Source organism: Campylobacter sp. IFREMER_LSEM_CL1890, assembly GCF_025772045.1.
Taxonomy (GTDB): Bacteria; Campylobacterota; Campylobacteria; order Campylobacterales; family Campylobacteraceae; genus Campylobacter_D; species Campylobacter_D lari_D.
On the sequence record NZ_JAKMRK010000012.1, the window covers coordinates 1 to 44,674 of the forward strand.

The following is a 44,674-nucleotide window of genomic DNA, read 5'->3' on the forward strand; positions in this document are numbered from 1 at the left end:
TGAGCTAACGAGACAATCAAAAAATGAAATTATGCCAAAAGAATATTTTTTTGTCAAGATCTAAAATAAAAATTTAAGCATATTCTTAAATATGCTTAAATTTAAACAATTAAGCTAAGTCCAACGACACTTTTCCATTTTTAATTTCTGCCACCTTAACCTTAACCTCGTTACCAATTTCTAGCTTTTCCTTGAATTTAGAATTATGCAATAAACCATCTACGCCATCTCTAAGTTCTACAAAAACTCCAAATTCTACAACTTTTTGAACTTTTCCTATAAATTCTTCTCCGATATCAAATTTAGGCACTTCTTTTCTATCGCGCTTTTTATTAGAACCTTTAGAATGAACTAAATTTAATATATATTCTTTGCTTTGAGAAATAAAATCATGATTAATTCCTGCTATTTTAACCTCACCTTTATCTCTATCTAGGTCAATATTAACTTCAAATTTTTCTATAATCTCTTTTATAGTTTTACCACCTTGGCCAATAATATCAGGGATTTTACTTGGATCTACATTAAAAATTTCAATCTTTGGTAAAATTGTTTCATTAACAACTATGTTTTGATTAGCCTCTTCCATTAATTGTAAAATGTGTTCCCTAGCTTCTTTTGCTTGATATAAAGCCTCTTTTAAAACTTGTTGCTCTATACCGCCAAGTTTTATATCCATCTGCAAAGCAGTGATTCCCTCGTAACTCCCTGCTACTTTAAAATCCATATCTCCATCATGATCCTCAAGACCCATAATATCTGTTAAAATAGCATATTTTTCATCTTCAAAAACAAGTCCCATTGCCACACCTGCCACTAGTTTTTCACTTTTTACCCCTGCGGCTCTTAAAGCCAAAGCACCACCACAAACAGTAGCCATGGAACTAGAACCGTTGCTTTCTAAAATTTCAGACACTAAACGAATAGTATGAATATAATCCGTATCAATACTAGGATGTAAAGCTCTTTTTGCTAAATTTCCATGCCCTAACTCTCTTCTACCTGGAGCTTTTATAGGAGTAGCCTCACCTACAGAAAAACCTGGAAAATTATAATTTACCATAAATTTTTCGCATATTGGATTTTTCTCTGTTAACAAATCTGACATTTGTGCATCATTATCACTTCCCAAGGTAGCTATAACTAAAGCTTGAGTTTGTCCTCTAGTAAAAAGACACGATCCATGTGCATTTGGCAGAATATTTGTCTCTATATCTATCTTTCTAACATCTTTCAAACCTCTACCATCTGCCCTTTTATTTTCATTAAGAATTTGACTTCTAACAAGCTCTCTTTTGCACAAATATAAAGCTTTCTCAATATCTTCAATTTTCCATTCATTTTCAATAGCACTAGCTTCATTTTCAATCTCTTTTGCTATTTGTGAGATTTCACTTGCTCTTTCACTTTTCGCCATTTGGTTAATTGCAATTTTAAGCTTTGAGATATAAGAATTTTTAATAAAATCAACAATTTTACCACCATCTGTTTCTATTTTAAATTCAAGTTTGGAATTTTTTCTATAAGCAGCAAAAACTCTTTCATATTCATTAGAGCCACGCAAAATCGCATTGCCTGCAAATTCTAAAGCCTTTAAAACATCATCCTCATTAAGCTCATTCATACAATGTTGATCATTTTGTTTATTTGCTAAAGCTCTCATTTCTATCATTAAAAGCTCATCTTTAACACCCGCCACATAAAGGTCTAGGGTGCTATTTTTTAATTCACTATTGCTTGGATTTAAAACAAATTCATTATTCATACGACCTATTCTTACACCACAAACTGGCGCTTTTATAGGAATATCACTTAAATATAAAGCAATGCTTGCGGCATTTAAACTCATCACTTGCAGATCTACTTCAGGATCAGCAGAAAGAACCATTACTACAATTTGAGTTGGATAAGCATAGCCTTTTGGGAAAAGAGGTCTTAAACTTCTATCTATAATCCTTGCACTTAAAGTTTCATTATCACCTGGTTTAGTTTCTCTTTTTACATAACCACCTGGAATTCTTCCTGCCGCATAAGCTTTTTCTATATATTGTACCGTAAGAGGTAAAAAATCCTCTTCTACCATTTTTTCTTCTCTAGCAACAGTTGCCAAAACTACAGCATTTTTTTCTTGCATTAAAACTGCACCCGCTGCTTGTTTTGCAACCTTATTAGTCTCAAATATTTCAAGATGATTATTAATATTTATTTCATGTCGCATGATTTTTCCTTTAATATTTTCATCATAGGCAAAAACCAAATAAGCTTTTTAAATTTTAAAAATTAAAACTTAAAAAGCCTGTTTTTGTTTTGCCTATAAATTTATATCTAAACAACCTATTGTTTAGATATAAATTTATCTCTTTAATGGAAGATAATATTTACTTTCTTCTAAAATATCTAAAATTTCATGAGCTTGCAAAATCGTTTTATTTTTAAAATAAAACTCAATATTCACAAAATGATCAATTTTTTGCACACAATAAACCTCATCTACAAAAACACCGATATATTCATATACATCACTTGGCATTAAAGCAGTAGCATAAACAATACTATTTACTTCTTCTTTTAACAAACTTTTAATACATGAAGAAGCAGTAATTCCACTTTCGCAACCTTCATGCAATATTAAAATATTTCTCCCTTTTAAATCTTTTAAAAGATTTCCTTTTCTATAACGATACACATTTTTTAAAATTTTTTCTTCGTAGGTTCTATTGGCTTCACCATAAATATAATCTAAACTTATATCAAAAGCTTTAACTAAAGCCTCATTATAAACCAACTCCTTTGTTTCACTAATCATAGCTATTTGACATTCATCATTATTAGGAGCTTTAATTTGTTCTGTAAATAAAAAATCATATGGAATTTCTAATTTTTGTGCTAGTGCATCAACAAAAACTATCGATTTTAAAGAAGGTGTAATAATAATATAATCTTTTAGTTTGTTTAATGGCAATATATCATATAATTTCTCAAGTGCATCTTTTTCATCTTCAAAAAATATCATATCGACCTTTCATTTTCCTCTAAAGAAAAATCATAAGATACCCCGCCTAATGGATAAAAATTAAACATAAAATATACACCACTTTGATCTTTAGCACTAATACCACCACTTGTAAGTTTAGGTGAAATATCTTTGCGATACATCAAAGAATAATTCCAACATTTTCTTTGATAAGTATAACCTATTTCCCATTTTTCAGGTTCTTTGTTCAAATCAAACCACAATCCACCAAAAATTTGATAATTAGTATTTATATCATATTGGGCTTTAGTCCCTATAAAATTATATTTTTCATTTTCATACATTCTATAAGCATGGTTTAAACTAATCTTCCATTCACCATAATCAAACAAAGCTTCACTAAAAACCTTATCAAAACGATTATCAGCTCCAGAATATTCAGCTTCATTTCTTAAACTTATATAATCATTGTAAAAATATTCTACAACATTATCAAAAGCACCAAAGCTACCTTCTTTAGTAAAGTATTTAACCTTCAAGTTATGATATAATTTTTTTTTGCCTAAAGTATTATAAAAATACTGATACATTGAAAAATTAAGTTGCTCAGGATCATTTTTTAACTCTACAAAATCTTCAGTGATTTCACCCGATTTAGCTCCAGGTAGAAAATAATTAACCCCTAAATATAGAGTATGATAAAAATTTTCATATGGCTTTGAAAGATCTGTATATAAAGAAAAATTATGAGAATTTCTAAATAAATGTTCTTGGTTTTTAACATCTGTGTTAGAATAATCTACAAAATTTGCATATATCCTTTCTGTGAAAGCAAAATTTAAAAAATCATCAAAAAAACTCGTATGATAAATTAAAGGTAAATCAAAATCTAAAGTTTTAGCATAAATACCCGTATGTCTATAATACCTATGAAAAGAAGCATCCAAGCTATATTGTATATAATTATCAAAAAATCCATTTAAATATCTATGATATTGAAAAGATGGATATTCTTGTAAAGTATCTTTATTGCTAATTTTAGAAGTGTCTATATAATACTTTGCATAAGCACCATAATAATTATCATCATCTGATAAAAAATAATTTATTTTAGAAGTAACTAAAGAAGCTTCGGTTTTTGCGCTAGAACTTAAATTCATATAATCAACATCATTTAAATAAGTAGCATCAACCCATAAACCCTCTTGAAATTCTTCACCTAAAAGACTTTTAAATAAAGATTCATTTGAATATTTAACCTCTAAACCATAGTGTTCTTTATTTTTTAAATTTTCTTCTCTTTTATAACTTGATTTTTCGCCAAAAATACCACCGCTAATTTCACCTTGAGAATAAGGGGTATCAATAAATCTTAAAGTTGAGTATAAGCCATAACCTCTTTTTGTTCTAATCTGAGGTTCAAATTGAATGTCCGCATTATCATCAATAACATAATAAATTGGCTGATTATAATATAGCCCTTCACTTTGTTTTAAAACTACTTGGGGAATTAACAATCCGCTTTTTCTTTTAGTATCTACACTAAAACCAAAATAAGGTAAATACATCACCGGAACATTTTTTACATATAATCTTGCATTATAAAGATGTAAAAAATTACTCTCTTTGTTTAATTTGCCTTCATCAAAACGAATTTCCCAATCAGGATTTTCAACATTACAACTAGATACAACAGACTTTTTACTCATTACAAATTTGTCATCAATTTTAGCTTGATGACATTGTAGCCAAACCTCCAAATCATTATTTGAAAAAAATAAATTTTTAAAAGCTGTAGTGTTATCTTTTAAGTTAATCTTCGTATAAGTAGAATTAGTTCTTTCTTTTTGCCCCCTTAAGATATTAACATCTCCAAAAAGCTCCAAATCTTTTGTTGTTTCATTAAATTTAGCCTCGCTTGCAGTTATCAAATAAAAATCAGATACCACAACTACATTATTTTTTGCCTCTATAATATCATTTTTTTTAACAACATCCAAAGCATAGATATCTACTTTAGAAGCATATAAACTTCCTATGCAAGCCAAAGAAAGTAATATTTTACGCAAGATCTATCACCACTGTTTTGGCCGCATAATCATGCCAAGTTTTTAAAACGATATTGCTTAAAGCCCAAGCAAAACCCAAACCATACAACATATCACTAATTTGCCTCACACCTGCTCTTAAAGCACTTTGAATGAAATTTGGTTTATCTAATAAGTTTTGATCAATAACCATAATCTTCAAAAGCATTTTTCCTAAAGTTGCACCATATAAATATGTAAATAGACTATGATATGTAAATTGCAAAATTAAAGTTCCACCAGCAAAACGTATTAAAAGATTGTGAATTTCATCATAAGTTTGCATAGAACTAATCTTATCAAATAAAATAATACTCACAATAGCTAAAATCACAAAACTATCAACAATATAAGCTAAAAATCTTTTTTTAAAACTTGCTATTTTTAGCTCTTCTTTTTCTAGTTTGTCAAATAATTCTTGATTTGCACTCATTTAAGAACCTGAAAAGCAATATCTTTTCTATGTTGTTTTCCTTTAAAATGAACATTATCACAAAGCATATAAGCGTTTTTTTGCGCTTCTTCAATACTTTTTCCAATTCCTACACAAACTAATACACGACCACCGCTAGCATATAGTTTGTTATTTTCTAAAACTACTCCAGCATAAGAAATATGAGAATTTTGCGGAATTTCTCCTATATCAATTAATGCTTTTGGAGAATCTTTATAAGGATAGTTTTTACTTGCACAAACCACACCTACTGCAAATTCATCTTTGATTTTTATACGAGTATTTGCAAGATTTTTATTCACACATGCTAAAAATAAATCCAAAGGATTTTCTATCAAAGGCATCAAAACTTCGCACTCAGGATCACCAAAACGCACATTGTATTCTAAAACATAAGGTTTATTATTTACAACCATCAAACCTATAAACAACACTCCAACAAATTCAGCACCCTCTTCTTTCATACCTTTAAGAGTTGGTACTACTATATCTTTTTTTACTTGCTCTAATAAATTTTCACTTGCTAAAATACTTGGAGCATATGCACCCATTCCTCCTGTGTTTGGTCCCTTATCATTATCTAGTAATCTTTTATGATCTTGTGCAGCAGGTAACAATATAAAATCATCTCCATCGCAAACTGCAAATACACTTAATTCAAATCCGTTGAGATATTCTTCTATAACAACAATCTTACCAGCTTCACCAAAACTCTCTCCGCTAAGCATATTTTTAGTAGCCTCTAAAGCTTCTTCATGGCTTTGAGCAATAATCACACCTTTGCCCGCACACAAACCATCTGCTTTTACCACTATAGGAGGAGTTAAACTCATAATAAATTTCTTAGCTTTCTCATAATCTGTTGTATTTAAAAATTTAGCTGTTTTAATTTTATATTTTTTTAAAAAACTCTTCATATAAGATTTTGAAGCTTCAAGCATAGCAGCAGCTTTAGTAGGACCAAAAATAGCAATATTATTTTCTTTAAAAAGATCTACTATACCCTCTGCTAGAAAATTTTCACTTCCAACTATACAAAGATCAATCTCAGATGCCTTTGCATAAGCTGTAATAACCTTAGGATCTTTCATATTAAGATTTGTTCCTATTTTAGCGGTAGCACCATTTCCTGGTGCAAAATAAAATTCCAAATTATTATTTGTTTTTTGAAGAGCCAAAGCGATAGAATATTCCCTAGCACCGCTTCCTAATATTAAAATTTTCATTATTTTCCTTAAAATATCAAAACCCAAATGGCCGGAGTATAAGTGTCTGACCCTCAAAAAGTCAAAGTATGCCATTAGGTGATTTTTAAAGGCTGCAGCTTCTCGCTTTTTTCAAAACTCAAACGAAGTCACAGAACACGGTAAATCACACATCACAGCTTATAATTAATGTGTTGGATCCTCTTTAATACCATATCGAACCATTTAGGCATTCTAATTATAACTAAGAAAACTTAAAAATAGGGTTTAAAAGGATTTTTATAAAATTTTGAATTTAGTTTTAGAGTCCTTTTTTAAAAAATACTTTCCTTCTAAAATAACATCAGCAACAGATGCCCAAATAGTTTTTTCATCTACATAAACTATATCAAATTCAGTATTTTTCATCAATCCTTGATAATTTACTTTTTTAGGTGCATGCTTAACAACATAATAAGGATTCATTGCAAAAATTTGGATTTTCATATTAACATATAAATCAGGATTGGAAGTAACTATTAAAAAACTTTTTTCACATTCTTTTCTTACTTTTTTAACATAAGAAAGCAATAATTGATCATTTGGATTTAGTGCATGTTTATTTAATCTATTTAAATAAAGTTCAGCAAAAGAAAGAGTGCAGAAAGAAATTTCGCTTGCAGTTTTAAAATAAGAATTTTTTATACTTGTTGATTTTAAAGATTTTTTCCAAATTTCTATATCTAATTTTGTAGCACATATATTTAAACCTTGTTTAATTTTCTCAAAAAGTTTCTCTCTAGCCATATTAAAACTATTATTAAAAATAGTAAGATTTTTTTCATAGAAAGACTTTCTCATTGCCTCTAATTTTTCAATGCTTTTTGTAAAATAATCTACTTCATTTTTTATTTCAACAAGCTTTTGTTTTTTACTTTGTATCATTTCTTCAAATTCTTGTCGTTTTTTGCCACTTTCTGTTTCTATTCTCGCTTGTTTTGATTTAATATCTGTAATCAAAGTACTCATTTGGCGATCAAGTGCTAATTTTCTATTTTTCCTATTGTCGATCGAAGCAAGAAGGGCTTGATAATGACATTGATGAGACAAAAAGACCTCATCATACAAACGCTCCATGTTGATATGTTTTTGTTTATCTTTCATATCTTTATAAGCCATTTCAAGATGTACTATAATATTTTTCATAGCAGAAAAGTCAGCTTGGTTAATGGTATTATCTGAAAAAAGCAAAGTATCCAAAGCCTTATGTAAAAAACGCTTCATAGCAAAAAAATCTATAATATATGGCACCTCATCTGTATTAATATCTTTCACAGCATTGATTGATAGTGTTTCATTATAAAAATACCTTTGAATAGCTTGTGGGATAGTCAAATTTAGAGTAATCTTATCAAGATTATCATAATCAGTTTCTCTATAAAGCTCTTGAACATAAGCATCACGCCTTGTTAGTCTTAAATCCTCCAATTCATCATCACTATCTGTTTTCCAAAAATCTCTTTCTTTGATAAAATCATTATCTCCAAATTCTTGAAATTTAGAAGGTCTTAAATCTGTAATATGCTTTCCATCGGATCTAAACTCAACAAACATACCAACCATTGGCATGCTTCTTTTATCGTGCCAAGCATGTTTATTAAATTCAAAAAATGTTTTTGCAAGATTAATTACTGTTCCTCTTCCAGTACCATCCACATAAACCATTATTTTTCCATGCATATCCAAATCCTTGATCTAAAGAAAAATTAAATTCTTATTTTAACTTTGTTTTCATAAATTTACAATAATATTTTAAAATTTATTAAAAATAACTATCTTAGGTATTTAATCTATGTTTTTATATCAATACTTTAAAAATCCAAAGCAAACAGGAGCATTTTGTGCAAGCTCAAAAAAACTAAGCAAACTCATAACCTCTCATGTCCAACATGCAAAAAATATTATTGAAATAGGACCTGGAACAGGAAGTTTTACCAAATATATCCTTAAGCAAAAAAATCATGATGCAAGATTTTTTGCAGTTGAAATTAATCCACATATGGCAAAAAAACTACAACAAAATATAAAAAATATAGATTTAGAAATTAGATCAGCGGAATTTCTACCTGATATGTTAGAAAAAAGAGCAATCAACAACGCAGACTTAATTATTTCTGGAATTCCTTGGGCTTTATTAAATTCCAAAGAACAAGATTTATTATTAAAATCCATTCATGAAGTTTTAGAGGAAAATGGTTGCTTTGCAACATTTGCATATATACTGCCCACGCCAAAAGGAAGAGCTTTTAAGAAAAAACTTTTTACTACTTTTAGCAAGGTAGAAATTTCACCTATCATTTGGCAAAATCTCCCTCCTGCTTTTGTTTATTTTTGCACTAAATAACTATTCCCATTCAATAGTCGCTGGCGGCTTACTAGAAATATCATACACCACACGATTAATTCCTTCTACTTCATTAATAATACGGCGTGAAATATTTTCTAGTAACTCATAAGGTAAATGAGAAAAAGTAGCTGTCATACCATCACTTGCATTCACCACACGCACACAAACTGCATTATCATAAGTCCTATTATCTCCCATTACGCCAACACTTTGCACATTTAAAAGCACGCAAAAAGCCTGCCATGTTTTATCATACCAACCACTGCTTTTTAATTCTTCAATCAAAATCACATCAGCTTTTCTCAAAAGCTCCAAACTAGGCTCATTTACTTCACCCATAATGCGTATAGCAAGCCCTGGTCCCGGAAAAGGATGACGATAAACTACATCTTTACTCAAGCCAAGTTCTATTCCTAAAGCTCTTACCTCATCTTTAAAAATTTCTTTTAGAGGTTCAATAAGTTTTAAATTCATCTTTTCAGGTAACCCACCCACATTATGATGAGATTTTATGGTTTTACTAGCCCCTACAACCGAACTTTCAATAATATCAGTATATAAAGTTCCTTGTGCTAAATATTTTACATCTTTATGTTTTTTAGCTTCTTCTTCAAAAACTTCTATAAAGGTATTTCCTATAATTTTTCTCTTTTGTTCAGGATCCCTAACACCTGCTAAGCGACTTAAAAAAATCTCCCTAGCATCAATACTAATTAGATCAATACCTAAAGTATGTCTAAACATATATTCAACTTGCTCTTTTTCACCGCTTCTTAAAAGACCATTATCAACAAATACTACTACCACTTGATCTTTTATCGCACTTGCTAGTAATGCAGCCACTACACTGCTATCAACCCCACCACTAACAGCACATAATACCTTATCATTACCCACTTCTTCTTTAATTTTTTGCGCTTGAGTTTTTGCAAAAGATCCCATATTCCATATACTATCACAATTACATGCATACTTAGCGAAATTTTTTAAGATGCTTTTTCCAAACTCACTATGTTGAACTTCGGGGTGAAATTGTAAAGCAAAAAATTTACGCTTTTCATCTCCAAATACACAAAAAGGACTATTTTCGCTTATTGCTAAAACCTCAAAACCTTGTGGTAAATTTTCTACCTTATCAGAATGACTCATCCATACCGTTTGTTTTTTAGGTAAATTTTTAAACAAGTCACTATCATTTTGAATATCTATAGTTGCTTTGCCATATTCTTTATGACCTGCTGGAGCTACATTTGCACCAAAATGATATGCCATAAGTTGCATACCATAACAAATTCCTAAAACTGGTATATTTAAATCAAAAACACCTTTATCACAAAAATAAGCATCATTTGCATATACACTAGCCGGTCCACCGCTTAAAATAATACCCTTAGGCTCTTTAATTTTAATTTCATCTAAACTTACATTAAAAGGTAAAATTTCTGCATATACGCCCTGCTCTCTTAATCTTCTTGCAATGAGCTGTGTATATTGCGAACCAAAGTCCAAAACCAAAATATCTGCTTTTTTCATCTAACTCCTTTATAAATTTAACAATTGAAATTGTACATACCAAACTATAATAGATACTATATATCCAACTAAAATCGTCCATGCATATTTTAAATGAGAATTAAAAGTATAAATTCCCTTCATTTTTCCCATTACCCCCACACCAGCTGCTGAGCCAAAGCTTATTAATGATCCTCCAATTCCTGCTGTAAGAGTTACTAAAAGCCATTGAGTATCATCCATACTTGGATTAGCTTTTAATACCGCACTCATAACCGGAACATTATCTACAATAGCAGATAAAAATCCTACGCCTATATTAATACTAGTAGCTCCAAATTTTGTATAAAGATCGGAAGCATAAGTAAGCCATCCAACAAAATGTAAAGCGCCCACAGCAGATAAAATTCCAAAGAAAAATAATAAAGTATCCATTTCAATACGCGTCATATAATGAAAAATATTCAAATCTTTTTTACCTTGTTTTTTATTGAAAAAATACATATATAAGCTGAGCAAAGAAAGACCAAAAATCATACCCCACATTGCAGGTAAATCGCAAATACTATGGATAAAAACTGCTAAAGCGATAGTTAAAAAACCAAGCACAATAAATACTTTACCACCCGGCTTAATTTCAACTTTTTCTAGATTATCTTTATGAAATTTTGGCTCAATATCAGGCACATAACGCGATAGCAAATAAGCCGTAAGAAACCATCCAATAAAAGAAGCAGGAAAAAGAGCAAAAAATTCAAAAAAGGTAGCTTTTTTTGCCGTCCAAACCATCAAAGTAGTAATATCACCAAATGGCGACCAAGCTCCGCCAGCATTAGCTGCTACTACAATATTTATAGCGCCTGGGATTAAAAATTCTTTATTATGTTTATCTATAGTTAAAAGCACAGTAGATAAAATCAAAGCCGTTGTAAGATTATCTGCAATCGGAGAGATAAAAAAAGCCAAAATTCCTGTTAGCCAAAATAATTTTCTATAAGTATAACCCTTGCTTACAAGTTTGTATTTTAAAGTTTCAAAAACCGATCTTTCTATTAATGCTTCTATAAAAGTCATTGCTGCTATTAAGAAAAACACAATTTGTGCGATTTCCAAGATAAGATGATTAACACTTTCTTCAAGTATTTGCGTGTCTAAATCATTTACTACCATATATATACCAATGACAATAAAAGAAAATGTTCCTATAAATAAAGCAGGTTTAGTTTTATTGATATGATATTTTTCTTCCGCTGCTATAAAATAATACCCCAATACAAAAATTATTAAAACACTTACACCTAAAACACTAAAAGCTAAATTTAATTCATGATTTTGATTTGCTAGTAAAAAACTAGCACCAAAACAAAGTAAAAAAAACATCCTGTTCATATTTCACTCTCCAAAGATTGAAATTTTTTTATTTCCTTTACACTGCCATTATTATCTTTTATCTCATAAAATGGAGCAGCTTTATAACCACATGCACTTAAAAATATTAATAAAAAAAATGTTACAATAATTAAATGGAAGTTGAAAATAAAATTAAAACAAGTCGTGATGTTATTGATATATTTGCTAATTCTAAAAAATATAAACATTATAGACCTTTAAAAGCACTTTTGCAATATAAAGAGTTTTTAAAACTGTTTAACCATAATCACCAACAAATGATTACTAAACTCTTTATAAAAAATAATACTTTGATTATTTTAGTTAAACACCACATTGCATATATGGAGCTTAATCACGATAATACCAAAAAAATAATTAAAAGTCTCATAAAAAACTATATTTTAGCTAAGCCAATGAGTAATTTTACAAAAGTGGAAAATATAAAAATACTTAGCGACAAAAACTTTATATCCAAAAACAATACTTTTAACGCACATAAAAAAACTCATCTAGAACTTTCTAATGGAAATTTTAAAAACCATTTTGAAAATCCTATTTTATATAATAAATTTGAAGAACTACGAAAGCTTATAAAAAATGCTTGAAAATGAACTCAAAACCTTGCCTAATTTACCTGGCGTGTATCAGTATTTTGATATACAAGGTAAGCTTTTATATGTAGGTAAAGCCAAGAATTTAAAAAACCGCGTTAGAAGTTATTTTAATTTCACTCCAAATCTTTGCCCAAATCCTAGCAATAGTTTAAGAATTCAAAAGATGATTAGTCAGACCCATCATTTAGAATTTATTACCACAAAAAGCGAGGCCGATGCTTTAATACTAGAAAATTCTTTTATAAAACAATTACACCCAAAATACAATATATTATTAAGAGATGATAAAACCTACCCTTATATTTATATAGACTTAAATGAAGATTTTCCAAGATTTGAAATTACAAGAAAAATCATCAAAAAAAATAAAATAAAATACTTTGGTCCGTTTTTTAAAGGTGCAAAAGAGCTTTTAAATGCTTTATATTTATCTTTTGAGCTAAGACAAAAGAAATCTTGCAAAGAACTTTGTCTTTTTTATCAGATTAAGCGTTGCAAAGGTCCATGCGAGCAAAAAATTTCCAAACAAGAATATGAAAAAATTATCCAAAAAGCCACACAAGCTCTTTTAAATCCCTTATCTTTAACAAAAAATTTAGAAAATAAAATGCTTGAATACGCAAAGAGTGAAAACTACGAAGAAGCAGCTCTTATAAGGGATCAAATTAAAACAATTGAAGATTTAAGTGTAAAAATACAAATAGACCTTGCAAAATTAGAAGATTTTGATATTTATGCTATTTATTGCGAAGAAAACATACTCTCCATGGTGCGTTTTGTAATAAATAATGGTAAAATCATTAGTTCAAATCATAAAATACTAGCTATTAATAATCAAAACGAATTTGACTTAAATGCAATTTATAAACAATATATTCTAGAAAATTACACACAAGAATCTCCAATAAAATCAACTCATATTTATACACACAAAGATTTTGAAGACATGAAGCTACTGCAAGATCTACTCAGCGAGAGATTTTCTAAAAAATTTTACCTTAAATCGCCAAAACTTGGTGAAAAAAAAGCCCTATGCGAGCTTGCTCTAGAAAATGCAAAAATAAACATACAAAAGCATTTAAAAAATGAAAGTTATTTATTTTTAAAAGAATTAAAAGATTTTTTCAATCTGCAAAATTATCCCAATCATATAGAAATTTTTGATAATTCTCATATGCAAGGTGATACAATTGTAGGTGCTTTAGTAGCCTTCAAAGATGGGAAATTTGATAAAAGCTCTTATAGACACTATCATTTATCTTATAAAAATGATTATGATCAAATGCTTCAAATCCTTAGTAAAAGAGCTTTATCCTTTGATAAAAATCCACCGCCTGATTTATGGCTGATTGATGGTGGGAATGCCTTATTGAAACTAGCAAATGATATTATTAAAAGTTCTGGAGCAAATGTGGATATTTTAGCTATATCTAAAGAAAAAATAGATGCTAAAGCTTATAGAGCAAAAGGAAGTGCAAAAGATAAAATTTATACTCAAGAAGGAAAAATTCAACTTTCTACCGATGATAAAAAATTACAATTTTTGCAAAAATTACGCGATGAGGCACATCGCTTCGCAATTAGTTTTCACCAAAAAACAAAAAGAAAACAGGACCTACAAAGCTCTAAGTTGATACAACTTGGAATCTCTCAAGGTTATATTAAAAAATTTTTAGATTATTACGGTAGTTTTGATAAAATCAGTAAAGCCGATTTTAATGAATTAAAATCACTTTCTAATATAAAAATAGCCAAAATAATTAAGGAAAATTTATGATATTTTTTATTAGTTCTTTAACTTTGATTTTATGTTTTTTCAATTATTATTTTTTATATCCAATTGATCAAAAATTATTCTATATTTATACCTCTATTAGTATTTTAATATTTATCGCTACATGTATTTATTTAATCATAAAAAATCAAAAACTTAAAAAAGATAATATCATTATTCAAGAAATAGAAAAATTTTTAAAAATATCAAGTTCAACCTCTTTAATAGATCTAAAAGAAAAATTAAAAACATCATTTGAGCTAACGCAAAAACAATTGCAAGATCAAAAAATACAAAACAAACTTTTACAAAAAAACTTGCAATATCTTATTCAAAGTTTTAACTATATGCGATTAGAAAATTCCATTGCACTAAAACCGATTTTAAAAAAATATCAAATAAATACAAAAACAAAAAATATTATTTTTAAGAATATCCACGCATGCATTGTAAATGATGATATGATTGAAAATTTTTTATTACAATGTATTTTATTAGACATAGGCATTAGTAGTGAAATTTTTGATGATTTTCAAAAAGTAGAGAAAAAATATTCCTTTATTATTTCAAAGAAGAAAATAAAAAATATGCTAAACTACACATTTGTAGATGTCAATGTCAAAGATCTTATCAATTTTTTAAGTACAAATTTTAAAGAAGAAAGTTATCAAATAGCAAATTTATACAATGTATTGATTTTTAAATCTTCTAGTTTTGAAAATAATCTAATTTTAAATATAACCAATCAATTTTGCTCAAATAATCAAATCGTAGATAGCCTAAGTGATTTTAAGAACGCTTTAAAATTAAATTTTAGATTAATTTTGGTTGATTATGAAGTCATAAAGTTCGATATTTTACATTTTAGTCAAATACTACATGAGTATAAAATACAAAATTCACAAAATAAAATTTTACTTTTTACCAAAAATAGAGTTAAAAATTGTGATTTTGCCGATGAAATTATAAATGACATTAGCAAAAATGAATGGATAATTTTACTTAAAAAATATATCAATCAAGTTTAGTTCTATGATTAATAGCCTTATGTAAAGATATAAAATCGACATTTTCCAAACTAACACCGCTTGGAATACCTTGGGCTATTTGGGAAAAACTCAAATTTAAATCCTTTAATTTTTCCTCTATAAAAAAAACTACAGCATCTGAATTTAAGCCTTGAGTAAAAGCGAAAAAAATTTCTTTAGTATTTTTGTTTTCAATCATTACTCTTAATTTAGTAATATTTTCTTCGTTGGTATTTTCTAGTACAAAATAAAGCCCATCATAGCTTTTACTATCTTCTAAAATTAATATATCTTTAGGATCTTGCACTATACAAATAATATTATTATTTCTTTCTATATCAGAACAAACTTCACATAATTCATTTTCACTTAAAGCCCCGCATTGTATACATTTTTTAATCCCTCTAATGGATTCTTCAATACTATAAGCAAGTTTAGAACCTAGCAAAGGATCTTTTATACAAACATGATAAGCAAGTCTTAATGCGGACTTTTTACCGATAGTAGGCAATGCAGAAAATGCATTTACCAATTCATTAAATTTTTCTAAATCTTTCAAGTCATTTTAACCTTGAAAAAACAATCTTAAAAATATGATAACCATCTTCATAACTATAAGTTAAATTATAACCATGAAGATTGCAAATATTATTGATAATATAAAGCCCCAATCCCATACCTTCAACTTGAGTATTTTGTTCTCTTACAAAAGGTTTCAAATAATAATCAAAAGTTTTTTTAAGTTGAACCCCTTTATTTCTAACAATTACATAGTCCCCTGAACATATAATCTCACAAGCTTTATCGTCAGAATATTTAATAGCATTATCAATCAAATTTTTAAGCATTAAGGAAAAAAGTTCTAAATCAGCAACAATCATAGTATCTTCTTTGTAAGAAATCTTAACTTTTTGATAAAAATCATCTCTCATGAGATAATCTTCAGCCTGCTCTAAAATTAAGCTCAAATGATAAGTTTGCAAATTTAGTTGGCAATTTCTAGATAAAACTTTTTCAATTTTACCAAATTCATCAATCAATAATTCAAGTCTTTCAAAAATCGCTACTAAGCGGTCTTTTTGCTTTTGATTGTCTAGCATCTCACAAACTATCCTACCTTTTCCAATAGGTGTTTTAAGTTCATGCATAATCATTCTTAAAAAAAATTGTCTTGATTTTACTAATTCTTGTATTTTATTAATAGCATGGTCAAATTCAAAAGAAATTTCTGAAATCTCATCATTAATTTGTGAATATTCGGATAAAGGTTCTATTTTTCCAGCACTAATATTTTTAATTTTCTTTTTTAAAATTTTTAAAGGCATTAAAGATCTTAAAACAGAAAAATATAAAAATATAATCAAAATCAAACTAAAAAAGAAACTTAGTAAAAACAAATATTCTAAACGCGTAGATGCATTTAGCTCATAAAGCTGCTTTAAATTAGCTTGTTCAACATAAAAAAAAATTTGATTATGGTAAATAATAGAAGAAAAACTACCGTAAGCAGAATTAACCTTAAGCACCTTTTCACCTTTTGCAACTATATGTTTTGCACTGCGTTCATTTTCAACTATTTTAAAAGACTTAGAAAGAAGATAATCATGAATTGAAAAACCTTCTTTTCTTTCTAAATTATATATAATTTTTTCTACAATTTCTTTTTGTCTATTTTGCTCATTGGTTAAATAAGAATCAACCTGAACCTTACCCAAGAGCACAAACAAAGCACAAACAAACAAAAAAGCCGTTGCAAAAAGAACGGTAATCTTAAGATTAATAGTTACTTTCATCCTATTAATTTATATCCTATCCCTCTAACTGAAAAAATATGCTTTGGTGCCTTCGAACTATCGCCGATCTTAGTTCTAAGCCTACCAATAATTACATCTAAACTTTTAGAATCTTTATCTTTTAAGCTTTTGCAGTGATACACAAGCTGCTCTCTGCTAACTGAAAATCCATGTTGTCTTATCATATAGCTTAAAATTTCATATTCAGCAGGAGTTAAAATTAAAACCTCTTCATTGTAACTAATCTCATGTCTTTTTTCATCAATTTTAAAAGCTGAATTGATTATTTTTTCAGGAGTTTCATTTACGCGTTTTGAACGACGGATTAAACTCATAATTCTTGCATGCATTTCTTTAGGATCGTAAGGCTTTGGCAAATAATCATCCGCACCTATTTGAAGTCCTACAATTTTATCACTTAAATCGCTTCTAGCTGAAGAAATAATAATAGGAATACTATATTTTTCTCTTATTTCGCGACAAACTTCAAGACCATCAAGTCCAGGTAAAGTTAAATCAAGAATTAAACAATCATAATTTTTTATACCAGCACTCATTCCCAAATACGGATCTTCATAATTAGTAACTTTGATATTAAATTGGGCCAAATATTCTGCTAAAAACTCTGCAAAATCTGGATCATCTTCGATCATTAAAACATTAATCATCTCTACCCCTTATTAGTGAAAATATGTTACAAACTTAATATTATAACACATAATTTAACTATTCATTTATTTTTTTGCTAAAATTATAATATTAATTTTTCAAGAGAGGAAAAAAGTGGAACTTAATTATTATGAAATATTAGAAATTTCTCAAACTTCAGATAAAGAAACTATAAAAAAAGCTTATAGAAAAATGGCATTAAAATATCATCCTGATAGAAATCAAGGAGATAAAGAAGCTGAAGAAAAATTTAAACTTGTCAATGAAGCTTATGAAGTACTTAGCAATGATGAAAAGCGAAGTATATATGATAGATACGGCAAAGAAGGATTAAAAGGACAAGCCGGTGGTTTTGGTGGTTTTGGAGATGTTGATTTAGGGGATATATTTTCAAGTTTTTTTGGAGATGGATTTGGTTTTGGAAACTCAACGCGTAAAAAAGAAAGAGGAAAAAAATATCCACATGATTTAAAAATAGCGGTAAAGATTAGCTTCAAAGAGGCTGTTTTTGGCTGCAAAAAAGAAATTGATTTTACCTATAAAACATTTTGTAAAATATGCAATGGTAGTGGATCAGAAAATGGAAAAGAAGATATTTGTTCTCATTGTGGAGGAAAAGGACAAGTTGGTGTTAGACAAGGTTTTATGACTTTTGTACAAACTTGTGATCATTGTAAGGGCAGTGGGAAAATAATAAAAAATAAGTGTAAAACATGCCATGGAAATGGTTATGAAGAAATAAAAGATCATATAGAACTTGATATACCAGAAGGTATTGATAATGGTATGAGTCTTAGAGTGCAAAACAAAGCAAATGAGCTTCCAAATTCTTCTCAAAGAGGTGATTTGTATATCAAAATCGTTGTAGAAGATGATAATAAATTTATTAGACATGATGATGATATATATACCATAGTACCTGTATTTTTTACCCAAGCTGCTCTTGGAAAGACAATTAAAATTTCCACCATAAGAGGAGAAGCTGATCTTAAACTTCCAGTGGGTGCAAAAGATAAACAAAAATTTGAATTAGCTAATGAAGGTGTTAAAAATATTCACAATGGAAAACTTGGTTCGCATATTGTACAAATTGAAATAAAATTTCCAAAAACACTTACTGATGAACAAAAAAATCTACTATTGCAACTTGAAAAAAGCTTTGGCTTAGAAAATGAGGAAGCTTTTATAGAACAAGAAAGCTTGTTTGATAAAATCAAATCTTGGTTTAGTCACTAAGGAAGTTTTAAAGCCATCTCCATGGCTTTATAAATTTCTTCTGTTTTTTGACACTCTAAAAATAGCTCAAAAGCAAAAACACCTTGCCATAAAAGCATTTGCGTGCCATCTTTTATTTTTAATCCATTTTCTCGTGCCAACTTTAAAAAAGATGTTTCTCTACTATAAATAACATCAAAAGCATACTTAGTTTTTTGAAAAATATTTTTTAAAATCCTTTCTTCGCAAGGTAAACTTTCATCATGTAAACCTGCACTAGTCGTATTTATTATCAAATCAAATTGTGTATTTAAATCAAGTTGATCATATAAAAAACATGGATAATTATTTAAATTTTTAAATCTAACACTAGAGCGATTTGCTATTGCAACTTCAATATTTATAGATTTTAAAGCATAAGCTAAAGCTTTAGCGGTGCCACCAGCACCTAAAATCAAAGCATTTTTAATAGAAAAAAAATTTTCAATTGCTTTTAAAAATCCCAAATAATCTGTATTGCAAGCATAAATTTTACCATCTTTGTTTATTAAAGTATTGGCAGATCCTATTTGCTTAACACTTTCATCACAAAAATCTGCAATTTTATACGCTTCTTCTTTAAAAGGTATAGTAATATTTGCTCCATCAAATTTTTGAACAATTTCTTTTAATTTTGCTTTATTTTTTAAATGGTATCTTGTATATACTGCGTCTTTTTTAAGAACTTGTAAAGCATTATTGTGCATTCTTGGAGATTTAGAATGCACAATAGGATCACCTATAACTGTGAAAATTTTCATTTTACTCTAAAAGTAAAAGCACCTTTTGCGATTTTAGAACGCACCTTTTCTAATTCAGCCTTTAATTCACTTTCTTTATAAGGCCCAACTAAAACTTTTGTAAGTTCTTTGCCATTTACTGTTGTTTTGTAAATTTTATAATCATATCCATTTTCTTTAAGTATACTCAATTCTTTGGACTTTGGATCAAGACTACTTAAAGAAAAAACTTGGATATAAGTACCTGCTGCAAGGTGTGTTTGAGTCTGCGGTGTTTTTATGCTCTCAAACAATTCATTTGCATTGCTTTGCTCTGGAGCTTTTGGCTTTTCAACAACATTAGTTTTTGATTTTTCAGAAGGTTTTTGAATTGGTTTTTCTATAGATTTTTCTACAGGCTTAATCTCTTCTTGTTTTTCTTCCACCTTAGCTGGCTCTTCTTTTGGTTCTGTTGATGTAATTTGATCTAATACACTATTGCTTGGAATTTCCTGTTTTTCCTCTATGGTATTATTTGCATCAGCCAATGAACTTTCTTCTTTCAGTTTTCTAGCTAAAGCTTCAAATTCATCCTCTTCTTTAGTATTATCCGTAATAGGCAAAGAATTAAAATTATTTTCATAAGAAGCTTGCTCTTGCGGCTCTGATGGCATTTGTAGTGTTTTTTCCTCGCCTGGATCATTAATTAACTTCATTGCTATCATTACTACCAAAAACACAATAATTAAAATAATCGATCTGAGTAAAATTTTTTTAAGTTTTTCACTTTTATTGCTTTTTTGCAAGATAATATCATCAAACTCATTTTTGTTGTTTTCTTCCATTTTTCATCCTTTCAAAAATTACATATGTTTAGACCAAGAAGCGCCACGCTCTTTTTGATAAACCTCATAAGGTAAAGTTAAAATATTAAATTCCTTAGGTATATCCATACTAGGAAAAACTTTCCACTCTACAGGCATTTTTTGAGAAAAAAGCAAAGATAATTTTGATCCCAAAGAGCATGCTTCATTAAAAGTAGTATGTCCTTTATGAATATACAAATGCAAATGATTATTAGTTCTTGTTTTATAGGCAGTAAAATTTATAAAACCTTCTTCCCTTAAAACAAGCTGTGCTCTATGCCAAAAACGCTCTGCGTTAAAACCATTGTAATCAAATACAATATTTTCAACCTTATCAAAACTATTAATCAAAGAGTGTGCTACAATAATCTTTTTTTCCATATGTTCTTGTATAACATTAGCTGTCAAAGGAGCATTTACTTTTTCGAATTTATCAAAAAAAATTCTACCTTTATGCTCATATTTGTTAATTATAGCATTACGCTTAATATAATAATGGCTTGTAACCATTTTAATTAAAGCCAAATCCATAGTTGTAATCAAAATAAAGCCCTTTCATAAATAATAAAATTACTTGCCAAATTTTTCAGTTTAACTTTAATCTCTTCTTGTAGTTTTGTATTTTGTATTTCATCTAAAATATCAGCTATATAATTTGCAACAATAGCAATTTGCTCCTCTTTAAAACCTCTTGCTGTTAAAGCTGCTGTTCCAAGTCTTAAACCACTCGTTACAAATGGACTTCTAGTTTCCCCTGGAACCGTATTTTTATTTGCTGTAATACCTGCTCTTTCTAAAGCTAAATCTGCATCTTTACCACTAAAATCTTTATTTAAAAAGCTTAATAAAATTAAATGATTATCAGTACCACCGCTAACTAAATCATATTTTCTATCTATTAGAACTTGAGCCAAGGTAGCAGTATTTTTAATGATTTGCTTAGCATAAATTTTCCACTCATCACTTAAGTTATATTTAAATCCAACAGCTTTGGCGGCAATTACATGCATTAATGGACCACCTTGAATACCCGGAAAAATTGCAGAATTGATTTTTTTGGCAATTTCTTCATCGTTACTCATAATAATCCCGCCTCTTGGACCTCTTAAAGTTTTATGTGTTGTAGAGCTTACAACATGAGCATAGGGAAACGGGCTAGGATGCTCACCTGCTACAACCAATCCTGCAATATGCGCAACATCAGCAAATAAATATGCGCCAACCTCATCTGCTATTTCTCTAAATTTAGCAAAATCAATCACTCTAGGATAAGCACTAGCACCACAAACAATAAGTTTTGGCTTAACTTCTTTTGCTATCTCTCTAACTTTATCATAATTAATTCTCCCATCAAGCTCTACCCCATAAAAAAAACTTTCATAAACTTTTCCAGAAGAACTTACTTTAGAACCGTGAGTTAAATGTCCTCCGTGACTTAAATCCATACCCAAAATTCTATCACCAGGATTTAACAATGCCATGTATACACCTTGATTTGCTTGAGAACCTGAATTAGGCTGCACATTGGCAAAATTACAATTAAAAAGTTTTTTACATCTTTCTATAGCAATTGTCTCAATTTCATCTACAAATTCACATCCACCATAATATCTTTTACCAGGATAGCCTTCTGCATATTTATTTGTTAAAATACTCCCCATTACTTCCATTACTTCTGGTATAGTGAAATTCTCACTCGCTATCATTTCAAGACCATCACATTGTCTTGCTAACTCCTTTTGGGTTAAATCAAAAATTTCTTTATCAAAATTTTCCAACATTTACTCTCCTTTTACCTCATTTTTAAGTGGCCTCATAGCTGGGAAAAGCACTACATCACGAATTGATTTTTTATTAATTAAAAGCATGACTAGCCTATCTATTCCTATACCTTCACCTGCAGTTGGTGCCATAGCATAGCCCAATGCATTAACAAAATCTTCATCCATTTCACATGCTTCCTCATCACCTGCATTTTTAGCTTCAATTTGCTTTAAGAATCTCTCATATTGATCTAGCGGATCATTAAGCTCATTAAATCCATTAGCAATCTCTCTACCCGCGATAAACAATTCAAATCTTTCAGCAATATCCTTATCCTTATCACTTCTTCTAGACAAAGGACTTATAGAAATAGGAAAATCTATTACAAAAGTGGGATTAATCAACTTATCTTCAACATAATTATCAAAAAGTTCAGCTTGCAAATGACCTAATTCCAATTTTTCATTGGCTTCAAAACCATCTTTTTTTAATTTTTCTAAAATTAATTCTTTATTATTAATAAGCTCATCATCTAAACCGCCATATTTTTTCAAAGCATCTTTATAAGTAATTCTTTCAAATGGTTTAGAAAAATCAATTATTTTTTCATCAAATTCGAGCTTTTTACCTAAATTTAATTTATCCAAAAGCATAGCAAAAAGCTCTTCTGTTAAGTCCATTAAATCATGATAATTGTGATAAGCCCAATAAAACTCGATTGTAGTAAATTCAGGATTATGTGTTAAATCCATTCCTTCATTTCTAAAACACCTATTAATCTCATAAACTGCCTCAAAACCACCTACAATCAAACGCTTTAGGTATAATTCTGGAGCAATTCTTAAAAATCTTTCCACACCTAAAGCATTATGATAAGTCACAAAAGGCTTTGCATTTGCTCCTCCTGCAATAGGATGCATCATTGGTGTTTCAACCTCTAAAAATCCTTTATTATCAAAAAAAGATCTAATGTAAGAAACAATTTTAGAACGCAAAATAAAATCTTTTCTTACTTCACTATTCATAATCATATCAAGATATCTTTTTCTATATCTTTGCTCAATATCTGTCAGTCCATGATATTTTTCCGGTAAAGGCACTATGGCTTTTGTAGCTATTTGAATTTGCTCTACATGAAGACTAAATTCTCCTGTTTTAGTCATAAAAGGAAAACCTTTAACCAAAACAATATCTCCTGCTTCAAGATATTTTTTTAAAATAGCAAAATATTCTTCTCCTAAAATATCTTGATTAAAATAAATTTGAATATTATCTTGCTCATCTTCTATATTGGCAAATACCGATTTACCAGCTATTCTAAGAAGTTTTAATCTTCCTGCTAACACTCCATATACTTTTTCATCACGCTGATTTTGCGTATCTTTAATGTATGCAAATTTATTTTTATATTCAACTATACTCATTTCTTTTTTCAAAAAATGTGGATATGGATTAATTCCTAGCTTTTTTAATTCTTGCGCTTTTTGAATTTTTTGTTGTTCTAAAATATTATCAAACATTAATTTTACCTTTATTTTTTACTACATTGCGGACATAACCCATAAAGTTGCATTAAATGCCCTGTTAATTTAAAATTATATTCTTTTGCTATTAACATTTGTTGCTGCTCAATAATAGAATTTTCAAATTCAACTATTTCTCCACAACTTTTACAAATTAAATGATCATGATGGGGTTTATTTGCAAGTTCAAATTTCTTCCCTGAAGCTCCAAAAGATATAGAAGTAGCCATGCCCGATTCTTCTAATAAATTTAAAGTTCTATAAACTGTAGCAATTCCTACATTTAATTCAGGATTTTTTTGCTTGATTTCCACATACAAACTTTCTGGGGTATAATGCATATCACTATTATATAAGGTTTTTAAAAGCACTTCTCTTTGTTTGGTATATTTTAAGCCATTATCTTTAAGTGTTTTTTTAAAACGCTCAAGCAAAACATCATATTCTATATTTTCAATTTGCATTATTTACCTCCGAATTTAGACTTAAATTAGAATCTATAATTTGTTCTTGTATTTTATCAAAACCATTTTGGGTAAAGTCTGTTTCCATTATATAGCCACCTATTTTTCCAAGCCAATTAAAAGCATAACTATTTTTGGTATATTTTTCTAAACTTGAATTTAAAAACTCAATATTATTAACACAAGCAACCAAAATTGCAAAAACTAAAAGTATTTTAGCAACACTGAATAAAAATCCACCTATACGATCTATAAAACCAAGACCACTCATACTAAAAATCTTTGATAATATATTTCCCAAAGCCATACAAGCTACCCAAATTACAATTAACAAAATCAAAAATCCTGCAAAAATCGCAAGATTTTCATTTTGGATGTGATAAAAACCATTAATAATATCAGCAGCTTCATTTCTAAATCTTGAAGCCAAAAAAATCCCACCAACTATACCTAACAAGCCAAAAATTTCTTTAAATAAACCACTTACCAAGCCTTTTAAGCCCAAAATCACAGTTAAGCCCAAAACAAATACATCAAACCACGAAAAATTTTCCATCTACGCTAAACTCCAAATATTTTATTCAATTATTTTAGGGACTATAAAAAATCCATCTTGAGAATTTGGAGCATGCTTACTAATTACATCAAATACTTCAGATTTTCTACTTTCATCTAGTCTAAATGGCGTTCCACCTTTTGTGGTGCTTGTCATAGCTTCCACATCATCAAGTTTTAATTCATCTAATTTTTCTACAAAATTAACAATTTGACTTAATTGTTCTTCTAATTCTTGTCTTTTCTCATCAGCAATTTTTAAAGCACTTAGCTTTTCAAGTTTAGTCAATAATTTATCATCAATTTGCATCATTTACCTTAATTTTAATTTTATAAAACTCTTTGGTTTAGATTGAAAATTATAACATAAAATAATTTATTTTTTCATTTTTATATGTTACAATTATAGACTTTAAAATTACAAAATAACATTTTTTATATTAATAAAGGAAAAATATGGCTTTAAAAGAAAATTTGAAAGCAGTAAAAGAAGAATTAAGCTCTCAAGAGCAAATGATGGAAAATTTTATCAAATCAGAACGCTTTATAAGAAAATACAAATATTATTTTATTGCTCTTATTGCTCTTTTAGTTCTTTATTTTAGTGGAAGTTATATTTATAATATAAAGCAAGAAAAAAATATCCAAGAAAGTAATATCATTTTTAATAATCTGTTAAAAAATCCTTCAGATCAAAAATTAATTGAGGAATTAAAGCAAAAAAATGCAAATTTATACACCATATATATTATGGGTCAAAATAATCAAGATCTTAATCAAACCTTGAGTCTTAATATAGATCCTTTGTTAAAACAAATAGTGCTTGCCCAAAATAATCAAAAATCAGATTTTCTAAAAGATTATAATACTCTATTAATAGGTTTTGAATTTTTAAAACAAAATGATTTTAAAAACGCAGATGTTGAATTTAATAAAATACCTATAAATTCTCCTTTATGGCAAATCATCACAAGCTTAAAACACTATCAAGGAATAAAATGAAGCATTTTTATTTATTTATTATTACTTTAATATTTTTTAGTGCTTGTAGCACTAAAAGGGAATACTATCAACCAACACAACTAGAACAACTTCCTTATAATTCTAAAAATATTAATGGAAAAATAGTTAATTTTAACAACAACATTGCTCAGCTAAATAATAATACTTTCATAGACAATAAAGGAAATATTACTGCTTTAAAAATAAATAAAAACTATAATATTTTAAATATCCGTCAAGAAGAAATTCTTATAGCCGATAATGATGGGAATTTTAAAATTTTAAATTTACAAGGTGAAGAATTATTTTCTCATAAATTTAACGAAAGTGTAGTAAGTGCTAATGTAGATGGGGATGATATAGCTTTGATTTTAGCAAGTAATACTCTAGTGTATGCTAATAAAAATCTTGGTATAAGAATGCTACAAAATTTAGGCACTGCTTATGCTCAAGATAGTCGCTATGCTAATCCTTATTTTTTAAATACCATTATCATATACCCTATGCTTAATGGAAAATTAGCCATACTTAACAAAAGTACACTAAAAGTTAGTAAAGAAATTTTAGTAAGTAGTGAAGAATTTTTTAATAATATCATCTATCTTCATGTTAAAAACGATACAATGGTTGCCGCAACAGCACAAAAAATCATCGTTGTAACACCAAATAGAACTTTATACTTAAACGAAAACATTAAAGAAGTAAATATTAACGATAAAGAAATTTTTATATTAACAAAAGATGGAAGAGTTATCAAAAATGATTATAATCTTAGAAAAATTGATGAAATAAAATTTCAATTTGCTTTATTTTCCAAAAGCACATTATATAATGATTCTTTGTATATATTTGAAAAAACTGGCTATTTAATTAAATTAAATACAAATCTGAAAGATTTTACCGTATATAAATTAAATGAAGCTATTGATAAAAAAAGTTTTATGGCTAATGGTAAATTTTTCTACCACAATAAAGTTTTACAATTAAATTAAAATGAATCAAGAACTAAGCGATATTCTTATTAAACATGGAATTATTTTAAAAAATATTAATTCTTTAGATATCCATGCTTTTAGCAAAAAGAAAAAACTAATTTGCTTTTATGGAGAAAATACAAAAAAACAATATTGTTTATTTTTATTTTCTTTTGCAAAAAGTAAGATTTTAAAAAAAGATGGTTTAGAATTTGAAAATATTTTTCAAAACATAAGTCAAATTTTAAATTTAAAATTTAAAAATCATTTTATTTTTCATCAATCTCTAATTTGCTCAAAAGCAAAAGAATATTTATTCACCAAAGGAATTCAAAATTATGCTTTTGTGTGATATTGGCAATACAACTGCAAGTTTTTTAAATGAGCAAAAATTTCATTCTATGAGCATAGAGCAATTTTTACAGTATGAGCCGACACAAAAAGTGTTTTACATCAATGTTAATCCAAATTTAGAGCAAAGATTAAAGCAAAATCCTTTATTTATTAACCTTGCTCCATATTTTAATTTTGATACTATTTATAAGAATTTAGGAGTTGATAGAATAGCAGCTTGCTATACCATAGAAGATGGGGTAGTAGTTGATGCAGGCTCTGCAATAACTGTTGATATTGTTTCAAATTCAATCCATCTTGGAGGATTTATCCTGCCTGGTATTGAAAGCTATAAAAAATCTTTTTCCAGTATTTCTTCTCGCTTAAAACACGAACTTAACACTCAAATAAACTTTGATGCCTTTCCCCAAAGAACTATTGATGCTTTAAGTTATGGAGTTTTTAAAAGTATATATTTACTTATAAAAGATAGTGCATATGATAAAAAATTATATTTCACAGGTGGCGATGGGCAATTTCTTGCAAATTTTTTTGATTATGCAATTTATGATAAATTTTTGATTTTTAGAGGTATGAAAAAAGCTGTTTGTGAAAATTTTATACTTTAAAAGATTAACCATATCTTTGGCTTTTCAATTATAAGCTTTATTTAAACTCAAAACAACTATATTTTGATATTATTAGCAAAATCAAACATACACAAAAGGAATTGATGATAATGGATCGAAAACACTTTGATGCCGTGGTAATTGGCGGTGGGATTTCTGGTGCTGCAGCATTTTACGAATTAGCAAGATATACTGATATTAAAAGTATTGCATTATTAGAAAAATATAATAACGCTGCAACATTAAATAGTCACAGCACAAGTAATTCACAAACCATCCACTGCGGTGATATAGAAACTAACTATACCTTGGAAAAAGCAAAAAAAGTTAAAAAAACAGCAGATATGATTGTAAAATATGGGCTCTTGCAAAATGCACAAAATAAATTCATGTATTCACACCAAAAACTTGCACTTGCAGTTGGGGAAAAAGAATGTGAATATATGAAAAATAGATATGAAGAATTTAAAGAATTATATCCTTATATTAAATTTTACACAAAAAATGAAATCAAACAAATAGAACCAAATGTTGTTTTAGGTGAAGATGGTGTCAATGATAGGGCGGATAATATAGTAGCTATGGGTGTAGAAGAAGGTGAAATTTATACCACAGTAGATTTTGGACTTATGAGTCAAAATCTCATAGAGCAAGCTTGCAAACAAGGTAAAGATACTCATGTTGCTTACAATCAAGAAGTTGTGTTTATAGAAAAAAAAGATGATATTTTTTATATAAAAACAAGAGATTTTAAAGAATATAGTGCAAAATCCATTATCGTCAATGCAGGCGCACACTCGTTATTTTTAGCACATAAAATGGGTATAGGTTTAGACAAATCTTGCTTTCCTGTTGCAGGAAGTTTTTACATGGCAAAAAGAAAAATTTTAAATGGTAAGGTTTATATGGTGCAAAATCCAAAACTCCCATTTGCTGCATTACATGGCGATCCTGATTTACTAACTAACATGAACACCCGTTTTGGTCCTACTGCTTTAGTTATTCCTATGCTAGAAAGATACCATGGCTTTAAATCTTTACCTGAATTTTTTAAAACACTTAATCTTGATATGAATGTAATTAAAATTTGTTTTAATCTTTTTAAAGATTCTACTATTAGAAATTATATTCTTTATAATTATTTATTTGAAATTCCTTATATCAACAAAAAACTTTTTGTAAAAGATGCTAAAAAAATAGTTCCTAGTTTAAAAACAGATGATATTTACTATGCTAAAAATTTTGGAGGAGTGCGACCTCAAGTGCTTGATAAAAAAGCAGGAGAATTAATGCTTGGAGAGGCTAGCATCACTGAAATTCCGGGTATAATTTTTAATATGACACCAAGCCCAGGTGCTACGAGTTGTCTTGGTAATGGTTATAGAGATGCAAAACTTATTTGTCAATACTTGGGTGCTAATTTTAATGAAGATTTATTTACTAGCGAACTGCTATAAAAAGGATAGGAAATGTTAAAAAAAACAAAAATAGTCGCAACAATTGGACCAGCAAGTGAAAATGAAACTACAATAAGACAAATGATTATTAATGGAGTGAATGTTTTTCGCTTAAATTTCTCACATGGAACTCATGAATATCATAGTCAAAACCTAGCCACCATTAGAAAAGTAGCAGCTGAACTTAATGCAAGGATTGGAATTTTACAAGATATTAGCGGGCCAAAAATTAGAACCTTAAAAATTCCAGAAGCTTTTGAGCTAAAAAGTGGAGATAGACTAGACTTCTACAAAGATACTTTTGAAGGCGAAAAACTTTCTAATGAACACTATAAAGTCTGTATTAATCATCCCGAAATTCTTTCTATGCTAAAAGTGGGAGAATACATCTATCTTTGTGATGGCTCTATTAAAACTAAAGTTATACAAGTTGAAAAAGATTTTATCCAAACCCAAGTAGAAAATAGCGGGGTGCTTAGTTCAAATAAAGGAATTAACTTTCCAAATACAAAAATCAATATCGATGTTATAACTCAAAAAGATAAAGACGATCTTGCATGGGGCATTAAAAACGATGTTGATTTTTTAGCTATATCTTTTGTGCAAAATGCTCATGATATTGATGAAGTTAAAAAAATACTTGATGAAAATAATGCCAAAATTGCTATTTTTGCAAAAATAGAAAAATTTGATGCTGTTGAAAATATCGATGAAATTATAAATAGCAGCGATGGTATAATGGTAGCAAGAGGAGATTTAGGCATTGAAGTGCCTTATTATAGAGTGCCAAATATACAAAAACTCATCATTAAAAAAGCTAATGAGGCCAATAAGCCTGTAATCACTGCTACTCAAATGCTTTTTTCGCTTGCAAAATCAAAAACTGCCACAAGAGCTGAAATTTCAGATGTTGCTAATGCTGTACTTGATGGCACTGATGCGGTTATGCTTAGCGAAGAAAGTGCAGTGGGGATTGATCCGGCAAATGCGGTTGATATTATGACTCAAACCATTATAGAAACAGAAAAAAACTATCCTTATGAAAAATTTGAAAATTTTAAATGTTTTAACGAAACTGATATCATTGCCAAATCAAGCACACAACTAGCAACTGATTTAAATGCAAATGCAATTTTTACCATTACAAGCAGTGGTGCTTCTGCAGTTAAAACAGCAAGGTATCGTCCAAAAATGGATATCATAGCTATTACTCATTCTAAAAAAGCTTTAAATTTTTTAAGTATAGTTTGGGGAGTTCAACCTGCTATATTGATAGAAAAGCATGAAAATTTAACAGAACTTTTAAGCAATTCTGTAAAACTTGGAGTTGAAAAAGGCCTTATGAAAAAAGATGGGGTTTACACTCTTACTGCAGGATTTCCAGTAGGTGTTGCAGGAAGTACAAATTTAATTAGAATTTTACAAAAAGATCAAATTGAATATTATTTAAGTTTGGGAAAATAACCCAAACTTAATATTCTTCTTCTATCAAATCACATAAGCAGTGTATGATTAAAATATGCATTTCTTGAATTCTAGCCGTATCATCGCTTGGAATGACTATATTATGCTCACATAATGCATTCATCGTTCCACCACCTTTTCCACTAAGCCCTATACATTTAGTGCCAATTTCTTTGGCCTTTTCAAAAGCTTTGATCACATTTGGGCTTTTTCCACTAGTAGAAATTCCAATCAATACATCATTATTGCTAGCTAAAGCTTCAACTTGTCTTGAAAAAACAAATTCAAAACCATAGTCATTTCCTATAGCACTTAAAGCAGAAGTATCAGTGCTTAGAGCAATAGCAGCTAAAGCCTTTCTTTCTTTTTTATATCTTCCACTAAGTTCAGCTGCAAAATGTTGGCTATCTGCAGCACTTCCGCCATTTCCACAAATTAAAATTTTCCCACCACTTTTCAAGCACACTTTTAATTCTTGAGCAACCGTAGCAATTTGCTCTTTTAAATTCAAACTTTGCTCTAAAGTTTTTTGATGTTGAATAAATTCCTTTTCAATTTTATTTATCATTTGCAATCCTATTAATTATATTAGTAGTACTAAATCCATCTTCAAAGTCAATTAATTCTACTTTTTTTACTAAATTTGAACCCACTATTTCTTTGCCTTTATAATCAGCTCCTTTAACTAGCACATCAGGCTTTAAAAACTCTATCAGTTCATAAGGAGTATCATCATTAAAAATCACTACATAATCTACAAAATACATACTCGCAAGCATACATGCGCGTTGGAATTCTAAATTTATAGGTCTTGAGTTTCCTTTTAGTCTTTTTACGCTTTCATCTGAATTTAAACCCACAACTAAGATATCTCCTAGTTTTTTAGCTTTTTCAAGGTATTTTATATGACCATAATGCATAATATCAAAACATCCATTGGTAAAAACTACTTTTTGATTTTGTATCAACTTCACAAGCTCTTCTTTGCTTTTAATTTTATCTTCAAAAGAAGCTTTTTTTAGATTTTTAATCTCTTCTAAACTTACACTCACACTTCCTACTTTTGCTACCACAACAGCTGCTGCATCATTTGCTAACTCACATGCTTTTACAATATCAACTTTTAAGGCTAAAGCATAAGCAAGCATAGCTATAACACTATCTCCAGCTCCTGTTACATCATAAACCTCCAAAGCTTTTGCGGGAATAATATGTAATTTTTCATCAAAAAGTGCTATTCCTTCTTCAGATAAAGTTATAATAGAATAAGCTAAATTTAAATCATCTTTTAATTTTTTCAAAGCTTTTTCTAAATTATCAATTTTTTCTACACTCAAAGCTTGAATAGCTTCTTTTTTATTTGGAGTTAGCAAGGTTGCATTTTGATATTTGCTAAAATCACTTCCTTTTGGATCAATCAAAATAGGTAAATTTAAAGTATTTGCATGCTCTATCAAAGCTTTTGTTACTTTTGAAGTTAAAATCCCTTTGGCATAATCACTCAAAACAATCGCATCATAATCTTTTGCGATTGTCTTATACTCTTGGATAATTTCATCTTCTAATTTAGTATCAAAATCATTCTCATCATCAAGTCTTAAAACTTGCTGAGAATGTGATAAAACTCTACTCTTAAGAGGGGTTTTTCTATCTTTTTCTACTAATAATTTTGCATTTAAATTCTCTTTTAAAAACCTCCCACTCTCATCATCACCCACAAGTCCTAGAGCAAAAACCTCAGCACCAAGACTTTTTAAATTTGCATATACATTACCAGCTCCACCTAGTCTTTTATCTTCTTTTTGTGATTTCATCACCATTACAGGAGCTTCTGGAGAAATTCTAGTGCAATCACACCATATATAATGATCTACCATAAAATCCCCGACAACTAAAATTTTTGGCTTTTTAGAACTTAAAAAATCAAACATTTACTTCCTTTTCATAAAGCCTTTTGATCTCATCTAAATAATCTTTTACACCCTCTTCAAGACTAAATTTAGCTTTATATGAAAAACTCTCATCTAATTTTGCTTGAGTATGGAATTGATAAGAATTTTTGTAAGGATTAGGAATATACTCACAAGGATAATTAGTGTTTAATTCTTTTTGCAAAATATCTACTATATCTTGAAAAGTTCTTGCTTTACCTGTAGCTACATTATAAATTCCACTTTTTGCTTCTAAAGCTTTTAAATTTGCACTCACAACATCTTTAATATACACAAAATCACGATAAATTTGATCACTTCCTTCAAACAAACGCGGACTTTTACCCGCTAAAATTTGATGTCCAAATTGCAAAATCATAGAAGCAGTACTATTTTTAAAAAATTCTCCCTTGCCATATACATTAAAATATCTAAGCCCAACTATATGCATTTTATTAAAGTATTTTTTTGCTAATTTATCCATCATTAATTTTGAAAATGCATAAGGGTTTTTAGGGGCTTCACTTAAATTTACAGTTTGCGGGCTTGGAGCATCTCCATAAACTGAGGCTGAACTTGCATAGATTAGTTTTGCATTAAGTTCTAAAGCAAGTTCTATAAAATCTTTAAAAGTGTTTAAATTGGTCTTTAAAACTTTGTTTTGATCATAAACAGTTGTATCTGAAATTGCAGCCTTATGAAAGATCACATCAGGTTTAAAAGCTTTTATAGCTTTTAAAGTTTTTTCATCATTAATATCGCCCACATAAAGCTCACCTTCAAAATCTAAAATATTCTTAAAATGACCAAAACTTTCTAAATTTCCATTTTCAAAAGTAGCACTTGATCGCATTTTATCCACAATCAAAACCTCATGTTTATCCTGAAGTTCTAGAGCAAGAGCAGAGCCTATAAAACCTGCTCCACCTGTTATCACAATTTTCATTTCCTATCCTTTAAATAATACAAAAGTTCTTTTAAATTTTTAAAGACCTTATAGTTTTTATCATCATTATAATTTTCATTAATCAAAAATAGATTTTTTATACCAGCATTAATTCCAGCTTGCATGTCACTTAAATTATCTCCTATAAAAAAAGATTGTGAAAAATCTATATTAAATTCTTTTTGTGCTTTTAAAAGCATGCCAGGTTTTGGCTTACGGCATTCACAATTTTCTAAATGAGGGCAGTGATAAATTTTTTCTATTTTAATGCCTTTTTTCAAAAATTCACCTAGCATATACGAGCTTAAAATTTCAAAATCTTTTTCATTATAATAAGCCCTTGCAATACCTGATTGATTAGTAGCTATAAAAATTAAAAAATTTTGCTTTTGAAAAAATTCACAAAGTTCAAAAATACCATCACAAAATTCAAAATCACTAATCTTATGAACATATTTTTTATCTATATTTATAATTCCATCTCTATCTAAAAATAACGCCTTTGTTTTCATAAAAAAATTATAATGAATTTTTTTTAAGATTTTATAATTTATCAAGTAAAAAAGTTTTTTAAGCGACTTTAAATAAAAAAAGCATATAATTAAAAACATTTTATTTTCAATTTATATAGGAGTGATACAATGAAAAAGCTACTTGTTTTATCAGCTTTGGCATGTCTTAGTGTTTCAGCTTTTGCTGCGGATGGTGCTACACTTTATAAAAAATGTGCAGTATGTCATGGTGCTAAAGCAGATAAAGTTTATCTTAACAAAGTTCCTGCTTTAAATACTTTAACTGCAGCTGAAAGATTACAATACATGAAAGATTATGCAGCAGGTAAAAGAAATGCTTATGGCCAAGGTGCAATCATGAAGATTAACCTTAAAGGTTTAACAGAAGCAGATTTTAAAGCAATTGAAGAATACATCGAGAGCTTAAAAAAATAATTTGACAGCCTTTATGGCTGTTTTTCTTGATTTTTCTTTTCCAAAGCTTCTTTTTTTCTTTTTTCCAAAATTACTGCATCATTTAAAGCTTCTTCGCTATCATTTAAAGTAGTAAATTTATAATCATCGTCAAATTGCTTATTTTTGATCCCCCAAAGTAAAGCACAAATTGCCAAAAATAAAGCAACCATAGAAACACCTATCATCATCATTAAAACACCATTCATTTTTTAATCCTTAAAGCATTTAAAATCACTATTATACTACTAAAAGACATTGATAAAGCTGCAATTAAAGGATTAATCAAACCAAAAAAAGCTAAAGGCATGCTCAAGGCATTATAAAATAAAGAAAAAGCTAAATTTTGTTTAATAATTTGATAAGTTTTTTTAGCTATTTGTATAGCCTTTTGCAAGCTTTTTAAGTCGTTTTTTAACAATATAATATCACTATTTTCCATAGCAAGCTCAGAACCTTCTTTTAAAGAAACCCCAACACCTGCATAAGAAAGTGCTAAAGCATCATTTACCCCATCTCCTACCATTAAAACCTTACCTATTTGATTTAACCTAGCTATTGTTTGCATCTTATCTTCTGGCATGCATGAGGCTTTGAAATTATTTATTTTTAATTTTTCAGCCACCTTACTCACAGCATTTAAATTATCGCCACTTAATATATAAATTTGCATTTTGCATTCTTTCATAAATTCAATCAACTCTTCAGAGCTTTCTCTCATACTATCTTCTAATTCAAAAACTGCTAATATAGTTTTATTTTTAGCAAATATAAAATGCGTAGTTTGAAATTCTTGTACTTGCATATGATTTTCTTTGAAAAATTTCTCATTTCCTCCCAAAAATTCATCTTTACCCAAAAAGGCTTTATAACCTCTTGCTTGAAAATTTTGAACTTTTTCAAATTCTATTCTACTATCTATTTTTCTATCTAAAAATTTTAAAATACTTTTAGCCACTGGGTGGTTAGTTAAATGTAAGAAATTTAATAATTCATTTTTATCCAACCTTTCATCTAAAAAGCTTTTTTTAACTTCCAAACTAGCCTTTGTTAAAACCCCTGTTTTATCAAATACAGTCACATTGCACTTACTCAAATCTTCCACAACACCTGCTTCTTTAAATAAAATTTTTTCCTTCAAACCAGCACTAATTGCTACTAAAGAACTCACCGGCGTAGCTAAAGCCAAAGCGCATGGACAAGCTATGATTAGCACAGAAACCATGCGTATCATGGCTTCTTCAAAACCTAAATTTAGTACAAAAAAAGTAAAAACAAAGCACAACAAAGCACAAATTAAAATAATAGGCGAAAAATACTTACTCACCTGTTGTACCATTTTTTCTATTTTGGCTTTTTTAGCACTTGAATTTTCAAGTAAATTAATAATCCTAGCTAATTTAGAATCCTTATAAAGCGCATTTGCCTTATATAAAGCATTCCCGCTTAAAACTAAAGAAGCAGAATAAATCATATCATCTTTTTGCACATCAAGCGGTAAGCTCTCTCCGCTTAAACTAGACATATCTAAACTAATATTACCACTAATACATACTCCATCTATTAAAACCCTATCACCTTCTTTTAACTCTATAATATCTCCTATTTGCACCTCTTCTACATCAATATTTTCTATTTTTTCATTTTTTAATACCCTTACTTCATTACCTAAAAATGATCTCAAATGATCGAGCGTATCAAGGGCTTTTTTCTTACTTAAAAGCTCTAAATACTTTCCTATAAAAACAAAACAAATAATCATCGCCACAGAGTCAAAATATACCTGTGAAGCTCTTGAAAACATTGCCCACACTGAATATATATAAGCTAAACTTGCTCCACTAATTACTAGAGTATCCATATTAACATTTTTAAATTTCAAAGCATAATAGGCATTTTTATAAAAAATCGAACCTGTGTAAAAAAGTACAGGAGTACAAAGTAAAAATTCAGCAAAATGTAAAATATCTTTAATATCAGCTTCCATACCACTAAAAAACCCGGCATATTTAGCTACAGATATCCACATAATATTCATTACGCAAGCTATAGCAACTATTAATTTCGCATAAAAATCTCTTTTGATTTGAGTTGCTCTTTGTTCATTTTTTGTAGGTAAATACACACTAGCTTTATAGCCTATGCTTTCTATATTTTGGATAATTTTTGCTAAATTTATGCTTTTTTCATCAAAAACAATTCTAGCTTTATGGGTAATAGAATTAATATCAACTTCTATCACTCCTTCGCTTTTAATGAGAATTTTTTCATTAAGCCAAACACAGGCTGCACAATGAATTTCTTCTATCAGTAAAAAAACCTCGCTAAAGCCTTCTTTTGTTTTTTGTATGTATTTTTCATAGTCTTTAATACTATATTCTATTGTTACTGGGGTTAAAGTTTGATTACCAAGTTTTTCATAAAATTCCTCCAAATTATTCTCTTGTAAAATTTCATATACACTTTCACAGCCTTTACAACAAAAATAATTTCCATTTTTTTCTATCATTTGTTCTTGTTTAAAGCTTAATTGGCAATGCTTACATCTCATTTTATACTTTCTTTATAAGTTTTTACAATATTTTATCATTTTTTCAAACTTTCAATTTTAAAAATTATTTACAAAGCTATATTATAATTTCCAAAATTTGACAAAAAAGTATTTTTTTTAATAAAATCTTTTTTGAATAAACTAAAACAAAAACTACATTTTCTACATTTTATGAGGATATATGGAAAATACAAAAGAAAAGAAACAACACCAAAGAACACACATTCCTGTTGAAGGTTATAAAATAGAAGATTTAAAGTTGCTTGATTTAGAAAGCTTAGTAAAAATAGCAAATGAAGCAGAAATAGAAAATCCAAGAGAATTTAGAAGACAAGATCTTATTTTTGAAATTCTAAAAGCACAAACCAAAAAAGGTGGCTTTATACTCTTTACAGGAATTTTAGAAATTTCGCCTGAAGGTTATGGATTCTTGCGTGGAATGGACTCAAATTTAAGCGATAGTGTAAATGATGCTTATGTATCAAACTCACAAATTCGCAAATTTGCTCTGCGTGTAGGAGATATAGTTACTGGTCAAGTTAGAGAGCCAAAAGATCAAGAAAAATACTATGCTTTATTAAAAATTGAAGCAATCAACTATCTTCCATTAAAAGAAGCTAGAGAAAGACCTTTATTTGACAATCTTACTCCAATTTTTCCAACTGAAAAAATCAAATTAGAATATGATCCTTTAAAATTAACAGGCAGAATGCTTGATTTATTTGCCCCTATAGGAAAAGGTCAAAGAAGCTTAATCGTAGCACCTCCAAGAACTGGTAAAACTGAGTTAATGAAAGAACTAGCTACCGCTATTGCTAAAAATCATCCAGAGGCTCATTTGATTGTACTTTTAGTAGATGAGCGTCCTGAAGAAGTTACAGATATGCAAAGATGTGTTAAAGGCGAGGTTTTTAGCTCTACTTTTGACTTGCCTGCCTATAATCATGTTAGAGTGGCTGAACTTGTTATAGAAAAAGCAAAAAGGATGGTAGAAACAGGTAAAGATGTCATTATATTACTTGATTCTATTACAAGATTAGCAAGAGCTTATAATACTGCCACACCAAGCAGTGGTAAAGTTTTAAGTGGCGGGGTTGATGCAAATGCCTTGCATAAGCCAAAGCGCTTTTTTGGTGCAGCTAGAAATATAGAACATGGTGGCTCATTAACCATCATAGCAACTGCTTTGATAGAAACAGGCTCAAGAATGGATGAAGTGATTTTTGAAGAATTTAAAGGAACAGGAAATAGCGAAATCGTTCTTGATAGAAATATTTCAGACAGAAGAATTTACCCTGCAATTAATATTATAAAATCAGGCACTAGAAAAGAAGAATTACTCCAAGGTGTTGAAAAACTTCAAAAAATTTGGGCAATTAGATCAGCTATTTCACAAATGGATGATATAGAAGCTTTAAAATTCTTATACTCTAAAATGCTAAAAACCAAAAGCAATGAAGAGTTGTTATCCATCATGAATGAGTAGTAATGCTCCAAGCTCTTGCTGTTAAATACAGACCAAAAAATTTCAATGAGCTTGTAGGGCAAAATACTGTTTCTACAAGCTTAAAATATGCTCTTGAAAATAACCGCTTAGCACATGCTTATTTATTTTCAGGATTACGCGGAAGTGGAAAAACTTCAAGTGCAAGAATTTTTTCAAGAGCCCTAGTATGTGAAAAAGGACCAAGTGCTAACCCTTGTGGAGAATGTTCTCAATGCTTATCTTCACTCAGTGGCTCTAATATAGACATTATAGAAATGGATGCTGCAAGCCATAGAAGCTTAGAAGACATTCAAGAGCTTATCGAGCAAGTTAAATACGCTCCATCTTTAGCTAGGTTTAAAATTTTTATTATCGATGAAGTGCATATGCTTACCCCACAAGCAGCAAATGCCTTGCTTAAAACCTTGGAAGAACCACCAAGCTATGTAAAATTTATACTAGCAACAACTGACCCTTTAAAACTTCCTGCTACGGTTCTTTCAAGAACGCAGCATTTTAGATTTAAGCAAATTTCTATTCACGATATCTTAAATCATCTTGAGTGGATTTTAGAAAAAGAAAATATCAATTATGAAAAAGAAGCTTTAAAACTCATAGCAAGAAGTGGAAACGGATCTTTAAGAGATACTCTAACTTTATTAGATCAAGCCATAGTATATTGTCAAAATCATATACAAACACAAAAAATTACTGCGATGCTAGGCTTTTTAGATCCATATAAAATTGAAGAATTTTATCAAGCCATTTTAGCTAGCGATAAAGATAAAGTTCTTGAGTTTTTAAAAGAATTTGAAGATTACGAGGCAAGCAATGTCATTGATGAAATGATATTTTTTTTAAAAGAAGCATTTTTTGCCAAAAACAATCTTTTTTCTATGTTAATTTACGAAAGATTTTTTAGAATTCTTTCGCGTGCTAAGACTATGTTAAATTCTAGCGATGATGATAGTTTTGTACTTTGTGTTATGGCTTTCATGCTTATAGAAGCAACTTATCTAAAAAGTATTGATGAGGCTATTTACAGTAAAAGCCCAAAACAAGATAACACACCAAGCCTAAAACAACAAGAAATTCTTTCTACACAAACAATTAAAGAAGAAAAACTTAATCCTTATGAAAGCTTATTAAAAGCTATTTACAAAAGAGATTATGATTTAGCTGAAGTTTTCAAAAAAACCACGCAGTTTATTTCTTTTGAAGATGATATTTTAAGTATTAGCTCACATGCTAAAGATGATGATAGAAAAACCCTAAACAATGGCTTTAAATTAATCAAAGTCTTGCTTTATGAGCTTTTTGGAGAAAAAACACAAATTAAAATTCAAAAAATAGAAACTATAGATACCCAAAAATTACAAGATATATTCAAAACTCCTATAAAACAAGAAATAAAAAGTACTCCGAATTTAAATGAACATTTTGAAAATTTTAAAAAAGATGCTAAAAAATACGATCCTAAAGACGAAACCAAAGAAGCTCTCAATAAGCTCTTTGGCTCCCCAACTATACAAAATTAAAAACTGCCGTTGATTGAAATATAAATTCTTCTTCCTTCTTCTATGCGATTATAAGTATTTACCCAAGCATCTTCACCTTTGTTTTTATAAGACTCCCAATCATTTGTAAAACTTTTATCAAAAAGATTATAAATTGCCGCATTAATATTCCATTTTTTATTAATATCATAACGCACACCCATAGAAGCTAAAAAGACATCTTGATAATACTCTCTATTAATATTTGTATCACCCATATAACGATCTATTTGCCATTCGCCTTTTATCCATGGAGTGAATTTGCTAAAGATATTATAACTTGCTTTTAACATGATATTGTGTTTTAGACTATCAATTTCTGGTTTTCCTATCATAGTTTTATCTTGCGCATCTTTAATTTCACTATCAAGATAAGTATAAGCTAAATCTAAATTTAAATGCTCTACAGGAGTAATCCCGGCTCCAAGTTCTATGCCTCTATACTCAACCTTGCCATGATTAATCGCCTGATAGCATGTATCAGCTTCACATTTTCCAATACCCAAAATCATATTGCTATTACTAAATTTTTGACTAGAAATTTTATCTTTAAAATTTGTTAAAAAGCCAGTTGCTGAAATATAAAACAAATCATTATTATAAACAGCGGCTAGTTCATAATTAAGCGATGTTTCTTCTTTTAAATTCGGATTTCCATACATAGGATATTTACCTTGTCCACTATAATTATAAGCACCAGCTATCAATCTATTAGCATATGGGGTTCTAAAGCCTGTTGAAACACCGCCTTTTAAAGTAAGCTCACTAGTAGGATTATAAACTAAATAAGCTCTTGGAGAAATGTTATTTCCAAAAATTTCATGATAATTATATCTTGCTCCAAAAGTAAATCTTAAATCATCTCTTATACCATATTCATCTTCTGCAAAAAAAGCTAATAAATATTGATCAAAATTAGTAGGATTAGCAATTTTATCTTGCATTTTCTCAAGTCTATACTCACCACCCACGCTTAAAATATGACTTTGACCTAAAGGAATAACTGATTTTGTATCTATAATAATATCTTCAGCAACTATATCTCTATTTTGCCCTAAAAATGGCTGATTTGCTTGGCCAACTACCTCACGCCCATCGTTACTTACACGGTTATACTGCAAAGTAGAAGTAATTGAAAAATCATCATATACCCCCTCATGACTTAAATAAGTTACCAACTTATCTACTTGCATGGTATCTGTATAACCACCTGTTAAAGAGCCATCATTTTTATCTGTTGGTTTTGTTAATGTACCGAGTTGGCCTTTTTTATTATCATAATGATTTCTTGAAAAATCAATATCAAATATCAAAGTATTATAATCATCTATTAAGTAATTTAATCTAGTTCCTAAATTAAAATTACTTGCTTTTGTAGGACTTTGTGCTTGATCACCTTGCACTCTTTGACCACTCCCATTACTAAATTCAACATTAGATTGTTCTCTATAAAACTCTCTAAAACGCAAAGTAAGTCCCAAACGATCATTCATCAATGGACCACTAGAATATATACTTGCGCCATAAGTATTACCCCATTCTTTATGTGCATTAAAAATACTATCCAAACTAAATGATGTTTCCCACTCGTTACTTACTTTTTTTGTGATGATATTTACAACACCACCCAAAGCTTCAGAACCATATAAAGTGCTCATTGGCCCTTTTATTACTTCTATTCTTTCTATACTAGAAATTGGTGGTAAGAATGAATTTGAAATTTCATTAAAACCATTAGGTCCTACTTCTCCACCTATTCCTTGACGACGCCCATCAATCAAAACTAAAGTATATCCAGTAATACCTCTCATGGTAATATTATAAGAGCCTGTTTTTCCTTTACTAGCAAATAAATCTACACCAGGAATATCAGCAATAACTTCAGCAACATCTCTATAAGGCTTACTCTCTAAATCTTTTTTACCAATCACATTTATAGTAGCAGGAGCTTCTTTAATATCTTGAGAAAACCCCGAAGCACTCACTATAGAGCTATCTAATAAAACTTCTTGTGATAAAGCATTACAGACCAAAAGACTAGCAACACAAACTGACAAGCAATAACTTTTCATTATTTCCTTTCATAAATAAACAAAATTTTCAAAGTTGGAATATTATGATAATAATTATTAATTTAAAATAAATTTATTATATCAATTATGATAATTGTTATTAATAAATAATTTAATTTTCAGTAATATAATCACAAAAAATTTTTAAGATGAGGGTGTAATGGAATTTTTAAAAACTTATATTGACTTAATTATATTTATTGTTTTAGGGTTAATGGCATTTATTGCTATATGGTGCACTATAGAACGCATCTTATTTTTTAGAAAAATTAAACTAAATGATTATCAATGCCAAGAAAAATTTGATGATGCAATTAGTGAAAATATCACTATGCTTTATATTATTTACACTAACGCTCCTTATGTAGGACTTTTAGGAACTGTAGTAGGGATTATGATTACATTTTACGACATGGGAGCAAGTGGAAATATTGATGTAAAATCTATTGTTATTGGCTTATCGCTAGCTTTAAAGGCTACTGCTTTGGGAATTTTAGTTGCCATCCCTTCTTTGATGGCTTATAATGGATTGCTTAGAAAAATATCAACTTTGAGTAATGCATATCGTATTTTTAAGGATAAAAATGCTTAAATTGCCAAAAAATGAAGGTTTAAATATTATTCCTTTTATAGATATAATGCTTGTTTTACTAGCCATTGTTTTAAGTATATCCACTTTTATCGCACATGGTGAAATCAAAATCAATCTACCTCAAAGTGAAAATTCAAATTCCATAAGTGAAAATAAAGACAAAATAAGCATCTTAATCGATAAAGAAAATAAATTTTATATCGATGGAAAAACAGTTTCCATAGAAGAAATAAAAGAAAAATTTGACACTATAAATTCTAAAACCTTAGTAGAGTTAAAAAGCGATAAAGAGGCAAAATTTGAAAGCTTTGTAAAAATTATTGATATTTTAAAAAATAAAAATCATGAAAATTTTCAAATTTTAACAGAGCAAAAAAGATGAAGACTTTTATAAGTAATCATAAAAATCAATCATTTTTCATTACTTTATTTATCTTTTTACCTTTACTTTTTGTTTTTCTTTATACTAAGAATTTTTTATATATACAACATAACACTACAAAGGAAGAAAAATTTAATATAGCTATAAAACAATTTTTACAAGATTCTCCTAAAGTAAAAAACGAACAATCTAAACAAGAAAAAATAAAAAAAATAGAACAAGTAAAAGAAAAACCTATCGTTCAACCTAAAAAAATAAATACTTCAACCGATACTAAAGCAGCAAATCGATTAAAAGAGGAAATAAAATCTCAAAAAATAACATCTCAAGAAAAAAACATCCTGATAAATTCTCAAGAAAGCATATCTTTAACTAATAACAATGAACTTTTAAAAGAAGTTAAGCAAGCTATAGATAAAGCTTTAATTTATCCTAGGCAAGCTAGAAAAATGCGGATGAGTGGTGAAATTTTATTAGAATTCACATGGACTAAGGATAAAAACTTATTAAACTTAAAAATATTAAAACCATCAAAATATAAACTATTAAATGATAGTGCCTTAGAAACTATACGCATAGCATCTAAGAATTTTCCACAATATGAAAAAACTTTTCATATAAGAATACCTTTAATATACAAAATAAACTAAGCAATTTTGCTTAGTTTATTTTGATTAAATTATGTCCTTTATAGATCCCATAAATTTTATAATCTCCATTTTTAAGCATCAAAACTACAGGATATTCTTCTTCATAACCTTGTTCCATTCCAGGACTTCCTTGAGGCATACCAGGAGCAGAAATACCTATAACATCCTCAGGTTTATTTTCCAAAAGCCAAGCAACTGCATCTTCAGGAACATGCCCTTCTATAGCATAGTCATCAATCACGCCAGTATGACAGCTTTGATACATAGGCTGAATATTCATTTTTTCTTTTATTTTTAAAAAATCTTCACTTTTGTGTATTTGTACTTTATAGCCTTTATCTTTCATATAATTAGCCCAAAGATCGCAACATCCACAAGTGGGACTTTCGTAAATATTTAATATTTTTTCATTAGCCAATAAGCTTGTAAAACCAAGCGTTAAAGTTAAAAATAATTTTTTCATATATCCTCCAAAAATAAAAAAGATACAATACATTATAAAAATTAATATTTTATATCAAAAACCAAAAATATCAACTATGGCTAATTAAAAATATTAAATTAAAGTATTACTACTAAATAAAATTTCTAAATAACTTTTCTGATTTTCTACCACTTAATAAATACTAAAACCTTCTTTTTATTTTGTAA

The 44,674-nt window shown here is 28.8% G+C and carries 44 protein-coding genes; 17 read left to right on the forward strand and 27 right to left on the reverse strand.

Annotated features, from left to right (window positions below; translation table 11 throughout):
• Nucleotides 1-109: 109 nt before the first annotated feature.
• The 6 genes from L8W57_RS06580 to L8W57_RS06605 all read right to left on the reverse strand — a co-directional run bounded on the left by L8W57_RS06580 (nucleotide 110) and on the right by L8W57_RS06605 (nucleotide 8,439).
• Nucleotides 110-2,218, reverse strand: a complete 2,109-nt coding sequence (locus tag L8W57_RS06580; protein WP_263662239.1) for a polyribonucleotide nucleotidyltransferase — start codon at nucleotides 2,216-2,218, stop codon at nucleotides 110-112.
• 135 nt (nucleotides 2,219-2,353) lie between these two features.
• The gene (locus L8W57_RS06585) at nucleotides 2,354-3,013 is read right to left on the reverse strand and encodes a phosphoribosyltransferase (protein ID WP_133319883.1); all 660 of its coding nucleotides are present in this window, start codon (nucleotides 3,011-3,013) and stop codon (nucleotides 2,354-2,356) included.
• The gene (locus L8W57_RS06590) at nucleotides 3,010-5,046 is read right to left on the reverse strand and encodes an LPS-assembly protein LptD (RefSeq protein WP_243705661.1); all 2,037 of its coding nucleotides are present in this window, start codon (nucleotides 5,044-5,046) and stop codon (nucleotides 3,010-3,012) included. Before L8W57_RS06590 ends, L8W57_RS06585 begins: the two co-directional genes overlap by 4 nt.
• Nucleotides 5,036-5,494, reverse strand: coding sequence for an RDD family protein (locus L8W57_RS06595; protein ID WP_133319881.1), 459 nt, complete (start codon nucleotides 5,492-5,494; stop codon nucleotides 5,036-5,038). The genes L8W57_RS06590 and L8W57_RS06595 overlap by 11 nt, the downstream gene beginning before the upstream one ends.
• On the reverse strand, nucleotides 5,491-6,741 hold the full coding sequence (gene purD / locus L8W57_RS06600) for a phosphoribosylamine--glycine ligase (RefSeq protein WP_133319880.1): 1,251 nt from the start codon (nucleotides 6,739-6,741) through the stop codon (nucleotides 5,491-5,493). The genes L8W57_RS06595 and purD overlap by 4 nt, the downstream gene beginning before the upstream one ends.
• Nucleotides 6,742-6,999: 258 nt before the next feature.
• Complete coding sequence (locus tag L8W57_RS06605) at nucleotides 7,000-8,439, reverse strand: hypothetical protein (protein WP_263662240.1); 1,440 nt, start codon at nucleotides 8,437-8,439, stop codon at nucleotides 7,000-7,002.
• Between the two features lie 112 nt (nucleotides 8,440-8,551).
• Here L8W57_RS06605 and L8W57_RS06610 point away from each other — a divergent pair, with 112 nt between their 5' ends.
• The gene (locus L8W57_RS06610) at nucleotides 8,552-9,103 is read left to right on the forward strand and encodes a class I SAM-dependent methyltransferase (protein WP_133319878.1); all 552 of its coding nucleotides are present in this window, start codon (nucleotides 8,552-8,554) and stop codon (nucleotides 9,101-9,103) included.
• On the opposite strand, the gene guaA is transcribed toward L8W57_RS06610, so the two are convergent.
• Both guaA and nhaD read right to left on the reverse strand, forming a co-directional pair.
• Nucleotides 9,104-10,639 carry a glutamine-hydrolyzing GMP synthase gene (guaA, locus tag L8W57_RS06615; protein WP_133319877.1) on the reverse strand — a complete coding sequence of 512 codons (1,536 nt, stop codon included), beginning with the start codon at nucleotides 10,637-10,639 and terminating at the stop codon, nucleotides 9,104-9,106.
• Between the two features lie 9 nt (nucleotides 10,640-10,648).
• Complete coding sequence (gene nhaD, locus L8W57_RS06620; protein ID WP_133319876.1) at nucleotides 10,649-12,007, reverse strand: sodium:proton antiporter NhaD; 1,359 nt, start codon at nucleotides 12,005-12,007, stop codon at nucleotides 10,649-10,651.
• Nucleotides 12,008-12,141: 134 nt separating this feature from the next.
• On the opposite strand from nhaD, the gene L8W57_RS06625 reads away from it, so the two are divergent.
• From L8W57_RS06625 to L8W57_RS06635, 3 genes are read left to right on the forward strand one after another with little or no spacing between them, the layout of a single operon-like run.
• On the forward strand, nucleotides 12,142-12,615 hold the full coding sequence (locus L8W57_RS06625) for a hypothetical protein (RefSeq protein ID WP_263662241.1): 474 nt from the start codon (nucleotides 12,142-12,144) through the stop codon (nucleotides 12,613-12,615).
• Nucleotides 12,608-14,401, forward strand: a complete 1,794-nt coding sequence (gene uvrC, locus L8W57_RS06630) for an excinuclease ABC subunit UvrC (protein WP_133319873.1) — start codon at nucleotides 12,608-12,610, stop codon at nucleotides 14,399-14,401. The genes L8W57_RS06625 and uvrC overlap by 8 nt, the downstream gene beginning before the upstream one ends.
• A complete protein-coding gene (locus tag L8W57_RS06635; protein WP_133319872.1) occupies nucleotides 14,398-15,426 on the forward strand; it encodes a hypothetical protein in 1,029 nt (342 codons plus the stop codon). Before uvrC ends, L8W57_RS06635 begins: the two co-directional genes overlap by 4 nt.
• Here L8W57_RS06635 and recR read toward each other — a convergent pair.
• The 3 genes from recR to L8W57_RS06650 are packed head-to-tail and all read right to left on the reverse strand — an operon-like array spanning nucleotide 15,413 to nucleotide 17,887.
• Complete coding sequence (gene recR / locus L8W57_RS06640; protein WP_133319871.1) at nucleotides 15,413-15,985, reverse strand: recombination mediator RecR; 573 nt, start codon at nucleotides 15,983-15,985, stop codon at nucleotides 15,413-15,415. The two genes, L8W57_RS06635 and recR, sit on opposite strands and share 14 nt — an antisense overlap.
• A 1-nt stretch (nucleotide 15,986) precedes the next feature.
• The gene (locus L8W57_RS06645; RefSeq protein ID WP_133319870.1) at nucleotides 15,987-17,219 is read right to left on the reverse strand and encodes an ArsS family sensor histidine kinase; all 1,233 of its coding nucleotides are present in this window, start codon (nucleotides 17,217-17,219) and stop codon (nucleotides 15,987-15,989) included.
• Nucleotides 17,216-17,887 carry a response regulator transcription factor gene (locus L8W57_RS06650; protein ID WP_066006696.1) on the reverse strand — a complete coding sequence of 224 codons (672 nt, stop codon included), beginning with the start codon at nucleotides 17,885-17,887 and terminating at the stop codon, nucleotides 17,216-17,218. The genes L8W57_RS06645 and L8W57_RS06650 overlap by 4 nt, the downstream gene beginning before the upstream one ends.
• Nucleotides 17,888-18,002: 115 nt before the next feature.
• On the opposite strand from L8W57_RS06650, the gene dnaJ reads away from it, so the two are divergent.
• A complete protein-coding gene (gene dnaJ / locus L8W57_RS06655; RefSeq protein ID WP_133319869.1) occupies nucleotides 18,003-19,124 on the forward strand; it encodes a molecular chaperone DnaJ in 1,122 nt (373 codons plus the stop codon).
• Here dnaJ and L8W57_RS06660 read toward each other — a convergent pair.
• Genes L8W57_RS06660 through gatC form a run of 8 tightly spaced genes read right to left on the reverse strand, consistent with a single transcriptional unit; the run spans nucleotide 19,121 to nucleotide 25,343 of the window.
• Nucleotides 19,121-19,903, reverse strand: coding sequence for a shikimate dehydrogenase (locus tag L8W57_RS06660; RefSeq protein ID WP_133319868.1), 783 nt, complete (start codon nucleotides 19,901-19,903; stop codon nucleotides 19,121-19,123). The genes dnaJ and L8W57_RS06660 overlap by 4 nt on opposite strands.
• Entirely contained in the window at nucleotides 19,900-20,706 is an 807-nt protein-coding gene (locus L8W57_RS06665; RefSeq protein ID WP_133319867.1) for an SPOR domain-containing protein, read from the reverse strand. Before L8W57_RS06665 ends, L8W57_RS06660 begins: the two co-directional genes overlap by 4 nt.
• Nucleotides 20,707-20,724: 18 nt before the next feature.
• Nucleotides 20,725-21,270 carry a DUF1882 domain-containing protein gene (locus L8W57_RS06670; protein WP_133319866.1) on the reverse strand — a complete coding sequence of 182 codons (546 nt, stop codon included), beginning with the start codon at nucleotides 21,268-21,270 and terminating at the stop codon, nucleotides 20,725-20,727.
• A complete protein-coding gene (locus tag L8W57_RS06675; RefSeq protein ID WP_263662243.1) occupies nucleotides 21,267-22,508 on the reverse strand; it encodes a serine hydroxymethyltransferase in 1,242 nt (413 codons plus the stop codon). The genes L8W57_RS06670 and L8W57_RS06675 overlap by 4 nt, the downstream gene beginning before the upstream one ends.
• Nucleotides 22,509-24,011 (reverse strand): lysine--tRNA ligase, encoded by a 1,503-nt coding sequence (lysS, locus tag L8W57_RS06680; RefSeq protein ID WP_133319864.1) that lies wholly within the window; start codon nucleotides 24,009-24,011, stop codon nucleotides 22,509-22,511. It lies immediately after the preceding gene.
• Between the two features lie 11 nt (nucleotides 24,012-24,022).
• Complete coding sequence (locus tag L8W57_RS06685) at nucleotides 24,023-24,478, reverse strand: Fur family transcriptional regulator (RefSeq protein ID WP_043019516.1); 456 nt, start codon at nucleotides 24,476-24,478, stop codon at nucleotides 24,023-24,025.
• Nucleotides 24,468-25,034 (reverse strand): CvpA family protein, encoded by a 567-nt coding sequence (locus L8W57_RS06690; protein ID WP_263662244.1) that lies wholly within the window; start codon nucleotides 25,032-25,034, stop codon nucleotides 24,468-24,470. Before L8W57_RS06690 ends, L8W57_RS06685 begins: the two co-directional genes overlap by 11 nt.
• Before the next feature lie 21 nt (nucleotides 25,035-25,055).
• Nucleotides 25,056-25,343 carry an Asp-tRNA(Asn)/Glu-tRNA(Gln) amidotransferase subunit GatC gene (gatC, locus tag L8W57_RS06695; RefSeq protein ID WP_263662245.1) on the reverse strand — a complete coding sequence of 96 codons (288 nt, stop codon included), beginning with the start codon at nucleotides 25,341-25,343 and terminating at the stop codon, nucleotides 25,056-25,058.
• A 146-nt stretch (nucleotides 25,344-25,489) separates the two neighbouring features.
• On the opposite strand from gatC, the gene L8W57_RS06700 reads away from it, so the two are divergent.
• The 6 genes from L8W57_RS06700 (at nucleotide 25,490) to pyk (ending at nucleotide 30,892) form a co-directional block, all read left to right on the forward strand.
• Nucleotides 25,490-26,035, forward strand: coding sequence for a hypothetical protein (locus tag L8W57_RS06700; protein ID WP_133319861.1), 546 nt, complete (start codon nucleotides 25,490-25,492; stop codon nucleotides 26,033-26,035).
• Nucleotides 26,032-27,027 carry a hypothetical protein gene (locus tag L8W57_RS06705; RefSeq protein WP_263662246.1) on the forward strand — a complete coding sequence of 332 codons (996 nt, stop codon included), beginning with the start codon at nucleotides 26,032-26,034 and terminating at the stop codon, nucleotides 27,025-27,027. The genes L8W57_RS06700 and L8W57_RS06705 overlap by 4 nt, the downstream gene beginning before the upstream one ends.
• 1 nt (nucleotide 27,028) lies before the next feature.
• Complete coding sequence (locus L8W57_RS06710; RefSeq protein WP_263660759.1) at nucleotides 27,029-27,361, forward strand: hypothetical protein; 333 nt, start codon at nucleotides 27,029-27,031, stop codon at nucleotides 27,359-27,361.
• Nucleotides 27,348-27,971, forward strand: a complete 624-nt coding sequence (locus tag L8W57_RS06715; RefSeq protein WP_263662247.1) for a type III pantothenate kinase — start codon at nucleotides 27,348-27,350, stop codon at nucleotides 27,969-27,971. Before L8W57_RS06710 ends, L8W57_RS06715 begins: the two co-directional genes overlap by 14 nt.
• 110 nt (nucleotides 27,972-28,081) lie before the next feature.
• Nucleotides 28,082-29,428 (forward strand): FAD-dependent oxidoreductase, encoded by a 1,347-nt coding sequence (locus tag L8W57_RS06720; RefSeq protein ID WP_263660760.1) that lies wholly within the window; start codon nucleotides 28,082-28,084, stop codon nucleotides 29,426-29,428.
• A 12-nt stretch (nucleotides 29,429-29,440) separates the two neighbouring features.
• Nucleotides 29,441-30,892: a pyruvate kinase gene (gene pyk / locus L8W57_RS06725; RefSeq protein WP_214114012.1), complete on the forward strand. Its 1,452-nt coding sequence runs from the start codon at nucleotides 29,441-29,443 to the stop codon at nucleotides 30,890-30,892.
• Between the two features lie 7 nt (nucleotides 30,893-30,899).
• Here the strand turns inward: pyk and gmhA are convergent, their stop codons facing one another.
• The 4 genes from gmhA to L8W57_RS06745 are packed head-to-tail and all read right to left on the reverse strand — an operon-like array spanning nucleotide 30,900 to nucleotide 34,281.
• On the reverse strand, nucleotides 30,900-31,460 hold the full coding sequence (gene gmhA, locus L8W57_RS06730; RefSeq protein WP_263662248.1) for a D-sedoheptulose 7-phosphate isomerase: 561 nt from the start codon (nucleotides 31,458-31,460) through the stop codon (nucleotides 30,900-30,902).
• Nucleotides 31,450-32,823: a D-glycero-beta-D-manno-heptose-7-phosphate kinase gene (gene rfaE1 / locus L8W57_RS06735; RefSeq protein WP_263662249.1), complete on the reverse strand. Its 1,374-nt coding sequence runs from the start codon at nucleotides 32,821-32,823 to the stop codon at nucleotides 31,450-31,452. The genes gmhA and rfaE1 overlap by 11 nt, the downstream gene beginning before the upstream one ends.
• The gene (gene rfaD, locus L8W57_RS06740) at nucleotides 32,816-33,769 is read right to left on the reverse strand and encodes an ADP-glyceromanno-heptose 6-epimerase (protein ID WP_133319853.1); all 954 of its coding nucleotides are present in this window, start codon (nucleotides 33,767-33,769) and stop codon (nucleotides 32,816-32,818) included. Before rfaD ends, rfaE1 begins: the two co-directional genes overlap by 8 nt.
• Nucleotides 33,766-34,281, reverse strand: coding sequence for a D-glycero-alpha-D-manno-heptose-1,7-bisphosphate 7-phosphatase (locus L8W57_RS06745; protein ID WP_133319852.1), 516 nt, complete (start codon nucleotides 34,279-34,281; stop codon nucleotides 33,766-33,768). Before L8W57_RS06745 ends, rfaD begins: the two co-directional genes overlap by 4 nt.
• A gap of 129 nt (nucleotides 34,282-34,410) precedes the next feature.
• Between L8W57_RS06745 and L8W57_RS06750 the strand changes: the two genes are divergently transcribed.
• Nucleotides 34,411-34,716, forward strand: a complete 306-nt coding sequence (locus L8W57_RS06750; RefSeq protein WP_133319851.1) for a c-type cytochrome — start codon at nucleotides 34,411-34,413, stop codon at nucleotides 34,714-34,716.
• 11 nt (nucleotides 34,717-34,727) lie between these two features.
• Here L8W57_RS06750 and L8W57_RS06755 read toward each other — a convergent pair whose 3' ends face one another.
• Both L8W57_RS06755 and L8W57_RS06760 read right to left on the reverse strand, forming a co-directional pair.
• Nucleotides 34,728-34,943 (reverse strand): cbb3-type cytochrome oxidase assembly protein, encoded by a 216-nt coding sequence (locus tag L8W57_RS06755; protein ID WP_133319850.1) that lies wholly within the window; start codon nucleotides 34,941-34,943, stop codon nucleotides 34,728-34,730.
• Nucleotides 34,940-37,285, reverse strand: a complete 2,346-nt coding sequence (locus L8W57_RS06760) for a heavy metal translocating P-type ATPase (protein WP_133319849.1) — start codon at nucleotides 37,283-37,285, stop codon at nucleotides 34,940-34,942. Before L8W57_RS06760 ends, L8W57_RS06755 begins: the two co-directional genes overlap by 4 nt.
• Before the next feature lie 181 nt (nucleotides 37,286-37,466).
• On the opposite strand from L8W57_RS06760, the gene rho reads away from it, so the two are divergent.
• Nucleotides 37,467-38,771, forward strand: coding sequence for a transcription termination factor Rho (gene rho / locus L8W57_RS06765; protein ID WP_039617780.1), 1,305 nt, complete (start codon nucleotides 37,467-37,469; stop codon nucleotides 38,769-38,771).
• Nucleotides 38,772-38,773: 2 nt separating this feature from the next.
• On the forward strand, nucleotides 38,774-40,309 hold the full coding sequence (locus L8W57_RS06770; protein WP_263662250.1) for a DNA polymerase III subunit gamma/tau: 1,536 nt from the start codon (nucleotides 38,774-38,776) through the stop codon (nucleotides 40,307-40,309).
• Here L8W57_RS06770 and L8W57_RS06775 read toward each other — a convergent pair.
• Nucleotides 40,306-42,399 carry a TonB-dependent receptor domain-containing protein gene (locus tag L8W57_RS06775; RefSeq protein ID WP_263662251.1) on the reverse strand — a complete coding sequence of 698 codons (2,094 nt, stop codon included), beginning with the start codon at nucleotides 42,397-42,399 and terminating at the stop codon, nucleotides 40,306-40,308. The two genes, L8W57_RS06770 and L8W57_RS06775, sit on opposite strands and share 4 nt — an antisense overlap.
• Before the next feature lie 160 nt (nucleotides 42,400-42,559).
• Here L8W57_RS06775 and exbB point away from each other — a divergent pair, with 160 nt between their 5' ends.
• Genes exbB through L8W57_RS06790 form a run of 3 tightly spaced genes read left to right on the forward strand, consistent with a single transcriptional unit; the run spans nucleotide 42,560 to nucleotide 44,023 of the window.
• On the forward strand, nucleotides 42,560-42,991 hold the full coding sequence (exbB, locus tag L8W57_RS06780) for a TonB-system energizer ExbB (protein ID WP_133319846.1): 432 nt from the start codon (nucleotides 42,560-42,562) through the stop codon (nucleotides 42,989-42,991).
• Complete coding sequence (exbD, locus tag L8W57_RS06785) at nucleotides 42,984-43,373, forward strand: TonB system transport protein ExbD (RefSeq protein ID WP_214114368.1); 390 nt, start codon at nucleotides 42,984-42,986, stop codon at nucleotides 43,371-43,373. Before exbB ends, exbD begins: the two co-directional genes overlap by 8 nt.
• Complete coding sequence (locus tag L8W57_RS06790) at nucleotides 43,370-44,023, forward strand: energy transducer TonB (RefSeq protein WP_263662252.1); 654 nt, start codon at nucleotides 43,370-43,372, stop codon at nucleotides 44,021-44,023. The genes exbD and L8W57_RS06790 overlap by 4 nt, the downstream gene beginning before the upstream one ends.
• 10 nt (nucleotides 44,024-44,033) lie before the next feature.
• On the opposite strand, the gene L8W57_RS06795 is transcribed toward L8W57_RS06790, so the two are convergent.
• Nucleotides 44,034-44,486: a DUF411 domain-containing protein gene (locus L8W57_RS06795; RefSeq protein WP_263662253.1), complete on the reverse strand. Its 453-nt coding sequence runs from the start codon at nucleotides 44,484-44,486 to the stop codon at nucleotides 44,034-44,036.
• Nucleotides 44,487-44,674 lie beyond the last annotated feature (188 nt).

Coding starts and splice junctions, on each gene's coding strand:
- L8W57_RS06715 (WP_263662247.1), top strand. CDS start 27,348: ATGCTTTTGTGTGATATTGGCAATACAACTGCAAGTTTTTTAAATGAG.
- guaA (WP_133319877.1), bottom strand. CDS start 10,639: ATGAAAAAAGCAGATATTTTGGTTTTGGACTTTGGTTCGCAATATACA.
- L8W57_RS06650 (WP_066006696.1), bottom strand. CDS start 17,887: ATGATTAATGTTTTAATGATCGAAGATGATCCAGATTTTGCAGAGTTT.
- L8W57_RS06585 (WP_133319883.1), bottom strand. CDS start 3,013: ATGATATTTTTTGAAGATGAAAAAGATGCACTTGAGAAATTATATGAT.
- exbD (WP_214114368.1), top strand. CDS start 42,984: ATGCTTAAATTGCCAAAAAATGAAGGTTTAAATATTATTCCTTTTATA.
- L8W57_RS06690 (WP_263662244.1), bottom strand. CDS start 25,034: ATGGAAAATTTTTCGTGGTTTGATGTATTTGTTTTGGGCTTAACTGTG.
- L8W57_RS06685 (WP_043019516.1), bottom strand. CDS start 24,478: ATGCAAATTGAAAATATAGAATATGATGTTTTGCTTGAGCGTTTTAAA.
- L8W57_RS06645 (WP_133319870.1), bottom strand. CDS start 17,219: ATGAAAGTAACTATTAATCTTAAGATTACCGTTCTTTTTGCAACGGCT.
- L8W57_RS06760 (WP_133319849.1), bottom strand. CDS start 37,285: ATGAGATGTAAGCATTGCCAATTAAGCTTTAAACAAGAACAAATGATA.
- L8W57_RS06775 (WP_263662251.1), bottom strand. CDS start 42,399: ATGAAAAGTTATTGCTTGTCAGTTTGTGTTGCTAGTCTTTTGGTCTGT.
- L8W57_RS06675 (WP_263662243.1), bottom strand. CDS start 22,508: ATGTTGGAAAATTTTGATAAAGAAATTTTTGATTTAACCCAAAAGGAG.
- L8W57_RS06635 (WP_133319872.1), top strand. CDS start 14,398: ATGATATTTTTTATTAGTTCTTTAACTTTGATTTTATGTTTTTTCAAT.
- L8W57_RS06660 (WP_133319868.1), bottom strand. CDS start 19,903: ATGAAAATTTTCACAGTTATAGGTGATCCTATTGTGCATTCTAAATCT.
- uvrC (WP_133319873.1), top strand. CDS start 12,608: ATGCTTGAAAATGAACTCAAAACCTTGCCTAATTTACCTGGCGTGTAT.
- L8W57_RS06710 (WP_263660759.1), top strand. CDS start 27,029: ATGAATCAAGAACTAAGCGATATTCTTATTAAACATGGAATTATTTTA.
- gatC (WP_263662245.1), bottom strand. CDS start 25,343: ATGCAAATTGATGATAAATTATTGACTAAACTTGAAAAGCTAAGTGCT.
- L8W57_RS06580 (WP_263662239.1), bottom strand. CDS start 2,218: ATGCGACATGAAATAAATATTAATAATCATCTTGAAATATTTGAGACT.
- gmhA (WP_263662248.1), bottom strand. CDS start 31,460: ATGATAAATAAAATTGAAAAGGAATTTATTCAACATCAAAAAACTTTA.
- L8W57_RS06770 (WP_263662250.1), top strand. CDS start 38,774: ATGCTCCAAGCTCTTGCTGTTAAATACAGACCAAAAAATTTCAATGAG.
- L8W57_RS06750 (WP_133319851.1), top strand. CDS start 34,411: ATGAAAAAGCTACTTGTTTTATCAGCTTTGGCATGTCTTAGTGTTTCA.
- rho (WP_039617780.1), top strand. CDS start 37,467: ATGGAAAATACAAAAGAAAAGAAACAACACCAAAGAACACACATTCCT.
- L8W57_RS06625 (WP_263662241.1), top strand. CDS start 12,142: ATGGAAGTTGAAAATAAAATTAAAACAAGTCGTGATGTTATTGATATA.
- L8W57_RS06610 (WP_133319878.1), top strand. CDS start 8,552: ATGTTTTTATATCAATACTTTAAAAATCCAAAGCAAACAGGAGCATTT.
- L8W57_RS06605 (WP_263662240.1), bottom strand. CDS start 8,439: ATGCATGGAAAAATAATGGTTTATGTGGATGGTACTGGAAGAGGAACA.
- L8W57_RS06700 (WP_133319861.1), top strand. CDS start 25,490: ATGGCTTTAAAAGAAAATTTGAAAGCAGTAAAAGAAGAATTAAGCTCT.
- pyk (WP_214114012.1), top strand. CDS start 29,441: ATGTTAAAAAAAACAAAAATAGTCGCAACAATTGGACCAGCAAGTGAA.
- L8W57_RS06745 (WP_133319852.1), bottom strand. CDS start 34,281: ATGAAAACAAAGGCGTTATTTTTAGATAGAGATGGAATTATAAATATA.
- L8W57_RS06595 (WP_133319881.1), bottom strand. CDS start 5,494: ATGAGTGCAAATCAAGAATTATTTGACAAACTAGAAAAAGAAGAGCTA.
- exbB (WP_133319846.1), top strand. CDS start 42,560: ATGGAATTTTTAAAAACTTATATTGACTTAATTATATTTATTGTTTTA.
- L8W57_RS06790 (WP_263662252.1), top strand. CDS start 43,370: ATGAAGACTTTTATAAGTAATCATAAAAATCAATCATTTTTCATTACT.
- lysS (WP_133319864.1), bottom strand. CDS start 24,011: ATGTTTGATAATATTTTAGAACAACAAAAAATTCAAAAAGCGCAAGAA.
- rfaE1 (WP_263662249.1), bottom strand. CDS start 32,823: ATGTTTGATTTTTTAAGTTCTAAAAAGCCAAAAATTTTAGTTGTCGGG.
- nhaD (WP_133319876.1), bottom strand. CDS start 12,007: ATGAACAGGATGTTTTTTTTACTTTGTTTTGGTGCTAGTTTTTTACTA.
- L8W57_RS06665 (WP_133319867.1), bottom strand. CDS start 20,706: ATGGAAGAAAACAACAAAAATGAGTTTGATGATATTATCTTGCAAAAA.
- L8W57_RS06755 (WP_133319850.1), bottom strand. CDS start 34,943: ATGAATGGTGTTTTAATGATGATGATAGGTGTTTCTATGGTTGCTTTA.
- L8W57_RS06705 (WP_263662246.1), top strand. CDS start 26,032: ATGAAGCATTTTTATTTATTTATTATTACTTTAATATTTTTTAGTGCT.
- rfaD (WP_133319853.1), bottom strand. CDS start 33,769: ATGAAAATTGTGATAACAGGTGGAGCAGGTTTTATAGGCTCTGCTCTT.
- L8W57_RS06720 (WP_263660760.1), top strand. CDS start 28,082: ATGGATCGAAAACACTTTGATGCCGTGGTAATTGGCGGTGGGATTTCT.
- L8W57_RS06795 (WP_263662253.1), bottom strand. CDS start 44,486: ATGAAAAAATTATTTTTAACTTTAACGCTTGGTTTTACAAGCTTATTG.
- purD (WP_133319880.1), bottom strand. CDS start 6,741: ATGAAAATTTTAATATTAGGAAGCGGTGCTAGGGAATATTCTATCGCT.